This window comes from Pseudoalteromonas sp. P1-26, assembly GCF_001401795.1.
Classification (GTDB): domain Bacteria; phylum Pseudomonadota; class Gammaproteobacteria; order Enterobacterales; family Alteromonadaceae; genus Pseudoalteromonas.
This window is the reverse complement of sequence record NZ_LKDX01000013.1, coordinates 1-57,671: the sequence shown is the minus strand read 5'-3', so window position 1 is coordinate 57,671 and position 57,671 is coordinate 1. Positions and strand designations below refer to the sequence as shown.

The window sequence follows — 57,671 nt, the reverse complement described above, 5'->3', positions numbered from 1 at the left end:
AGCTTATCGATAGCTGCACGGTGGTCTTTATTGACTCCGTTATACACTTTATCAAGCGCTGTTAGATGGTCAGTAACTAAGCCTTTACCAATTGAATAATCTTGCCAAGTACGGCGTTCTACAATTGATTGTGGTGTGCCAACAGGTACGCCGCCCATAGTTGCAATACGCTCTGCAATCGTGTCAGTCATCTCTTGCACTGCGCTTACTTGCGGGTCTAACATTTCGTGTACACCGATAAAATTAGGGCCAACAACATTCCAATGAATGTGTTTTAAAGTGAGGTGTAAATCGATTAAAGCGACCATGCGCTGGTCTAGAATAGCAATCGTGTCAGCTGCAGCTTGGTCTTTAACACCGGGTGCTGTAAATTCTGCGATTTTTGATGATGAATTACTCATTACTCCTCCGAGATTATCTGTAAATTTCCTTTCGCTTTTAATCTAAAAAGCATGTGTAATTACATAGAAGCAAGCGTTGTGCCTAATAATCTTTAAATTATAAGGTTATGAATTTAAAGGGTTAATTTAATTTGGGTCTTGAGTGAGGGTGATACTAGCTAAGAAGAAGTATGAAAACTCTGCACACCTTCTGTAAAAAATTCAGTGTGCAGATACTAATTTACGACTTAAGAAAGTAAAGCCGCCGCTAAACGAACAAAATCAGATGAGGTTAGAATGCCCACTAGGTTGTTATCTTTATCAACCACAGGCATGCAGCCATGACGGTTTTCAACAAAAAACTTAGCAACTTCGTGTAGCGGTTGCTCTGGCGAGATACTGGTAAAATCGGTAGCCATAATATCAACCACTTTAGTTTGCTTTTCCTTGCGTTCGAGGGCGCTGGCACTGTAATTAGCCATGATATTCATTACCTGAGCAATCATGATTTTTTGCGTTAACATGCCAACCAAACCACCATGCTCATTGATCACTGGAATATGGCGGACATTTTTCTCTTTCATTAGATTATGCGCGTCATGCAGGGTATTTTGCGCGCTAATGGCGAATGGGTCTGGCGTCATCAAATCACTAACTAGGTGTGTCATGGCTAAATCCTTACAATTAATCAAGTTGTGGTAAGTCTAGCGCTTATCGAGTTAATTGCACTTTAGTGAGATCAAAGTTTTAGTGATTAACGGTGCAAGTACCTGCATTATTTTGCTGACAATAATGAAAGTCTAAATAATAGTGAGACTTAGCTGGTCGTTCACCTTTAGTGAGGTATTGATACATCAATTCTGCAGAAAGTCGGCCCATTTCAAATGGGTTTTGACCAATATTGGCCGATGATAATCCTTGTTGTAATACTTCTAATTGCATTTGCTCAGTATCGGCAGAAACGATCACCACCTCTTGATTAGCAATACGTTGCTTATGTTTAGCAATCACGTTTGCATAATTAGGGTTAAATTGGGCAAAGCCCGCTACCGCTAAAAATAGTGGTGGATTTTCAAGGTTAAGAAGTTTGTCGAGTTGACCGAGGGAGACCTCTCGCTTGCCTAAGCTATATAAAGGGCATCTATCAAACTCACTCCAGCCATTTTCACCACTTAAACGTTTATCTTTTTGCCCAGATAACGCATAGCGAACACCTTCAATGCGCTTGTTTAAATTAGGTGTTGTTGAGTGCCCTGATTGAATACACACCTGGTTATTTTCTTTGCTGGTGAATTTTTTTAATTCGTTCCCCAAGGCCACACCATAGTCAAAATTGTTGGTACCTACATAAGCTAAACGGTACTGCTGATCTTCTTCGAGCAGATCAGAGTCAAAAGTGATCACAGGAATATTGTTATCTTTAAGCTGTTTAAGGGCTCTTTCAACAAGGTAATTGGAATCTGTGGTTGCGATTAATAAACCACTAATGTTGTTTCTGCGAACAAGGTCGGTGATCACTAAGACTTGTGTGCGAATATCTTGAAAGTCTTTGGGGCCATCGTAAATACATTCAAAATCGAGATGCTGTTTTGCAAATTGCTCACACCCTTTAAAGGCTTGCTGATAAAAACTATCGTTTTTGGTTTTACCCACAACTGCCACCACATATTTAGCCTGAATTGGCAGGGCAAAAAGCCAAAAACTGGTACACAAAAGTACCCAGTTTAATTTAAAATTTAATAATACTTTTAAGGACATAGCACTACATATTGCAAGTTAAGCACGAGCTAATTATAGTGACAGAGTTGGAATTTACAAGATTGATAGAAAGGCATTTGCTTTCGTGGCGTCTCTAGTTATTTACTCCTTGTTTAGGCTGTTTGTTTCTATGCGATTACGACCATTATTTTTCGCTGCATAAACGGCTTTGTCTGCGCGGTTTACTAAGCTTTCAAAGCTGTCATTTGGTTGCCAATTGGTTAAACCAAAGCTAGCAGTAACCGATATAAGATGTTCTCGATAAGCTATTTGACTGGTTTCAAATGTTTTACGTAGGCCCTCTAAAAATTGCTTAGCCGAGCTGATGTCGGTAGCAAAGAACAACAGTAAAAATTCTTCACCGCCGAGCCTGCAACATAAGTCACCTTTATTTAAATGCTGTTTCATTAGATCAGAGAACACTTCAAGTACAAGGTCACCGCCATCATGCCCGTAACTATCATTAATACGTTTGAAGTAATCAATATCAACTACGCAGGCGAATAAGCTAGATGTTTGACTTGGGCTGAATAGTTGCTGTTGTTCAATAATGAATTGCAGCCCGCGGCGATTGTAGAGCCCGGTAAGCGGGTCTTTTAGAGACAATTCCAAATAACGCTTTTTTTCATCCACCAACAGGGTGGTGATGAGACCGAGGCCAGTCATAACAAACACGGTTGCATGGGCAATGACGGTCAATGAATACAAGGTCGCTAAGTTATGTTCATGGGTAATAATACTTAGCTGTGAAATGGGCACTAATAGTAAAATGCATTGCGCCATTGACAACACAGTGTTGCCAATATTCTTTTCACATACAGCGCGTTTAGTGGTGAAGTAAATAAGTGCGGGTAATACGCTTAATGTAAAGCAGGCTTCGACAAGGGCAAGTTGATTTATATTTTGAGTGAGGAGGGCAAATACAGAAAAAATAGCACCATGCGCAATAATTATCTTATTAAATCGGCTGGGTTCGTCGTGGTTATAAATGGATAATTGTAGCAACGTCATGGAAATCATATAAATCACCACGCCAGAGCGAAAACTTGGCGTAAGGTCTAATAAGTCTTGGATCCAAAGCCATGCAAAGCCAATTACACCAAGGTAAAAAAACAGGTTAAATAAGTAAATCGAGCGGTTATTAAAACTACTGCGCATCAGGCGCGTGGCTATAATGGAGCAGGTTACTACCGTAATGAGTAAGAAGACAAAAAAGCCGTGGTAAAAGTAATTCTCTACGTTACTAGCCATGAGTCGCACTGAAAAGCTCTAGGTAAATAAAGCTTAGCACAGGAAAAATTACTCACCTTTAAATCCTACCTATGATTCAAAAATGCTTTAATCGTTAGTTCATTTATTGATAGCTAAGCTTTAAATTTTTAAAGAAGCTACTGCAATGAAAACATGTTTATTTTTAGCCTTATTATTTTGCTCTGGGTCGGTTTTGGCTAATAGCGTCTGTGGTGGAACGACTGCCAATGGCTATGTACGCAATGCAGTAAAACTACCCAGCAAGGGTGATAACTTTACCAGCTACAGCAAAGTGGCTGAGCTGGCAGGGCGTACGTATGTTCATTCGCAGGTAAAAAACATTATTGTTGATGCCTACCAAGCGCTCCAGAAATCCCATCCAGATAAACGATACAAATACGCTGAAACGGGCTTAGAAAATGGCGGGAAATTTAGCCCGCATAAAACTCATCAAAATGGTTTGTCGGTTGATTTTATGACACCTGTTATTAACGAAAAGGGGCTATCAGTTCATTTGCCTACACATGTGTTTAATCGTTTTGGCTACGATATTGAATTTGATAAACAAGGTCAGTTTGAACAGTTTAAGATTGATTATACCGCTTTAGCAGCTCATATTGTTGAGCTGCATAAATCGGCTACAGCAAAAGGTTACGATCTTTGGCGGGTGATCTTTGACCCAACCTTGCAAGCTGGGCTTTATAAAACCAAGTATGCTAACTATTTACAAGATCATATTCAGTTTTCTACTAAGCCATCTTGGGTGCGACATGATGAGCATTACCATGTTGATTTTTTAGTGCCGTGTGAAAAATAAGCTAAGAAAGCTTGCTCATTTAAAACAAACTAAACATCACTGAAGCAATTAATAGTATTGCCATTAGGTAGTTAAATGCTTTTAAGCGCTTTGGGCTGGCAAGCCAGTGTTGCAGCTTTTCGCCAAGTAAAGTCCACGAGCTGACACACGGCAGGTTAATTAAGCCAAATACGAGGCTTACGATTAACACTGAGGTGAGGTTTTTGTCTGGGGCATACAAACTAACCGCGCTTAATGCCATTGCCCAGGCTTTTGGGTTCACCCATTGAAATAGTGCAGCCTGAATAAAAGTAAACGGCTTACTTTCACTACTGGCTTTTTGTTGTGCGTTACTTGTGGCAATTTTAAACGCCAGATATAGCAAGTAAGCAATGCAAAATACTTTTAACATCAAATAGCTTGGAGGGAATAAGTCAAATAGCTGCATGATGCCAAGGCCCACCAAAACCAGCATCAACATAAAGCCAAGCGTCACGCCAAGTAAGTGTGGTGTGGTTCTTTTAAAGCCAAAGTTAGCACCTGAGCTCATCAACATTAAGTTATTTGGTCCAGGGGTAATTGATGACACCAAAGCAAATAATGCCAAGGCTGTTAAAATTTCAAAACTCATCGCTATCTCTCCATTTGAATTAAGATGCAATTATAAGTTGTAATACGCGCAATTTTTGCGCTTAATGTTGTTTTGTATGTTTAAGGTTCACAATCAAAAATGAAAAAAGATAAAATTAACGACAGAATATTGCATGAGCTTAAACGCAATGGCCGAATTGCCAATGCCGAGCTGGCAGATAAAGTGGGTTTATCACCATCGGCATGCCTTCGTAGAGTGCAAGAATTAGAAAAGCTTGGGGTTATTGCAGGGTATCGGGCGGTTATTAATAATCAGGCTTTTGGCTTAGGATTTATCGCTTATGTTGGGGTTGGTTTAAATGAGCACTCAACAGTATCTCAGCGAGCATTCGAACACGCTCTTGAGTTTATTGATGAAGTAAAAGAGTGCCACAATGTAACTGGCTCGTTCGAATATTTGCTGAGGGTTGAGACGGCGGATCTCAAGTCCTACAAAGCCTTTCATGCAGATGTACTCGGCTCAATTCCACAGGTACGAACCATTACCACTCACGTGGTGATGGAATCACCGAAGGATGAACGCGCTTAACAATAGAGTTTGTACCTTTTTTGTTATTAATTTATTGCGAGCTATAAGGCCTTAGTCTAGAATCTTCGCGTTAAAATAATAATATATAAGGAAATTACGTGAAAACGTTGGTACAGATACAAGCAAGATCATTGCGAAAGATACCAGCGAGAGTACATCAACGAGTACTGCGATAACGACTTCGATGAGTATGACCTTAGGTTATTCGACGGAGCTTACCGTAGGGGCTGGTATTGGTGGCGATCATGATTATGAAAAATATGCCATTAAGCATCAGTTTTATGGCAGCCCTTTAGAATCGGCCGTCGAGAAAAACTTCTCTATGGCTGTCAGCCTTGGCTATATTCGCAGTGAAGATGCGGGGTATGGTCCACTATTAGCGGGTAATTATGATGACGATACCTATGATTGGGATTTATCGCACGATACTTATGATATTGCACTCATTTCAGGATACCGCTTAAGCTCAAAAGCCTTATTATACGGCAGTGTCTTTTATCAAAAAGGCACTATCGATGTTGATTATACCCAAATGTATTACCGTACAGAGGAAGGTGATGTATTTTTATCGGGTGCATGCAGTGATACGCCAGAGCAGTGCCTTGATTTTAGTGCTGATTACGATGGTCATAATGCAGGTGTCAGCATTGCACTTGAATATGCATTTACGCATTGGTTCGCTATTACAGGTGAAGCTGTTTATAAATCGATGAACTGGTTTGATCGCAGTGAAAGCGAGACAGCGGCAAATGTAAACTTTGAATTTAGGTTCTAGGTTCGGCTTTTCGAGAAAAAGGCATTAGCAAGCGCTAGTGCCTTTTTTGTTTAACGGGCAGTTAGCGCAATAATCAGCGGCTACAAGTTGGTAGTGTAAGCAGCAGGTTTTACGCATAAATGTCAGCGTATTGTTTTGATCACGAAAGCGATGTTTACCACATAGCTTTTGCCATGGTTGAAAACGCTTTGCTATAAATTCTATCGATTTCTCTGGCCAGCAAGCGATTAACGCTGCGTGGAAAGTATCACTTTGTAAACGCTTTAATAACCCTTCATTTAACCTGTATTGCAATGGCACGTTATTATACCAAGCGTGCTGGTGATCAATTAAATGATTGGCTGCCAGTTCTATCAAATCTGCATTATTAAAAGAGTCTTGTTGAACCATGATATTTAAATTAGCCAAACCATAAATATGTGAGCCCGTTACCCGCTGCTTAATATTGACCAGATCAGGAATGCAACCAAGGTGCTCTACACTGGCTACTAATAAGTAAATAACTTGCCAGCTCAGTTGTAAGTAGAGATTGATTGCGACATATCCCTCAGTAACATTTGTCCCTCTTAATTTTATAGCGTTAGCCAAATCGGTTAGTTGCTTGCTAGTTAAACATTGACTGCTAAACCATTGTTCATCGTTTGTTGGAGTTAAGAACGTCAGCAGTGAACACTGCTGACGTAAGGCTAACTCAAGCTTATTATGCTGTTGTGTTTGCAAGTGCATATTGCGCCAATGGGTTTTGCAAATCACCTGCATACTGCAAGCTTGAAGCTGGGTCGGTAATATCAACCATTTGTTGATTATTACGCAGCTGTAAGCGGTTTAAGCATGACAATGGGAATGACTCAGCAAATAAATCATGCTCAGCAAACTTGTCTTTTAGCGCTGGGTGGCTCGCCTGATACTGAACAATTGTATCGGCGACGGCTTGCCAAAATTGTTGTTCGGTCAGTAGGCCATCAGTTACTAAAATTGCCGAAAGGTAGCGGAAGAAGCAATCGAAAATGTCAGTAAAAATAGACAACACGGCAACGCCTTCTGGAATGGTTACCTTAATCCGCTTTATTTCATCATTCAGCTCGATGTTACTATTTAATAAGGCAATTTCTTCACCAATGTCTTTAATGAATACGCCTACCGGAACATGATTGTTAAATCGAATGATGAGGTTTTCACCATGTGGCATAAAGACTAAATCATACTGGTAAAAACAATGTAGCAATGGTGTCATATAAGCCTGTAAGTAGTGGGCTAGCCACTTATCAGCACTTAGCCCCGATTTGGCAATTTTAGCACTTACAAATGAACGGCCTTCGCTATCGATATGAAGTAGACTTGCCATAGTGGCAAGGCTTTCATTCTCGTCCATATATTGAGCAGGATTTTCACGCCAAAGAGCCGCCATCATTTTCTTATAAGGGTTATCGCCAAGCGCAGGATGTGTGTAATACTGCTCATCAAAGCCAAGGGTTGCGACTTCTCTTAAAGGTTGAAACTTCAGGGATTTTAAATAGCTATCTTGGTTTACTAAGTCGAACAACCATTGATTTATTGCCGGAGTTACTTTCATATAGGCGCTCGATAAGCCCCGCATAAAGCCCATATTTAAAATCGATAAGGCGGTTTTAACATAGCATTTGTGTGGTTTGCTGATGTTATACAGGGTACGAATTGATTGCTGCGGTAAATAACTATCTTGCGAGTAGCCTAAGCACACAATGTGTTTTTGCGAGATATGATAGCTATAAACATGGACTAATTTGTTGAACCACTGCCATGGGTGCATAGGAAATAACAGATAGTCACTTGGCTTTAAACCTTGCTCAGTTAGTGCTTTTTCAAAGCGCAAACGCTCAGCTACATCAAGCTCATCGGCAATCAAGCTCTCGTATTTATAATCATCGGTACTTTTAAAGGTGGTATGCTGTTTGTGGCACGCAAGCCATATTATTTGAAATGGGTTTGCGGCTTCTGGGGTATATTGGTGAAAATCTTGTGAGTTAAAACCAATGCGGCCATTGTTGGCAATAAAGCTTGGGTGACCCATGGTCATTTGGGTTTCGATCAGCTGAAAATCTGCGTCTGCTAATTGCTGAGCGTTATAGCGATTATTTTTAAATTTAAATGCAAAGCCACTGAGTGTGCTCGCGAGTTCTTCGAGGTAGGTGCCAAGCATTGATTTGTCTATGTTTAACTTGTCATTACACTCAAGTACAAACGAGATAGCGTCTAATGGCTGGCTGTGGTTAAGCGCCATTTTAGTAATGCTATTTGGATCTACTTGTAGGTGATTAAGCAGCATTGATTCACCTTTAAACTGATAGCTTTGCCCACCCATGGTATGCAACACGTAATGGTTTGGTTTTTCACTGTCGTAGCTAAATAGTCGTTCGTGATAAAACTCACTGAGCATTTTGGCAATCAGTAAACGGTTTGCGTATTGCCACGCTTGTTGGTCTAGATGTGAGGTACTGCAAGATGGCGTTGCTTGTTGCACTGCGGGACCTTGCTGTGAAGTGTCGAATCGAGACGAAAGATGCTGTAAGTAATTAAAATGATCTTTTTCTAAACTACCTAGTAATGCAGTTTTCTCACCTAATTTAATAACTTTATGATGGCTGAAACCTGCCTTTAAGTTAAGGCGATGAATTTTATGATTGGCTACATCTGGCTCCACAATCACTCGCTCACATGAGAGGGTATTAAACATAAACTCTAATACCGACTGCATAACAGCAAGGCTAAACCCTGCAACAGAGAACTGCTTTGGAGCGAGTAAAATATGCATGCCCAAATCGCCGTTTTTAAGCGCTAGGTGGTTCTCAAGTTTCAGTATTTGTGGTTTGTAAATCTCAATTAAAGCAATGGGTGTTTGGTTTATTTCAAGCAAATAGGCTTGTTGAGCCTCATCTTTATTGAGTGTTGTATAAAATTCTAAAATTTCTTCGGGTGAATGTTCCATTGCTCCCCAAAATTGAGCTTGGGGATGTTTAAGCCAAGGGGTAATAGTTGTTAGATCGTGTTCAGGGTTTAATGTTCTGATTTTTACATCACCAAGCAAAGCGTGCTTGATAGGAGTTTCAGTGATGTTTTTCATAATCGTGTTCTCTTAAAAATTAATAACTGTGAATAGGGTCTGTTGAGGTATGTTTGTTGCGTAAAAAAAGCAGATAAAACAAACATAAAGTGATGGCAAAGCCGACAGAACCTGTCAGTAATGGGGTGTTAAGTTCAAAGCGAGATACTAAATCTCCCACTAAAAATGAGGCGCAGATGACACCGATATTTTGCATAAAATGAAGCTTGGCAAAGTCGCTTGAGTAAAAACGTGGTTCGCTCATTGCAAACAACATGACTTGTAGACGCACGGTTAGTAAAAATAGCCCAATAGCAAATACAACACGGCCGAACACAAGCCATTGCCAGTGTGAACTAAGTTGTATAAATAGGCCGATACTGCTCAACACAAGTGCATAAGCGATTGTTTTACTGTGCTTATTGGTTTCGGCTTTGTTTTTGGTTGTAATCAAAATGATAAGTGCAACCCAAGCAGGGATAGCAAACACAGCGCCAGCTAAAAGAGCGTTGTTAAATTCGCTTACTTGTTGCCAAAGTAGCGTAAAGTATGGCGTTGCTAAGAACATGCTGAAGTACACGCCCATAGATATAACTCCTAAGCGAATAATGTAGCCAGGGAAACGCTGTCGTTTTACTGATGATGCGCTTAATTCTCGCGGCTTGTAGCTTACTTTTAATAAGTAAATTAAATACAAGCAGAGCATAACTTGTAAGCAGTCACCCGCAGCCATCACTAAATATAAAAAGCGCGGCTCAATACTTTGAATGATCAAGCCACCTAATAAAGCACCGCCAATACCACCAAAGTGTAAAAGCACGCTAAATAAAGCAACGACACCGAGGTGCTGTTGTTTTTCTTCGATACTTAGAACAAAGGGATAAATAAGCAGGTAACTTGCTTTAAATACCAGCATGAGCTGTGATAACAGCCAAAAGCTCCACACGTTTTCGCTATAAAAGCACGCAACACCCAATAGCCCTGCAATTATTTGGGTGATCACCCATAAATACAGTTCATGCACGTGCTGTGCTATTTTCGCCCATACAGGGAAAGCACACATCACGGTGATGCAGCAAACAGCAATATAGGCACCAATGTGATTACTTGATTGCAAACCAAATTGGGCACTAAAAAACTGCGGGTAAAAGGGCAAAATCATGGTGTCGCAAACAACAGAAATAATCGTCAGCAACACCAAGCTTGACTTTAATGCGGGTTGTTTCATGCTATTTGCTTCTGTTTTTCGTTGACAACATCGGGTAAACCAAACTCTTGAAAGGCAATTTGCGTTTCAACAGGATAGGGGGCATAACCTAAGATTGAGCGCAGAATATGGCTGTTTCGATAGCAGGCCATGCCCAGATCTGGCGTTACAAAACCATGACTGTGTAGCTCAGCATTTTGTACAAACAGCCTTTGAAGCTTGTCGATACTATAATTTCGCTCAACAGCAAAGCACCCGTTATCTAGCCAATTTATTTCGCTCATTAAGCCACTTAGAAAATCGGGTAACTGATAACTAAAACCTGTTGCCATAATGACCTGATTACTATGTAAGCTAAATTCAGCCTGTTGTTCACTGTGTCTAAAAACTAACTTACTGCCTTGTTTTTTAATGAGCTCGCTGTTGGTTAGTAACCTTGCTCGGTTTACCCCTTGAATATCAAGTTGGTAGAGCTGATCATAAATCTGATTAATTAACTCTGAGTTGATGCCTTTGTATAAATTACGTTGCTTGGCTAGTAACTCCTGTTTGGTTGTCTGTTCTAGGTTATAAAAGTAATCAACATACTCTGGAGAGGTCATTTCTAGCGTGAGTTTCGTGTACTCAAGAGGAAAGAAACGCGGCGCTCGCGTTACCCAATTGAGTTGGTAGTTATGCTGTTTAATGTCACACAACAAATCATAAAATACTTCAGCAGCACTTTGACCTGAGCCAATCACAGTAATGCTCTTACTATTTACTAACTCATCCCGTTTATACAGATATTCAGTGGCATGGCAGAGCTGTGTATCTTCTGCCTGAACAGCGGGTGGATAATAAGGTGAGGGACCTGTGCCTAGTACCAGGTGGCGACAATAAAGCGTTTTAGTTTGCTTTGCTGATTCGACAGTGAGTACATAGAGCTGCTTAGTGTGATCAAACTGGCTATGAATGACTTTATGACCAAATTGTATGTTACTTAATTGGCTTGCTGCCCATTGGCAATACTGGTTGTATTGCTCACGTAGTAAAAAGAAGCTTTCTCGAATATAAAACTGATACAGCTTACCTTGTTGTTTCGCGTAGTTTAAAAAGCTGTATGGATTGGTTGGATCTGCCAATGTAACTAAATCAGACATAAACGGTGTTTGTAACGTAACACCATCGAGCATAAGCCCAGGATGCCAATTAAATTCATCACGTTGTTCTAAAAATAGCGAATCAAGTGTTTCAATTGGTTCAGCTAAACATGCTAAGCTGAGGTTAAACGGACCAAGACCCACGGCAATTAAATCGTATACTTTATTCATGGCTAGTTTCCTCAACTTTTAGGCGTGCCTTGATGCTGTAGGCGCAGGCTTTAATATCAGCTGCAATGCTTTTAATGTCTTCAATTTGTGTGTTTGGATTAAGTAACGTGAACTTTAAGTAGTTGATACCTCTAAATTTGGTGCGAGCAATGGCACACTCACCTTGTTTGAATAGCTCATCTTTAATTTGATAATTAAGCAGGTTTAATTGCTCATCACTGAGGCTTTTATCGTTAAAGCGAAACACTAAAGTGCTGAGTTCAGGTTGGTGAATTAGCTCAAATTCTGGGTCTTGTTTGAGTGCCACATAACTACTACGGGCTAATGCCATAACAGAAGAAAACACTTTGCCAATCTGTTCGTGGCCCATAATGCGTAAAGTTAGCCAAAGTTTTAAGGCATCAAAACGGCGAGTCGTTTGAATGCTTTTATCAACAAGGTTTGGTGCTGCTTGTGGGTTGTCGTTAAACGGATTTAAATAATCAGCATGATGAGTTAAATGTTTAAATTGTTTTTTATTAGCAACAATAAATGCACTGCTACTGACAGGTTGTAAGAATGATTTGTGGTAATCTAACGTCACCGAGTCAGCCTGTTCAATGCCATTGAGTAAGTGACGGTGATCATCAGCGGCAAGTAGTCCACAGCCATAAGCGGCATCGACATGAAGCCATAAATTATCAGCTTTGCACCGTGCTTTTAGCTTATCGATAGGGTCTATTGAACCAAAGTCAGTTGTGCCTGCAGTGGCAACAAGCGCTATCGGAATCTTGCCTTGTGCTTTACATTCATCAATCGCTGCATCAAGTGCGGCTAGGTCCATTTTAAACTCTTTATCAACAGCAACAGGAACAACCGCGTTATAGCCAAGACCCAGTAAAGCGGCTGACTTTTGAATACTAAAATGGCTGACTTCAGAGCAAAAAATACGGTAGCGATGAGCATCTGGACCTAAACCAAAATCGCGAATAAGGTGCCCTGATAAGCGCTCTGCTGCATGATCTCTAGCAAGTAACAATGCCATTAAATTAGATTGACTGCCGCCACTTGTGAATATGCCATCGGCAGCAGCACTTAAGCCAATGCGTTCGATACTCCAGTCAATTAACTTTTGCTCAATGAGCGTCCCGCCAGCACTTTGGTCCCAGGTGTCTAACGAAGAATTTATAGCAGTTAATAACTGTTCGGCTATCACCGCGGGGTAAGCAACGGGGCAGTTTAGATGGGCAACATATTTTGGATGATGAAAGTAGACTGCATGATCTAAATATAGAGATTTTATTTCGCCTAGCGCTTGCTCAACGTTATTGAGAGGTTGACTTAGTTCAACACTGGCAATTTGTTTACTGAGCTCCTTATGACAGACACCAGAATGAACTTGTTTTGCAGAACGCAGTGCTTGATGGATAAGCGACAGTGTTTGCATTGAAGCCATCTCATATTTGAGTAAATTATTTTCGTTAAAAATAAACGCATGGGGCTGTTCATCAACGTTTATTGATGAATGAGCATTATGCACGGGGGCTAATTGATTCACGACTCAATTCCTTCTTAGCTAAGTTGAATCGGGATCGTAATGATAGTGATTCTCAATATCAATAATAATAAATCATTAATTTACTTTACAATTTAATTACCTTTTGTAGGTTGAAGGTGTTTTATTTTTTGTTTTATCTAGTAATAAATAATTGTAATTAAGTCATAAATTACAACTAAATTAGTCCCTTTTTTAGGTTCTATTTGGCAGCGTTCTTTTGCTTTTTCGGTGAAAATGCTCACAAATAAAAGCAATAAAGCCATCATTTAAGAAAACTATAATAGGTAGGTGAGAGGTTTTAAGAGCTAAGTAAACACACTTTGAGCTGCTATAAAATGCTTAAGCAAAGTGAGGATTCTGCGAATAGTTATTTTAAAAAAGCTGTGTCAAAAAGTGGGTGAGGATTAAATTAATTGAAAATAATGTTGCCATCGCTGTTTGCTAGAATGGCAACAGGAACTTTAGTTTATAAAAATACATAAGCAGCGGGGAGTAGCATACCGCTAATCACTAATACTGAGCGGCTGCCCCATGGGCTATTTTTACCTTTGATCATAAACAAGCCGCTGATTGCTAAAAACAGCAGCAGCCCAGCAAAAATATCAGAAAAAATCACCCAAGAAGCGGTTGTCTCGTTCAAGTGTAAGCGGTTAAATGCTTGAAATACATGACGAGGCTCAATGGCTTCATAGTTTATGATATCTTGATTGAGTTTAAGGCTGAGGTTGTTACCGTTTTTTAAAAACACCTTAAACTCTTGCGGCGATACCCAATAAGAGGCCTTTACCGGCTCGCTTACATCAGCATGAGAGATAATTTGCTCAATCAGCAACTCGTCATTATCTAATTGCCAAGTTTCATCGCTCACACTGATTTGCTGGTGGCTTACTTTGTAGTTTGGGTTCCAATCATCTTTGTGGTTCACTGCAATGCCAGAAACCGCAAAGATAATCACTAAACCAACACAAAAGTAACCAATATCGCGGTGTAAGTTTCTGTTTAACTTAAACCAGTTGATACTTGATTTGTTACTCAATGATTTCAACTCCGCTCGGTACGAGCTGATAAATAGCCATTGCTTCAGTCACTGAGTTTGCATCAAAGCTTTCGCCGGCTTGCTGCGCTTTGTGAGCAAGTAGCGCTTTAGTGCGGCCAAGGCTAAGCTGAATTTTATCGAGTTTACCAGTTACGATAGCTTTACTACCTTTAGCCGTCATCGGGAACACCATGTCGCCATCTTCAACTTTGATACGTAAGTTTTCAAAGCGCTTGTCAGATGCAAGTGTCATCCAGCAACCACGTTTTTCGCATACCCCAGTGATAGTCCCTTCCACGGTAATTGGACTTGCAAGGTAATCGTCTGGTGAGGCCATAACCGTCGAAATTTTAATGAGTTTGTCACTGTCGACTTGATTGCCAAACTGTAAGCTAAAGGCGTGTTGGCTAAAGCTTAAAAGCGCCAATGAGAATGCAATAAATGTTTTTGATTTTAGGAACATAGTGGTTGCTTCTTTAAATAAAATTAAGCCTTAGTTTAAGCGATTTACTTGTATGATAAAAGCTTAATGAGATTAAAAATGATTTGCAATTATATCAAACCTAGATCAATTGCTTTTAATGCTGCACGGGTTCTATCACGTACATCTAGCTTTCTGAGAATAAAAGACACTTGATTACGGATAGTCCCTTCAGACTTATAAAGTGCCTCGGCGATTTCACTATTTGAATAGCCTGCAGCGATTAAATTGAGCACTCTAAGCTCGCTTTTACTTAATTTATCAGGAGTTGCTAAAGAAGTATCGGTTGTTTTAGTGGGCTTATTCAAAATTCGCTCGGTGATCGCAGGAGCTAGCGCTGAGCCACCTTTAGCAAGTGTTTCGATGGCGCTGACCAAGCGCTCTAAATTAATATCTTTTAACGCATAACCCTTAGCGCCATAGCGAATACATTCTAGCACTTGTTCACTATCATCAAAGGTCGTGAGTACCAGTACTGGTTGCCTCAGCTGTTGTGCTTGCATACTTTTCAGTACGCCAATACCGTCTAGAATAGGCATGCGAATATCAAGGAGTACAACATCAATAGAATGTTGCTTGAGCATCTCAAGAGCCGTTTGGCCATTGTCAGCCTCAGCCACGACTTGAATATTTGCTTTAAGGGCGAGTAAGCTTTTTAAGCCTTCTCTTAATAATGTTTGGTCATCAACGAGTAATACCCTAATCATTTTTTACGCCAAAGTATGTGGATTAAGTTTATGAGGTAACGTTGCAGCAATCGCAAACCCATTATTATTTTGTTCAAACTCGATTGCCCCTCGCACTAAAGCTAAGCGCTCTTGCATGCCTGTTAAGCCATTGCCTAAGTTCAGCTTGGGCATTTCGCCGCCGTTATCATAAATAGTGAGATGCACTGAATCAGCTTGGAGGTCTAAGCTTACCGACAGCTCGGTCGCATCACTGTGTTTAATACAATTCGTAATCGCTTCTTGCACAGTATGAAATAACGTTTGTGCCAATAACGTATCACTTATTTTTATATTTTCATCGTAATTGAGTGTGACATTTAAGCCTGTAACATGGCTGCACAGTGAGTTAAGCGATGCATGTAAATCAATGGTTTGGTTTTCTCGCATTGACGAGACAGAGTCACGCACATCATTTAATAACAAGCGGGTAATTTGCTGTGCTTTAGTTATGTGTTTTGGTGCTTCATGATTAGCACAATGATTGGCGACTTCTAAGTGAATACTGAGTCCTGTAAGGTGGTGGCCAAGGGTATCATGTAAATCTCTGGCAATACGAATACGTTCATCGCGAGTTGCGGTGTCGTTTAAAAGCGCTTGAGTTGCTTTTAATTCACGTAATAAATGGGCTGCTTGTTCTTTGGCTTTACGCTCAGAAATAAGCCGAGTAGCAAAGCGATAGGCAAAGCTATTGTATAAAGTGAAAGCCAACCCGTTGAGCAATACAAATTGCTTATCAAAGCCATAGTGAAGCGTCAGCGCCATCAAAAAGGGCAGGCAAATGAGTAAATAGAGGCTGGCTTTGTTTGGCTCGTAATCGCTGAATTTAACTAAGAAGATGATCAATAGAATTGCAACAAAGCCAATATTAAATAGCCACATCAATAGCACAACATTAGCGATAGTGAAGTTCAAAATACGGGTTTGATAGTGCTTAAATCGTGATCTGAAAAACTCAAAATAAATTAAAAAAGCAAAAAAGCTTATAAATAACACACTGATCAAAAACGTATTTATTGTACTAAAACTTAGCTGCGCCGACTCTGCTCTTTGCGACCAAGCGTGCAGAGTATAAATAAACACAAACCCCCAGGTGATTGCTGAGAGTATGAAATCGCTTCGATGTATCAACGTTTGCAAGAGTTTGTTCATACGCTTAGTTTAATCCGCAATTATTCGTTTATGTATATGACAAATGTCACGATTAAATATGTGACATTTGCAGCAAGTCAGCCCTAATGGTGAGGCGTTAAACTGCATTAAAACACCAATATAGGGACATTATCATGACCAAACATGAATTTCTGCGAAATAGTCTTTTTTCTTATCTGTTGATAGCAGCTTATTGTTTAGCAGCATTATTTGTTGATGATGCCAAGGCCGATGAGCAATCACAGCAATGGCAAATGGAGGTCGGTGCTGCACAATTGGCCATTGATACAGCATGGCGAGATCACGATATTCAAACCATGGTCTTGCCATACTTCAACGCCCGAAAAGGCAACTGGCGCATAGGGCCTAAATATGGCTTAGTGCAATATGCCTTTTTACAAGGCGCAGAATTTGAAGCGTCAATGGGGCTTAGTTTCCGAGATGAAACCTACGATAGCAGTTTAATCTTTAGTGATGAGTTGTCGGATGATGAGGTTTTCACTGACTATAAAGACGGCAAAGGTGAGCTAACCTTCAGAACTCAGCTGCAATATAAACAGCTTTTTGTTCGTTTAGCGCAAGATATTTCGAATCACTCCGATGGACTTACGTTTCTTGCCCGCTATAACCTACCGATTTATGGCCAAGGATTAGGGTTACAGCTAAGTGCTGATCTCGGTTTTTATTGGCAAGATAAAAAATACACTCAATACCTGTATGGCATAGCTAATGGCAATATCGCCCCTGAGTTTGGCAGATATAAATATCAGCCAAGTGCAGCCCTTAACCCATTTACCTCGCTAAACCTGACTTATGTTTTTAATGAGCAGTGGTCTGTTTTTACGAGCTTGCGGTATGAGCAACTTGACTCAGCTATCAAAAAAAGCCCGCTCGTGGGTGAAACTGCCAAGCAGCAATTCGCTGCAACTATAAATTATCGTTTTTAGAAAAAGGGATGAGCAATGAATTATCTACTGAGATTATGCATTTTACTCTTACTTACTGGTTGCAATAGCGCTGGAGAGGAAGTGTTTGACGAAGACGATTTATACCAAGGTGTCTATGAAAATGACTATTATGTTTATAACTTTAGCGAGTACCCAGTTGATTTTTATATGATGAACCTACGAAACAACACACCAACAAGCGCAATTTATAAGGAGCAGAACTTCCAACAATCAATCGATGGCTACGGTGGTTTTGAAAAGCTTAACTTTAAGCGTTCAGTGGTCTCAAAGGTTGGCTTTGCAGCTTTTTATGATGCTGAAATAAAAGCTCATCTACAAAAGTGGGTTGTTAGTGATATAGCTAATTATGTGATCAGTTATATGGATGGCGAAACGCTGAAACTGGCTTTTTTAACACGCACTGAGGCTGTAGATAGTGGTGATTACCCTGTGGTTAGGCTGGTTAGTTTTATCGGCAATACGAACTACAGCTATAAACTTGCTAATAGTGAATTAACTGAAGCAACAGCAACAGCTTATATACCGCTAACTCATTGCGCTAGTGACTTACAAATTGCAGGTTTTGAATTTGATTTTTGTAACTTAGAGCAGCGTGGTTACTTAATTGTGCTGCTACCTAATGAGCAACTAGCAATCATCAAAGAGTAGTGCTTTATGACAATTTCGTGAATATTGTGATAATGTAACTTTTTATCGTTTCATTGCTTTATAATGCCTTTTTTATTTGTATGATAAAGCTGGTTTTAGCTTGGAGTTAGCATGGTTTCACGTCGAGAGTTTTTAGTAGGGGCGGGCACATTAGCCTTTTTAGGATTATCAAAAAGTGCCATAGGTAAGGTGTCGTTAGGTGATTTAAAAACAACGGCTGTCGGCTTTGGTCCGTTAATTCCTGATCCAGATAAATTGCTCGACTTACCCGAGGGCTTTAGTTATCAAATAGTTTCAAGCCTAGGTGAGAAAATGTCTGATGGGTTTACGGTACCCGATAAAGCCGATGGCATGGGCTGTCTAGCACTTGGTAATGACCGTGTTGCATTAGTGCGAAACCATGAGCTAAAGCCAAAAGACTTAGCGAAAGCTGAAGCAAGTATTGCCAATCATAAAACACCTCTGGCTTTTGATACTAACAGTGACGGTGTGGCGTTACCGGGTGGCACAAGTCATATCGTTTATAACTTAAAAACCCATCAAAAAGAGCAAGAATACCTGTCATTGGTTGGCACTATTCGTAACTGTTCTGGCGGTATTACGCCATGGGGCACTTGGCTTACGTGCGAAGAAACCACCGATACTAAAGCCGATGGATTTAATCAAGACCACGGCTATATTTTTGAAGTACCCGCAAATAGCAAAGGCTTAATTAAACCTGAGCCATTAAAAGCCATGGGTCGATTTAACCACGAAGCGGCTGCTGTTGATCCGCGTACGGGCATTGTTTATTTAACAGAAGACAAAGGTGATAGCGTCTTTTATCGTTTTATTCCAAATGAATATGGCAAGCTGCATAAAGGCGGGCAATTACAAGCTATGGTGGTAAAAGGTAAGCCACAATTCGATAGCCGTAACTGGAATAATAAAGCTATGGGGCTACATCAAGAGCTTGAGGTTGAGTGGGTCAATCTAGATAACCCTGAAAGCCCGAAAGACGACTTACGCCTGCGGGGCTATAAACAAGGTGCGGCACTATTTGCTCGCGGTGAAGGTATTCACTGGGGTGATAAAGAGCTTTATTTCTGCTGTACCAATGGCGGTAAAAAACAACTTGGTCAGGTTATGAAATATCAGCCATCAGAATTTGAGGGCACAGATAAAGAAGCACAGCAACCAGGTAAAATCTCGTTGTTTGTCGAAAGTACTAGCAAAACCCTTTACAACTTTGGCGATAACCTAACCGTGTCACCTAATGGTCATTTAATTGTTTGTGAAGACCAGTACACCGATGTGGTTGATAACCATCTTCGTGGTGTGACACCAGATGGGCAAGTTTATAATTTTGCCCGATTAGTGGCGCAAACCGAGCTGGCAGGTGCCTGTTTTTCACCAGATGGTAGCACACTGTTTGTGAACGTTTACTCACCGTCAAAAACACTTGCTATAACAGGCCCATGGCATCAGTTTAGTGTTTAGTTAAAGCCTATTTAAAATAGCCACTGCGAAGTGGCTTTTTTTGTACCACGAAAATTTATGTTCCTCTTTTTATAATCAGCTGTTCTAGTTAGAATCACTTTGTTTTACAGGAAAAAATAATAAAACCAAAACGGAGTTGATATGTCTGTTACTGAGCAGAGTCGAGAGCAAGTTAAAGAAAAGCTAGTTAAGCAAAGTCCACTTGCAGCCGCAATCGGCGTAGCGTGCTGGAGTATCCCAATCATTATTTTATGGATCACAGTATTTTCAATTAAAAGTGCTATTGGGCCAGTAATGTTAGTGATTAGCGGCGTACTCGTTGGCCTAGCCGTTCGTATTCATGGGCGTGGCTATGATCGTATCTTTTCAGTTATTTCACTTATTGCATACCTATCTGTAATCGCTGTTGCGCTCAGTTCAGAGGTTTTGATCAGCGGTACATTGTCTTTATCAATTTATGCTTTGTTATTTGCACTTGGCTCTTGGTCAGCAGCATTTATTGCACGTAAAAGCATTCCATTTATTGACCATAAGTTATTTGCTGAGGTGTATGAATCCGGTGAGCTGGCAGGGTATAAAAAAATTAAAAATCATTGGTTGGTAGTATTACCGAGTACCCTAATTGCTACATCATGTTTGAGTTTTGCAGGCGCCGTTGGTGCATTTGCTCACCAGCAGTATTTGTCTATTGAAAAACAGGTAGAACAAGAGCAACATCAAGCTGCTAAGTTTAGAGCAAAACATATTCCGACGGATGATGAGTTTCTTGCAACCTTGTCTGACAAAAAAGCATTTAGCTATGCTTTTGCCTATTATTCCGGTCGTCACTTTGATGAACGAGGCGTTTATCAAGGGAATTTTCCGCAAGATACATTTAAATCAGAAACTATTTTACGTTATCTCGTTGAACATAAAAATGAACCTAGAGCGCAATTTATTCTGGGAAGAATGCTTGCTTTTGAGCGTGGTGAAGCACTCATGGCAAGCTCAAGACAGAGCGGTGATCAGTTCGCTCGGTTATATGACATTTATCAATTCGGTTGCCATATAGATGCAAAGCAAGGACGTACGCTATTGCAAAGCTTTAAAAAGCTCGTAACAGAGCAGTCGGTGATCATCGATATTCAGCAAATGCAGAGTAATGATTTTCGTGATTATTGCGACATTCTAGATGACACCGAATTTGATTACCGTTATATCCGTGATTACAAAAGCTAATCCCCAAGCTCACTAATTATTAGTAACGGAAAGTTCTTTGCCGAGCGGGGCTGCCAGTCTGCAAACTCAATATTATTCACATTCAGTGTATTGAGTGCTTTTTTTGAGTAGCTCCAGCCTCTGGCTTTTTGTGCCACAGCTGCACGTTTTAGCTCTTTAGATAAACCAATCGTTAGCAAGTCATGATTAACCCCGCGTTTTGCATAAAAGGCTTTTTCACGAGCCACGGCTTTTGCGATTATTTCATCGTAATGAGTGCGTAAAGAGTGCCACTTGGTTGTTTTTTCTGGCTCTTTTAAATGGCTTACCATGGCATCAATATCGCTATCTCGCCAGCGAGCCGAAGCGGCATCGCCGTGCCAACCGACAATGGCGCTCTTAGCTATGGTGGTAGGGTTTCCTGCAAGCAATACGTAATTCGCACACGACGAAAAGCAAAATTGTTTTATATGAACTTTTAAATTATGCGCCAAAATTAATTCGGCGAGGTCCATACCTAAATCAACGTTTCCGCCACCACTGGTAATTTGTATGCTGTTTATGCTTGGCTGCTCAGCCAAAAGCTGTGCAACATGTTGATTGTTTTTGGCACTAATTTCGCCCTGATAAATAATGCGCTGCTCGCTTAGTGACACACCGGCAAAGCTTAACCAAGGGATAATTAAAAACAGACTAAAAAATACACGCAACATAAAACGCTAACCTTATAAATTGTATGATAATTCTATCATGCTTTTAGGGCTTTTTAGCGGCTTTTTTGGCGCTGACTTTAGCTGCGTGTTTAGCAATCCACTTAGTCATTTTTTTCATTAAAGCGGGCGGAAAATCATGGCCCATTCCAGGCACAACTTTTAACTTACTGCGCTTTATTAACAGTGCGGTGTTGATACCCGCAGACAGTGGCATAACAGGATCAGCGCTGCCATGAATTACTAATGTGGGGGCTTTAATCTTTTTTAGTAATTGCTCGCGATAAGGCGTTGCGGCAATGGCTGCAAGCTGACGTTTAAAGCCTGTTTGATTCGTGTGGGCCCGCTCAATATAGCGCTGTGCGTTGGCGTATAAAGCGTGTTCATCTTGTGGGTAGGCTGGGCTGCCAATGAGTTGGTTGAGCCTAACATTGTAATCAATCGCGGCTTCTTTATTACTGCTTCGGGGGCGTATTTTAGCGAGCTTTACTAGCAGGTTAATGTTTGAACCCGAAAACGATAACGGCGAGCTACTCGACATAATTGAAGTTAAGCTCAGTACACGTTTTTTATACTTTGCCGCGGCAATTTGCGCAATCATGCCACCCATCGAAGCCCCCACTAAGTGCGCTTTTTTGATAGCCAGTGCATCCATTAATTCTTTTACATCGCGAGCCATGTCATCGAGCGAATAGGGCAGCTTTGAGCGAATAGGTAATCGGCGGCTAAGCCAATGCTTCACCAGGCTCGGCTTGCCTAACTCATCTAACGATGAGGATAGCCCTGCATCACGATTATCAAAACGAATAACCCGAAAGCCTTTTTCTACCAAGCCAAAATAAAGCGACTCTGGCCAAACGGTAAATTGAGCACCTAAGCCAATAATTAAGATGATCACCGGCGCATTTTTATCGCCTTCATCTTGATAACTAATACAGATACCACTGGCTGTAAGGATATGTTCCATAGACTAACAAATAAGCTTACGCAGGTATCATCAGCTTAGTGTGTGAAGTTGGCAGTTTAGTGACAGTAAAAAGAATACTGACAGTAGGAGTAATTGTGTAGCTAGAAAAATAGACAGCACATGACTGCATGCTGTCTATTTTCAGGGAGTTTTCTTAGAAGTAAGCGGTAACGCCAATCCAGAAATTACGGCCTTTATCTTTAACGTTGTAGTCGTCTGTGAATGTGACTTCACTAATTACACCGCGACCTGTTAGGTATTCATACTCACCATCGCCATTTAGGTCGGTATAGCTAGTGCTATATGAGGTGAAATCTTCGTCTAATAGGTTGTTTACGCGGGCATTGATTTGCACGTACTCATTTACATAAAACTGCGCACCTAAATTAAGTAGATTGTAGTTTTTGTAGTAAAGCGCTTTGTCGTGCACGTTATCCCAACCGCGGTAACGGTCTGAACGATATACACCTTGTAGGTATAAGTTCATAAAGTCAGTCGCTTCCCAGTTTAGGGTAAGGTTTGCCATGTGCTCAGCTGAGTTAGTTAATGGCTGACCTTGTTCAGGACCGCTCTTTTGTTCGCTATCAGTCCACGTGTAGTTACCGTTAACAGACACTGTTTTAGTAATAGTGTATTGACCCGCAATTTCAACACCTTGAAGGTCTACTTCGTCGATATTGATCTTTTGGCTGTAGCTATCGTAGCCAAGTTGATCGTACTGACCTAAGTTCACACAAGGGCGAACATCGTTAGTTTGTTCACAGCTTAAAATAGTGTCGCCGCGGGCAATCTTGTCTTCAAATTTGGTGTTGTAGTAAGTCACATTAATGTTGTGATCGCCATCAAGCGAAGTCCAGTACAGTGCAACTTCTGAGTTCACACTGGTTTCTGGTTCTAAATCTGGGTTACCCGCAAATGGGCTTGTGCCCTGACCACCAAATCCGGTGATACCGTCGTAAAGATCAGTGGTTTGCGGCGTTTTATAACCTGTACTCACACCCCCTTTTAAGGTCCAAGTGTCAGAGAGGTTATATACACCGTAAACACGAGGTGATACTTGGCTGCCAAATACATCATGGTCATCGTAACGAGCACCTAATGTAAAGGTGAAGTTGTCAGTTGCCATCCAGTTATCTTCGGCAAAGATTGAGTACATGTTTTGCTCTTGTACTTGACCTGCTTGGTCACTTTCAAGGCCAAATACGCCGTCTTTTAATTCACCGTCGATAAGCTGACCACCAATTGCTAGGTTATGGCTACCAAAGCTACCTGTGATAGGAATATCAAAGCGTAAGTCATAGGTATATTGGCTGCTTTCAAGTGGGCGAGCAGGGCGCGGTAAGAATGTTTCTTCGGCTAAGTCTTTACGTGCTTGCTCGTCCATTCCTTCGTATTCGCCAGTACCATCGTACATAGCTTGCAGCTCTAATCGCTCACTTACACTCAGTGGTAAAGTACGGCCATTGTTTTGCGTATCAACATAAGATACAGAGGCTTTAATCGTTGCCCAATTAAGTTCACCATCATAACTGAGTGACCACCATTCACGGTCAAACTCTTGGTCTGCCGCATAACCTGCGCGCGGGTTTACTTGGCCGCGGCGGTCTTGCCAAATTGATTCAATGTTATCTTTAGTACCAAGCGGGTAAGTAATGGTGCCTGACTCAATGTCGTAGCTTGGCGTGTTGTCGTACACTTGGCTTGAGTTATCGTAATCAAAACGTAAATGATGCGACTCAAACGGTGTATAAGTTAAAGTAAAACCATACTGCTCGTTTGTATTATCAACGGTACGACCGCCACTACCAAAACCTAATGAACGAGCATGTACAACACCATTAGGATCGGTTGCTGGTTCAAATGTTGGCGATGATGCTTGTTGCTCGTAAACGCTGCCGCGTACACCTAAGCTTAATACGTCTTTGATAAGCGGACCCATCACACTAAAGTCAGTGGTAATGTCATCACCAAAATCATCGTTTTGTTGTAATGAACGGCTAAAAGATACTGCACCGCTCCAGCTGTCAGTGTGCTTTTTAGTGATGATATTAATTACACCACCCAGTGCATCTGCACCATAAAGCGTTGATGCAGGGCCGCGAATTACTTCAATGCGCTCAATGGCATCGACCGGAGGTACGTGGTTAAACGCGTTACCACCAAAGTTGTTTGGATAAATATCGCCATGGTTGTTTTGGCGTTTACCATCAATAAGTAACAGGGTGTATTCACCTGTTAAACCACGCATACTTACACTGCCTTGGCCTGTTTTATCACGAGTTGTGCCAATGTCGATACCTTCTAAATACTGCACAGCATCAAGTACTGAGGTGAAGGCATGAGACTTAATATCTTCATTAGTGATAATTGAAATACTTGCAGGTGCTTCGGTAACTTTTTGCTCAAAACCTGTTGCAGTAATAACTAAGCGTTCCATATCTTGTTTCGGCTTAGCGTCATCAGCAAAGGCTGAAAAATGTGTTGTTATGGCAAGTGCCAGTAAGCTTGGTTTTATTGATTTCATTGTAGGTTTCCAGTTCTTTTTGTAGGTTATCCCTTTGAGGAACGCTGCGTATACTACAGAAATGAAAAATACAATCAATAACTATTCTTATTTAGATTGATCTTTTTCAAGTTGGCTTAACACTATTCACAATTAAGTTGCGTTTGTTTTTTAGCTAATTAATACGCTGTTACAAACAAGTTTTAGATTAAATACCCAAGGCAGATTCAGTTCCTGTATAGTGTTTTAATCATCATCATAAAAATTAAAATAATGAATTCAGATATCTCTTTAGCGCGCTTTAAGCAGTTTCCTGTGCTTATGTGGATCTTCTTATTTGGCTCGTTTATTACCCGTGGCAGCTATTACATGGTATGGCCATTTCTTGCGGTGATCTTGTACGAAAAGTTTGCTTTATCGGCGACAGAAGTCGGTTTGGTACTTACCAGTGCTGCCGTGATTTCGGTGTTTACCAGTTTTATTGGCAGTAGCCTCTCAGATAAAGTGGGCCGGCATACGCTGATGTACATCACTGGTGTGCTGTATATTATTTCTTTCTCGCTGTTGGCTGAGGTAGAAACCGTGGCCGGTTATGTGATTGTGATGACCTTATGCTCTATTGCGACTGCACTTTGGCGACCACTAACCAGTGCGGCGATTGGCGATATTATTAATGATGCACAAACTCGTGAGCTGGCCATGCAGTCGCTGTACTTTATTGTTAATGTGGGCTGTGCGGTGGGTCCATTAGCTGGGGTATGGCTAGGTTTAACAGGTGAGCAGTCGAGCTTTTATATTACCGCAGGGGCATTTGCTATTTTATTAGTGCTGCTTGTTTGGGGCTTTAATTTTAGTGATAAAGCCGCCAAAAATACTGCCGCAATCGACGAGCCTGAAGAGAAAAAACCAGCTGTACAAGGCAAGCAAATCTTACGTATTCTATTTGCAGATAAGCTGCTGCAGTGTTTAATTTTAGCCAATATTTTGTGCATGTTTATTTATGCGCAAATGGATAGTTCACTCATACAATACCTAACTCGTGCAGAGGCACCCGACCTACTTGCATTGATTTCTGCGCTGATATTTACCAATGCGATAGTGATCATTTCAAGTCAATTTCTGCTGTTAAAAATGATGGCGCGATTTAGCCTAACGGTACGAATACAAATTGGTTTGGCGCTATTGATGGTGTCGCAGTTTTGGCTCGCACTTAATCCAATCGATTTATTCTGGGGCTGGATAGGTGCGATAGTGGTGATGAGCTTGGCCGAAACCATTTTGTTTCCGACGATGAATGTTCACCTTGATAGGCTCGCACCATCACACTTACGTGGAGCCTACTTTGGCGCGGCTTCGTTTTATGATTTAGGATTTGCTTTAGCACCCCTCGGTGGTGGTTTAATTTTAGATTATTACGATGGCCCAACTTTATTCTTTGTAGCGGGAGGGCTTTGCCTTGTGGTGATTTACTTATACGCCATACTCGAAAAGTTACCCAGACCCGATTTCGCAAACCCAAGCTCGTAACCCTTAAATAGCCCCTTTGTGGGGCTTTTTACGCTTTAACAATTAATGACAGCGATATCAATTTACGTATTTTTTCCGAGATATTAGTTTGTAGTATCGGCTTATAATGTTAAAAAATTGTTTACCATACCGATAAGAACTCAATGAACGCACCTTACTCTTTGTGCATACGCTCGCTATTATGCTCGGCTGTATTGCTAACACTTGCTGCTTGTGGCGGCTCAGGCTCAGATGAAAAACAAACAACAACCCCTCCTGTAACCGAAACACCACAAAATCAAGCGCCGCAAATCAGCGGTCAATCACAGACTTTACGTGTTGGTGAAACCTTGAGTTTTAGCCCTGAAGTCTCTGATCCAGATAATGACCCACTTACTTTGTCTGTAACAAACTTACCAAGTTGGCTAAGTTTTAATGAAGCCTCAGCAAGTATCAGCGGCACGCCTGAGCAAGTAGGTAAGTATGCAAACATTGAGTTTACGGTCACTGATGGGCAGCTCTCTGCACAGCTTTTGATTGATATTAATGTAGAGGCCAAACTTATTGAAAATACACCGCCAACGCTCACGTCCACCCCATCGGATAGCAATGAAGGCCAAGCTTATACTTACCAGCTAACATTTACTGATGCACAAAATGACACTGTGGTAGTAAGTGAAGTTAGTAAACCTGATTGGCTTAGCTTTGATGCGACTAACCTTAGTTTTAGCGGCACGCCCTTGTTTGCGAATACGGGCGAACAGCAAATTCGTTTTCGTTATTCAGATGGCGAAGTGACGCAGCAGGCAGAGCAAACATTTAACATCGCTGCCAGAGCAAACTCAGCGCCTGTGGTGTCTCCACTGAGTAGTGAAGTTCGTGCTGAGCAGGCTTTGAGTGTGCAGTTAATCAGCACCGATGCAGACAACGATGATGTGAGCTTAACCTTAACAGGTTTACCAACGTGGCTAAGTTTTGATGAGCAAACTAGCATCTTATCAGGCACCACGAGTAATGAAGAACTTGGTGAACATAAATTCACAATCACAGCCTCTGACTCACGTGTACAGGCAAGTTTTGAGTTTGCGTTAAACATCACCCAAAGTTATGTAGCCGAGGCACTCGAAACGGGTAATGCGCTGGTTGTGCCAAACAGTGAGTTGCTACTTGATGCGACCATTAATGAAATTGATACCCACAAAGCGCGCTTTCAAAGCATTAAAAATAGCTTATTTGCTTTTGGCTCAAGCTCCGCCCTTGAAGAATTAAGTTGGTATCCAACCTGGGATGCAACGCTATTAACTGCCACTTATCCATTCAATGAGCCAGTTCTACTTACCAACAATAGCTGGCAAGATGGTTACGAGACAAAAGTCAGAAACCTTGCTGTAGTTGGAACTAGTGATGGGGAGCAGGGCCGTTACTTGGTATTTGGTAGTAATCCTTATCGAAATACCATTAACGAGCAAATGATTCAGTTTTTGAAAAACAGCACCACATGGTTAGCTGGTAGAGAAATAACCGCAGAGCAGCCACTTAAACTTGTATTAGCGCAACTTGATCAAAGCTATTACTTTCAAGATAGGATTAAAACGCGAGAGTGGTTTGATAGTCAATATGAAGGCATGGTGAGCTATAACGACAATACAAGTTGTGACAATGACGCTTTAGCGGCGTGTTTAACAACTGACACGGATGTACTGATTATCTCTCAGCATGAGCGTGAAGGATTAAATATTGAGAATGTTGTGGCTGCAGTAAAGCAAGCGCAAGCAAATGATATAGCGGTGATCTATATTCAGCGTGATGGTAGTCAAACAGCACTAGGTAAAGCGCTATTTGAATTACTCCATGTGAGCGTTGCAGGTGATAACTATTGGCACCGATTAGAACTGGCACAGTGGAACCCAATTGCTATCAACGACAGCTTGCCAACTGATGCGCAAACTATTAAAGACTTACTTAGCCGCTTTAAAAGCAGCGAATTTAGTGTTGATTTAAGTGCCTGTGATAATCGTAGCTGCCCAGCTGAAAGCCAATATCAGCAACAGTTTAGTGATGCGGCAACGATCATTAATTCGGTTTTTAGAGGTTTTGACCAAGCGAAAACAGATATCTTTACTGAGCAGGGCTATCGCTTTTACCAGTTACTGGCGCTGCTTGCAGATCATTATCGCCAAGTTGTGAGCTTCCCGATGGATAAGCTAAGCACCGATAATACAAGCTTCTTTCGCGCACTGTTTACTGATCATGCGGTATTAAATATACGTAAAGTTAATCCACTTCAAGTTGATATGGGGAATTTCAGCCGTAGTGATTTTAGTCATGTAACACCTAAAACCGTCACCGTGAATATGCAGAGTAAGGCGTATTTTCGCTCAACGGGTGTGTATGCCTTGCCGGGGCAAACATTTGCTATTAAACGCACCGATAATCAAGCTGTGAATACCAAGGTGTTTGTTAATACTCTGCGTGATGGCGCAACACATTACATGAGCAGCAATGGCTATAATCGACCCGCTAAATTGCAGTCGGTTCATGTGCCTATAGAGACAAATGAAACGGTCTATTTTACGTCACCTTATGGTGGGCCAATTCAAATTGAGTTTGATCAAAATGATTTAGATGTCAGCTTTGAATTTATTAATGTAGGTGAGCACCCGTATTGGCGCAGCAGCAGTGATGATGAGCGCTTTGCTGCACTACTTGAAAAAGGCGACTATGATTGGGCTGAGGTAGCAACCGGTGGCTTTGAAGTGCATTCAAAGCTCGAGAAAATGCGTATTTCAATTAACGATGGTTATTGGCCTATAGCGTCTGACTTCGCCCATGCAGTAGAGCGTTATACTCATAACTATCCGCATGTACTTGCTGGTTTCAAAGGGCCGGGCATCGATGTGGTTAGCGAAATTCATGACTTTGCGAGTGCACGCAATATTGAGGTGCAAACAATTGATATTGTAAAACATATGAATGCAGACCAACCGACCTGTGGTTGGGGTTGTTCTGGTAATCCGTATGACGCAGGTTGGAATTTTAATCCAACTGGGCATGGCGATATCCATGAATTAGGGCATGGACTTGAAAGAGGGCGCTTCCGTATCGAAGGGTTTGGTGGCCATTCAAATACCAACTTTTACTCCTACTACAGTAAGTCGAAGTTTGAAGATGAAACGGGCTTTTCGGCATCGTGCCAAAACTTGCCATTCGAGAACTTGTTTGATCATTTACAAGCCAGTAAACAAAGCGCAGATGCATTTGCTTATATGCAAGCTTTAGCGATGTCAGAGTGGTCGCAAAGTCACGCTATTTATTTACAAATTATGATGGCCGCACAGGCACACAATAAGCTTGAAAACGGCTGGCATTTATACCCTCGCTTACACATCTTGGAGCGTGCGTTTAATCTAGCTGATAACAGCGAGACTAATTGGCAGGCACAAAAAGATGCACTTGGCTTTTCAAGCTACAGCTTGTCGGAGGCACAAAGCATAGGCAACAATGATTGGCTATTAATAGCGCTTTCAGAAGCAACCGAGCTCGATTTGAGCAACTACTTCAGCATGTGGGGCATGGCAACGTCAGACAAAGCAAAACAGCAGGTTAAAGCAAAAAACTACACGGTATTAGGTGATGTTTACTATGCCTCATCTGCCACAGGTTATTGCACGACGTTAAATCAAACAGAGGTTGCAATTGATGGAGCTCAAAGCTGGCCTGAATAATACACCGCTTTGTTAAGTTGATTGGTATTTGTATTTAAAACGCCAGCTAAAGGTTTCGCTGGCGTTTTTATTATTAGATTAGTGAAATTAGCTACAACTGCTACCTTTATAACTCACACATTTAACGTTGAGGTGTAACATGGCTGTTTCTGCAATCCCTAAAGGTTTCCATGCGGTAACCCCGTATTTGGTTATTGAAGGTGCCACTAAGGCGATAGAGTTCTACAAACACGCTTTTAATGCAGAGCTTGTAATGCAAATGCCCTTGCCTGATGGTGGAGTGGCGCATGCTGAAATAAAAATAGCCGACTCTCATATTATGCTTTCTGATAATTGCCCTGATGTGCAATTTAAGTCGCCGCAACAACTTGGCGGTACACCGGTGAGCATTATGCTGTATGTTGAAGATGTCGATGCTGTTTTTGCTAAAGCTTTGTCGCTTGGGGCAAAAGAGCTACGCCCAGTACATGACCAATTTTATGGCGATAGGTCAGGGACTCTAGAAGACCCTTTTGGTCATATCTGGACTATAGGCACACACAAAGAAGACCTCAGTGAGCAAGAGCTTATGCAGCGCATGAGCGAGCTTATGAGTAAAGAGCAGGATGCTTAAAAAGTTGTTTCAACCGACATTCCTATTTGCCATGAATCCACGTCTTGGTAACTGCCCAGAGGCGTACTAAAGTCGATATGTATCACATTGTCGTTACTTGAGCGCGATGAATATAGGCGAATACCAACGCCTGCACTGGTTAGCATTGAATCTGAAATATTTGCAGTTTCAGTGCTGCCAAATGCTTGGCCTACATCAACAAAGCCAACAAAGCCTACATCTACAAACTGATACAGATTGATATTAGGGTACATTCTTAGTTCAGCCGTTGCTTGTACGCTTGATGTACCATGTTGGTAACTTTCTGGGAAGCCACGCATGCCTTCTTCACCGCCAACGGCCAGTGGTTTATCAGCAAATTCATGGTTTTGCCAATGACCATTTAGATGCGCATAAAAAGCAAATGAGTTTGACCAGCGATAGTTAAATTGTGCTTTTGAATAAAGCGCTAAACGGTCATCAAGCTCAGTTCCCATATTGCCTTTCATTCCAGCGGCAAATCGATACAAGGCGTTATTGTTAAACCACGCTTTGGTAAGATTTGTATCAAATAAAAAGCCTTGGCCAAAATTTACGGTATCGATGGCAAACTTTGAATTTAGCTCCCAACCTAGGTTAACGTCTTCGTTGTGGTTTATTAGGTCAATATCGTGCAATACGGCGTAATTGTCTTCTAGCCAATGTAATCCGACCCAAGGCGCTGCAATGGTGTAATCGTTAAGGCCTGCAAGCAAAGGCTCTGTTTCAAAAGGGCGGTAACTGACATCTTCGTAATCAATCCCAGCAAGCCAGTGAAAGGTTTGCTGACTGTCTTGCGATAAAATTCCGCCGTAAGCAAACTGGGCGATTAATTCATCAGTAAAAAACTCTGAACGAGTCATGCCATTTTGATAGATATAACTTTTTTGCTTTTGTGATTTAGCAAAGTAGCGCATTAGTGCGTCACTGCTGCGTTGATAAAAAGGCTGATGATAATCCACTAAAAACACTTGTCCGTCATCGTAATCATCAGCTTGTAAAGTGAGGGTTGCATGAGGCTGCCAAGGCACTGGCATTTGCAGCACTGAGTGGTAGCCTGAGCGTTCATGATCTGATTTATACTTTAAAGATGCGCGAATACCGTAGCCTAAAAAGTTTTCTTCTTTAAAACCTAAGCTGTATTTATTATTGCCACTACTACGGCCAAAATTAATGGTTGGCAATAAACTCCAGGTATCCCAGGTATCGATTTGCACCACGCGGGGTTCATCTTCAAGGCAATCTTTTGTATAGCTAACCTTGGCATCTCTTAAGTATTTTTTGCTGCGCAAAATGCGCTCCGCTTCTTGTAGCTGACGCTCACTGACTTGATCACCCTCTTTGAAGGTAATTTGCTCACTAACCACTTTGTTTTTGGTATCAATGTGCAGCCAGTTGATAAAGCGATGTAGGGCGGTTGTTTCAGGGTCATTAGGATCGAAAATCGTATGCGTATCAATGTTGAGTTTATCAACAGTGATGTCTTTGTCCTCGCTTAACTCTGCAGTAGGTTTGCTTTTTACTTCACAAACCACATCTAAGCTTAAAGGCTCGTTTGCATAAACAGTCCCTGTAGCAGTGCATGTTATTAATAAAACCGATGTTATTTTATTCATCATTATTATGCCTACTAAATACCAAGGAGATGCAGCGTGTTTGGCTTTATCAACCTTTAAATTCTTTACAGTTATCAGCATAAAATCGCTAACTTAAGAAAAACTTAACTAAAACTTAAACTTCATTGAAGGTTGTAAGTTTATGATTAATAAACGTTATGCTAACTAACTGTGGCGAAGTTAATCGATAAATAGCTGGCTTACGTATGATTTCTTAAGGTTTCTAATAGAGCAAATAATGAAAAAGCGTGTTTTATATTGGCTGCAAAATGACTTACGCCTAGTCGACAATGAAATTCTATCTGAGTTAGCTGATTTTGATGGCGAGCTTGATTTAGTGTTTGTGATTGAGCCGCGCTGGTTTAGGCAAACTAACTATCAATCAAAACCGTATGGCACGCATAGACACCGTTTTTTACGTGAAAGCCTAGCAGCATTTGCACAAGCTGTTGAGAAGCTTGGGCAAACACTTCATGTGCTAAGTGGTGAGCCTGAGCAAGTAATCAGTCAGCGATTACAAAAGTACAATATTGAAACTTTGGTTTGTACAGAGCAAGTTGGCGTTTATGAGCAAAAACAGCTCGATAAAATCAAAGTGTTATGCCCAGAAGTGACAGTGAAAACTTATCAACAAGATACCTTGTTTAAAGCAACGGACTTGCCTTTTCAGTTTGATGACCTACCTAAAAACTTTACTGCCTTTCGCAAAAAGGTAGAAGCTGAGCCAACCTTTATAGCGGCGCCACTGCAAGCGGTTAGCCACTTACCTCATCCTGTACAACTATGCCCTGATAACCCTATTGATGATGTTGCAACTCAACCTAACATTTTTAAAGGTGGTTTACTTGCAGCTCAGCAGCATTGTGATGCGTACTTTTCATCTAAAGCGCCAAGCAGTTATAAAGAAACACGCAATGAGTTAGACGGCTTTAGAAACAGTACTAAGTTCAGTGTTTGGCTCGCTGGGGGCACAATTAGCGCAAAACAGCTTTACCGAGAAGTTGAAGTGTATGAGCAGCAAAACGGTGCGAATGAGTCGAGCTATTGGATAAAGTTCGAATTACTGTGGCGTGAATATTTTAAGTGGCATGCGATGCATGCTGGCGCAACACTCTTCCAGTTTAAAGGGCAAAAGCATAGTGCGCCACTGACGACTTTTAACAGCCAGCGCTTTAATGCGTGGTGCCAAGGCCGCACGCCCTTTGCTTTGGTTAATGCAATAATGCATGAGCTTAATGCGACAGGCTATATTTCTAACCGCTCTAGGCAAATTGCGGCAAGTTGTTTAGTTAATGAGCTTGAACTGGATTGGCGCTATGGCGCAGCGTATTTCGAACAGCAACTCATCGATTACGACGTGGCTGCGAACTGGGGTAATTGGCAATATATTGCGGGTGTCGGCGTTGACCCTAGAGGCGGTCGACATTTTCATATTAATAAGCAAACAGCGCTTTATGATCCCCTAGCGCGTTACATTCGAAAATGGCAAGGAGATCAAAGCATCGTAAGCACAATCGATAGTGTTGATGAGGTGGATTGGCCAAGGATTTAATAGCCTGCGTTAGATCAATATTCTTCACAGATTTTTAGTGTTTTTTTATTTTGTTAACTAAAATAATGATTAAGGCTTGCTTTTATTGTTGGTGGGCTAGTTAACAAGGCTAATTATGGCATTTAGTGAAGGGTATGATGCGATTAAGTCGCATCTTGGTTTAGACATTGCTCAGCTAATTCTCGACAGTGGAGATGCGGGTATTTGGCTTTGGAATGTACAAACAGGCGAAACCATTTTCAATGATAAGTGGGCCGATATTATCGGTTACACACTGCAAGAATTATTGCCAGTTTCAATTGAAACTTGGCTCAGCTTTGCTCACCCTGACGACCTGTCAAAATCGGAACAGCTATTAAACGCTCACTTTAAAGGTGACTCTAAGCGTTATATTTGCGAAGCGCGAATGAAGCACAAACAAGGGCATTGGGTTAAAGTGCTCGATAAAGGCCAAGTGCAAAGCTGGGATGAAAATGGCAATCCTGAATGGATGCTAGGCGTTCATATCGATATTACTGAACAGTGGTTAAAAGAGCGAGAAATTGAGTTTTTACATGCTAAATTGCAAAAGTTTACTGATAACTTACCGGGGTTTGTTTATCAGTATGTGGTGGAAAAAGATGGCACCGCATATTTTCCTTTTGCCAGCTCCAAAGTCTTCAACATTTATGGCTGCACGGCAGATGATATAAAAAATTCTGCAGATTTAATCATGCAAACGATTCACCCAGATGATTTAGAGCGAGTCGTTAAAAGCATTGAGAAATCGCGAGTCGAATTATGCGAGTGGCATGAGGTATATAGAGTTAATCATCCAACTAAAGGGGTGATTTGGGTTGAAGGAAAATCCTCACCTATTGCCCGTGCTAATGGCAGTGTTGAGTGGAATGGTTATTCAGAAGATGTCACTGAAGAAGTTAAAAGCAACGAAAAAATACAGCTGCTTACAGCCGTTTTCTCAACAACAAGCCGCGGTATATTAATAACCACCCCTGAGCCTAAAATTGTGGATGTTAACCCTGCTTTTGAGCAAATTACAGGCTTTTGTAAGGCAGAAGTGCTTGATAAAAACCCATCTGTACTTTCAGCTAAGCAGCAACCCACAGAGTTCTTTGAGTTGATGTGGGAGTGTTTAATACACAATGGGCGCTGGCAAGGTGAAATATGGAACAAGCGCAAAACCGGTGAAGTTTTTCCTGAGTTGTTAACCATAGATGCCATGTATGACGAACATGGGCAAGTGAGTCATTACATTGGTGCATTTGATGATATTTCGCAGGCAGTAGAAAAGCGCCAACTGCTTGACGAATTAGTCAATCAAGACCCTCTTACTAAGCTGTTAAATCGGCGAGGTTTAGATATTCAGTTACATTCATTTTCTCATCATGCGGCGAATGAAGGTAACCAGTTTTCGTTGATTTATGTCGACCTTGATAACTTTAAACTGGTGAACGATACCTTTGGTCACGAGCAGGGCGATAATCTACTGCTTGAAATCAGTGAGCAGCTTTCACTTCAGCTGCGCGATAAAGACATATTAGCTCGTATTGGCGGCGATGAGTTTGTGATTGTGTTACCAACGTTAGCAAAACTTTCTGTTTGCCAAGACATTGCAGGGCGCTGCCAAAAAGCGGTTGAAGGCGTAGCAAAGCGCTACGCAACAAAAGTGCCTGTGAGTGCTAGTTTTGGAATCGCGCTTTACCCAGAAGATGGTAAAAATGCCAAAGAGTTACTCGCCACTGCTGACGAGCAAATGTATAAGATGAAGCTTAAACATAAAGCATCACCACTCGGTTGAAATTTCGACACTCGGCAGCTTATTCAAAAGCGGTAGTAAAGCACGCTCTTTACGTAAATCTTTGCGCTCGTTTTCTAAATCTCTTCGTTCTCGATAAAGCTCTTTTTGTTGGCCATTATCAAGTTGATTGCTGTTAAGCTCAGCGCGAATATCTTTTAGGCGGCGGTCAATATCGTCAATTCGGTCATCAATGTATATCAGCCTTTGCTGTACTTGATACCTGTCGTTGCCTTCTTGCCATGCTTTACGAAATGCTGTGCTATTACAGACGCCATTGTAAGATGCTCCCTGCATGCCAAGGGTAAAGCCATTTTCGGGCTCACAATACACCGCCAGACCTTGATCGTATCCCACTTTATATTCAGCAATATCGGCACTTACGCCATACTCGCTACATTGTGATAAGGCATCTATGCCATCACGATACTCAGTGCCATCTGCACCATGTTTATAACCAATACCATGCCAATTGGCTTGTAAACATTCATCTTTACTGACTGAGGTACAGCCTGCTAATACGATTAATGGCAGTAGAGGAAGTGTCCATTTTCTCATTAAAGTCTCAGCTTAAATTATTAATAACTAACTTGATTCTAGCCTGTAATATCATGTTTTAGAAAGTAGTTTTTGTGTTTCATAACAATGCCCTCAAATGATTAAGTTTTATTGCGCCTAGGTATCCATTACCACTGACAGAACCGCTGAGCAATGCGAATGTTTGGCTGCGCATTTTTTAGGTGAGCTAACTGTAATAAGCATAACGCGGTAAAGTGACTGCGTTTGATCAATTGATGGCGGTCAAAGCGCATGATCTCGTACCACAGCTTAAACAGCTCGCCAAAACGCATTAGATTGTTATTGTTAAACTGCCACTGTGATTGGTAATTTACCTTGATAGGGCAAGGCATATGACCCGGATAGGCTTGCCATGGTGCAAGCATAGCTCGTGGGTAACTGGTTTTCAGCCAGCGCTGATAAAAGCGGTGCTTACGAACATATTCAACAGGGACAGCTAAAGGATATTGCAGCACTTTCCACGAATAAAACGGATGGAAGAACTCCATTTTAAACTCGCATACTTGCTCGTTCGGAATGCTCAAATGATGATGTTGATCATTGAGTAGTAAGAACAATTGGAATGCTTTTTCGAGTGGTAATTCAGCCAAGGGTTTAAAACTAAGTTTTAGGTTATCAATTAGTTTTTGTTGCAGCATAGACGCATTATGTACCACTGACTTTGGCAAATAAGCGTACTGCTGATCTAAATAAGCTTGAATGAGCTTATCAAGATTGTTTTCTTTTGCCGCATCATAAATAGCGTCGCCATAAAACACGGCACCTAAGCCAACACTGCCACCATTACCAGACCAACTAATTTGTGGTCTTGAAACGGTTTTATATTCATTGTGATGTGCTTTGCGCCAGTATTTGCCAAGGCGTTGCTCAACAGAGAGCTTTTGTGTGTCGCGTACTTGCACAACTTCAAGTTTAAGGGCATTTTGCGAAGCATATTGTTTTGCGCAGTAGAGATCTTGGCTATCTGATTGCGAAAAATTAAACGACTTAAGCTCAACACCTTGGCGTAATAGCTCGCAGTTAATTAGCCGTGAATCAAGGCCGCCAGACAAGGTGCTCAGCACTTTTTTATCGGTGTGCATCGCTTTTGTTACAACACTGCGAAAGGCCTGAGTAACCCCTTCAATTGCGTCGGTCACTTCAAAGTTTTGTTTGGCAACGGCGACCCAATCAAAGTAACGCTGTTTTACCACGCCATGACTGGCATCAAAACGTAATATTTCGCCTGGGTATGAGCATTTAATGTTTTTATAAGGCGTGTGATCTAATAGCGGGTAACCAAGCACAGCAAGCTCTGTAAGTGCTTCGGCATCACTTTCAAGCTCAATACTGAGCTGTTTAAATAACCCCAAGTTGGTTGAAAACAGTAAGCCTTGCGCTGTTTTTAAGGTATAAAACGGCTTTAAACCAAGTGGGTCGGTGGCAAGTACTAAGCTGCCTAATTGGCTATTAAACTGGCAAAAGCTAAATACCCCTTCACATTGCTGTAAGCAAGTGTTGAGCGAAGCTGTATTGGCCATGGTTTTTAAATCATCACTGCGCGAGCTGCTTAGTAAAGGGTGACCAATCAGCGTTGCAATTTGCGACTCAGTTTGCAACCAACTCGCTTGTTGGTAAGCATCAAAGTCATAGTGAAAAATAGCTCCATTATCACAATCAAAGCGCTGAACATCTGCTTTTTTGTAGCGATTAAATACATCAGCTAGTTGATTAATATAATGAAATTCTGTTTTGCCTAATTCATTGAATTGGATATAACCTGCGATAACAGCCATGTTAACCACCTTTTCGTTTGCTAACTTACATGTAAAGTTGCAAGCCATAGGCCAAAACGAATAAAGGCCTTAAACAAGGCCTTTGGTAACATTACAAAATTACAAACGCAGATCAGCGATTGTTAAGTTGTTGGTTGATTTCATCGAATATACTCGCATCATCAATGGTTGATGGAATTTGCAGCTCTTCACCATCGACCAATTGGCGTAAATTCTTTCTGAGTATTTTCCCTGAGCGGGTTTTTGGGAGGCGCTCAACATGCAAAATGTTTTTCAGGCAGGCAATGGCGCCAATTTGATTTCTTACCGAGTGAACTAACTGTTGCTCAACTTCTTTGCTATCGCCAAGATAATCGTCTTTGAGCACTATCATCGCCATGGGTAATTGCCCTTTGAGTGCATCGTTAACACCAAATACTGCGCATTCAGCAACAGCAGGGTGGGCTGCTACAATCTCTTCCATTTCACCGGTTGATAAGCGATGACCTGCAACGTTAATTACATCATCGGTACGACCCATAATAAATAGATACCCATCCTCATCAATATAGCCGCCATCACCAGAGAGGTAATAACCCGGGTACTCACTTAAGTAGCCCGCCTGAAAGCGTTCATTGTTTTGCCAAATTGTTGGTAAGCAGCCAGGAGGTAAAGGCAGTTTAATAACCACTGCGCCGCTTTCGTTTGCGGCGCACTGCTCACCATTCATATCAAGAATTTGTACATCAAAGCCCGGTGTTGGCACAGTTGAACTTCCCGGTTTAGTGGCAAGTTGTTCAATACCAATTGGATTACACGCAATTGCCCAACCTGTTTCTGTTTGCCACCAGTGGTCGAGTACAGGCAAGCCAGTGTTGTCTTTCAACCACTCATACGTTGGCGGATCTAGGCGTTCGCCGGCCAAGAATAAACGTTTTAAACTTGAGGTATCGTATTGTTTAAAGCCCTCGGCGGTCGGGTCTTCTTTTTTAATTGCGCGAAATGCAGTTGGAGCACTGAATAAGGCGGTGACTTTATAATCTTCTACAACACGCCAAAATGCACTGGCATCAGGAGTTCTTATTGGTTTTCCTTCATAAAGTACGGTGGCACAGCGATAAATGAGCGGTGCATATACAATGTATGAGTGACCAACCACCCAGCCAATATCGGAAGCTGCCCAAAATACCTCGCCGGGCTTCATGCCATACACGGTTTCCATGCTGTAATGCATTGCAACTGCGTGACCACCGTTTTCTCGAACCACCCCCTTGGGTGTGCCTGTGGTACCTGATGTGTAAAGAATATAAAGCGGGTCGTCGCCTGCAACAGGCACTGCATCGACTGCACTTGCTGTATCAGAGGCTGATTGCCAATCGATGTCTCGGCCATCTTGCATCTCGGCAATGGCTTGTTCACGCTGAAATACAATACAGTGTTCAACAGCATGCTTGGCGTTTTCGAGTGCTTCATCAAGCAGTGGTTTATATTCAATCACATGATTAATTTCGACCCCGCAAGACGCAGTAAGCACAAGCTTAGGTTTTGCATCATCAATACGCACCGCGAGTTCGTGTGGTGCAAAACCACCAAATACAACGGAGTGAATGGCACCAAGGCGCGCACACGCCAGCATACCAATAACTGCTTGTGGGATCATTGGCATATAAATGACTACACGGTCACCTTTGCTTACGCCAAGGGATTGCATGAGCCCTGCAAATTTAGCAACTTGAGTTTGTAACTCGCCATAAGTGTATTGTTGTTTGGTATTGGTAACAGGGGAGTCGTAAATTAGTGCAGTTTGGTCGCCATAGCCTGCTTCCACGTGTTGGTCGAGGGCTAGGTAACAAGTGTTTAACTGACCATCGGCAAACCAATGGTAAAAATCATTATCGTCATATTGATAAGGGGCACTTGGCTCTTTAAACCAAGGAAGTCGTTTACTTTGCTCAAGCCAAAACTGACCCGGATCGCGCTGGAACTGTTTGTATTGTTGTTGATATTCGCCCGCCATTGTGAGGCTCCTATACTTTTTAGTGAGAGACCCTAAAAAATGTAGGTGTTTTTTTGATTAAATAATATGCGACCTTGGTCGGCATTAATTGAGCTAAATGTCGTGAAATCGCCCTGTTTAGGGGCGATTTTAGGGAATCGTGATGTTAATTAAACCTGTTGTTCACTAATAAGCGGTAAGCAAATGAAGATTTTAACGCCACCTAGCTCACTATGCTCAGCTTTAATAGTGCCTTTGTGTGTTTCTATCAGGCTTTTACAAATCGCAAGTCCAAGGCCTGAGCCGCCTGTTTGACGGCTGCGCGACTTATCAACGCGGTATAAACGTTCGAATATTTCAACTAACTGATTATTGGTAACGCCGGGTGGGGTATCTTCAATACTAAAAGTAATACTCTGCTCTGAGGCCATTGCTATAAATTTAATTTTGCCGGGTTTATCAGTATAAAAAGTACTGTTTGATAAAAGGTTCGTCAGTACTTGCTTAATTTTATCGATATCCCATGTGACTTTGATATCAGCAGCAAGGTGAATGTTACAAGTAAATTCAAAGCCTTTGTTTTCTACAAAAGCAGTAAAGTCTCGCTGCCAAACGGAGAGTACATCAGCAAGTAAATAGGGTTTTAAGTTCAGATATAGGCTATCGGAGTCAGCTTGTGCTAGTTGATGGATATCACGGATCAGTACATTGATATCGGTAAGTTTTCGATTAATGGCATCGTAAGAGGCATCTACGTCTTTGGCGATATTGTATTGCAATGCTTCAACTTGCAATTGTAGTGCTGTGAGTGGCGTGCGAATTTCATGAGACACATCGGCTAGTAAGCGGTTCTTTTTATCAACGACTTCTTGGAGTAGCTGTGCTCGTTCACTGGCAAGCTTACGCTTTTTAAATGAGCGGTAACCAAAGCCAGATATCAGCAAAATCACGCAGCTTAAGCCCAGTAACCACGCTTTGAATTGCCATTCACTTTCGCTTAGTTGAGCCGCTTGAATTTGCTTTTCAGCACTCAATTGGTTGATTTCTTGCTGATTTCGCATAAAAGCTACTTGGCTTTGCATCGCGGCCACGGTTAAGTCGTGCTGATTTTTACCGGTACTATCTTCAAGGGTTTGATAGCGGTTTTGCGATTCAAATGCTTGTTTATACAGTTGTAAAGCAAGGTAAGAGTCGGTGAGTAACTTATTTAAGCTAATTTGATCTTCAACATCTTGCAGCTCATCAGCCTGTTTTAAAGCCTGCTCTGCGGTTTTAATTGCTTCAGCGTGATCATCAAGGGCTTGATAAATACGTGTTTGGGTGATCCCTAAAGATACCAAGTGTGAGCGAAAATTATAGTCAGTAGCGATTGCCAAAGCGCGGTCGATATAGGCTTGCGCTTCACTTATGTTATTTTGTTTTAAAGCAATTAACGCCATTAAATCGTACGAGCGACATAGCCCTGTGTTTGAAGATGATTGCTGATAATAGCTAATCGACTTTTCTGCGTAATCTGTGGCTGTAGCAAGTTCGCCTTGTTTGAGCGCAGCGTAGCCGACCTTCATGGCACTGTTACCGATGTCGACTTTTGAGCCAATTTCTAAATCCAACACGTGAGACATTTTAAAGTGCTTTAACGATTGAGCACTGTCGCCCATACGGCGGTAAACTTCGCCAATTTCGTAAAGCGAATCGGCTATGCCTTTTTTATCATCGAGCTTTTGATGCAAAGAAAATGATTGAGTTAAACTTGCAAGCGCCGCATTGTGATCGCCAATAATGGCTTCGATTATTCCTAAGTTTAGTAATGCCGATGCATACGATTTTTCATCATCAAATTCATGTAAGATATTAACAGATTTTTGTGCCTCATTAAGGGCGGCTATGTATTTATCTTGCCAGCGTAAAATGGCTGCTAATCGCTCATAAGACTGGGCAATCAGCACAGAATCTTTTATCTGTTTTGCAATAGTTAATGCATCTCGGTAGTGCTGCTCTGCTGTTAGAAAGTTACTTTTTCTACCTTGTGCGTAGCCCTGAATAAGCATCGCTCGTACTGTGATTGCCTGATTACTTTGCTTTTGTCCGTACTCCAGTAGCTGCTCTGCATAGCTCAGTGCTTGATCATAATCACCACTGCTGACATTCATAAATGCCAGCGATTCAAGCGCTTCTTGCATGATGTTAGGCTCATTGACGAGGGTCGTATCGGTGGTTAACTGCTCAAAAATTTCAGTGGCTTGGTTTGGGTTACTATTGCGTAGTGACTGGGCTTCGTTTAGCTTTTCTAACGCTTGTTCAGGGGTAATAGCATAGGCGCTTAGCGATAGACAGCTAAAGGCACAAGCTAAGGCTAAGCTTTTGTAAAATAATGGAGTATTTTTCATTTTTTATTTAGGTAAAGGCAACTGCCATTTTTGTAAAATTGCTTGGTATTGACCACTTTGCTTCAAAGCTTCAATGGCGTTACTTAATTGCGCTGCGAGTTGTTTATCTAAATTAAGATTCGCAGCTAAATAAAGACCTGAAGGAAAGTCATCTAAGTGTAGGCTTTTATGAATGTCACTTGGATCAACCCCAGATAATGCCAGTTCGTTTTGCAAAGTCAGGGTGTTGGTCAGCACAAAGTCTATGCGCTCTTTTTCAAGCAATTGCCAAAGTTGATGGTAATGACTGACTAGCACCAAATTTTTATCTTCATTAAATCCGGCATGCTTCAAGTAATGCTCACTTGAATAGCCTCGAATAGTCGCGACACGGTACTGCTGAGCTTGCTTTAAACTAAATATTTTGTGGCTTTTGCTCGCAAGGTCAACGAGGTAAGCGTCCGAAAAATAGGTTTGTGCTAACCACTGAAAGCGGTTTTCGCGAGCTGGGTTTTTTAGTAGCGAAATCATTAACATGTTTGGATTGTTTTCGAGCTCATGAAAAGCCCGCGCCATAGGCATAATTGCGAATTCGCTAGGGATGTTTGCGTGTGCTAAGGCGGCTTTTACTACTTCAACAAGTGCACCATCGGCTTCGCCTTGCTGATTTTTAAAATGGTAAGGAGGTAGATCTTCAGCGATAAAGGTCAGTGTTTTCGCAGCCGTTGCACAACTGATGAAACAAAGCAGAGTAGCAATCAGTAATGAGCGAAACAGCATAAAGATCCTTTATCCTTAAACAAGTAATTAACATACTAAAGAATCTTAATGAAAAGGTATAGGTTTTTAATTGCCAAGTCAGATTTAGTTGCTTTTTTTACTGCGGGGTGCCCCTAGCAAGATACCGATATGGCAAACACACACAGATAGAAAAGCACTCAAGCCCAATGCACCGCCATAGCCATGCAAGCGCGGCACAAGGTATTCAAACAACAAAGCAAACAATATTGAAGCAATGGCTAATGTAAAAATGCCAAAGCGTTTTGGTGCGCTCATGCCAATGAAAGTCCCCCCAAAAAACGCCACGCTGTAAAGTTCTACATCAACAGGGAATAGGCTTAAAATTGCAAATGCAATAATGCTGGTGGCGGCTGAGGCGCGAATGCCATCAAAGCGGTTATGATGCGCTAAAAAGTAAGTAGAGTAGGCACCAAGTAAAGCGGTAATTGTAATAAACAAATCCATTAAAAGACCCCTTTTGCAAGCATGTAAAGCGCCACACTGGCAAAAGCAACGCTACCAAGACGACCACCAAAACCTGCAAATAGGTTCATAGTTAATACGTAAAGGCTGGCACCAATTAAAGAGATAAAACTCAGCTCCCAGTAGCTGTTGATTAAACTCGATGAGCACATACCAGCAAAACTACCAGCGTAAATGGCTGCATAAGGATGGTTACCAAAACGAGCAGGAAAAGGAATAAATGTGCCAACTAAACCGGTAAATGCAGCAGATAACACAAGGGCAACATTGGCTTGGTCATGAAGTAAAAAGCAGGAAAAACAGCCAACAGAAAAGGCCAAAAACTTGACCATAAAAAATGTAATATGTGCCATTAATTGACGATACACCTCGCTTAAGTAGGTAAACGAGGTGCATTATCTCATTGATGCGTTTAGTCCTGCAACTGCGCTTTGGCGGGTATTGCTGCTACTTTGGTATGGTGGCCATACAAAGCAACAATTAAAAAGCAAATAAGTGGTACAACAAACGAAACCGCAGTGTTAAAAGCATCTATAGTTGCAGCTTGGATCAGAGGTAAAAATGCGCCCCCTAAAATTGCCATTACTAAACCTGCCGCACCAACTTTTGCATCTTCGCCGAGGCCTTCAAGTGCTGTGCCGTAAATGGTTGGAAACATCAAAGATAGACAGCTTGAAATAGCTACAAGTGCGACTACGCCCACTAAATTAACTTGGGTGGTAACAATAAAACAAAGCACGGCTGCAACTAAAGCCATAAAGCGCAGTAATTTAGCGCCGCTAATAAAGCGCATTAGCCAAGTCATGATGAAGCGAGACACTAAAAACACCAGCATAGAATATTGTAATACCTGACCGCCGGTAACTTCTGTAGTGTTAAGAGCTTCCATGGTGTAGCCAATGGTGTAGGTCCATACACAAGTTTGTGCGCCAACATTAAAAAACTGTGCAAGCACACCAAACCGGTAGTGCTTATTTTGATACAAATGTTGAAAGGTCTTTTTAAGTTTACGCGGTTGCGCTGCGGCTTTTGTTACTTTGGCAGGAGAGCGGCTAAAAAAGATAAATAGCCATAGTAAGATTAAACAACAGGCCATACCCACATACGGCACCATCACAGCATCAAGCTCTGCACTCACAACGGTTTTTAATTGCGCTTCACTCATCAGAGCACGGCTTGCGCTATCAGCTTGATTTAAGTTCGGTAAGATCAACGTCGCCGCTAAAAACACACCAATATTAGTACCAACGGGGTTGAAAGCTTGCGCGAGGTTAAGTCTACGGGTTGCTGTGTGCTCGCATCCTAACTGCATGACATAGGGATTTGCAGAAGTCTCTAAAATAGACAAGCCCCCAGCAAGAATAAACAAGGCCAATAAAAAGTGGCTATAGAGCATGGTTTGGCTAGCAGGGTAAAACAATAAAGCACCACAGGCGGCCATGGCTAAACCCACTAACAGCCCCGTTTTATAATTAAACCGTCTATTGATCATGGCTGCCGGTAAAGCTAAGCAAAAATAAGCACCGTAATAACTAAACTGCACCAGTGCTGATTGCAACGCACTCATCGAAAATGTTTTGCTAAAAACTTTCACTAATGGGTCTGTCATATTGGCCGCAGTACCCCAAGCAGCAAAGCAAATTGTAAGCAGAATAAAAGGCCAAAGCATTTGGCGCGATACAATAGCAGGCTGTGTTTGCATAGTTCACCAGATTAATGTGTTCATATTGTTGTGGCCGACAGTATTCACGACTATAAATAATAAATCAACCTAGTTGATTTATTATTTTGACTGGTAGATAGTACGCCAAAAAGGTCTAATAGGCCGCTTATCAAGCTTATATCAAGAAGGATGTTATGAAGAGCAGTTTATCGCGAGCACCAAGAAGCAAGAACGAGCGAGCAATTTTAAGTTTAATTAGGCAACAGCAAAGCATGCCTAAAGCACAAATAGCAAAAGCGTTAGCCTTGTCTGCTCAGGCGGCAACAGTGAACATCAACAAGCTCGAAGAAGATAAGCTATTGCTTCGTGATGCACCTGTAAAAGGACGGGTAGGGCAACCAAGCGTGCCATTTAGGCTCAATCCAGATGGTGCATTTAGTTTTGGTTTGAAAATCGGGCGACGACGCTTCGACCTGATACTCGTTGACTTACACAGCACGCAAAGAGCATCGGTATCTTTGGAGGTGAATGAAGCATCGGTTGATGAGCTTAAATCATTCTTAGAAACACATATCCCAAAATTAATCAGTCAATTAGAGCCAGAACTGCGCTCACATGTGTGTGGGCTTGGTGTCGCTATGCCGTTTGATATTTGGCAATGGCAAGCTGCTTCAGACTCTGCAACAAATACCCTTAGCCAATGGCAAAGCTTCGACTTAAAAGGTTACTTAGAAAGTCAGTTTAATTTACCGGTTTATATTAGTAACGATAATAACGCTGCCTGCTGTGCAGAACTAAGCCTTGGTAATCCTAATAACTACAGCGATTTTTTGTATGTTTATTTGGGGGCTTTTTTAGGTGGAGCCGTGGTGATTAACCACCAACTTCTCGAAGGTAAAAGTGGTAATGCCGGTGCTATAGGCTCAATGCTAAACGCTGAACGCGAACAGTTACTTAGTCAATGTTCACTACTCTCATTACAAAGCGAGTTTGATAAGCAGCAATTTGGTATATCTGTGTATGAGCTTACCGACAGTCAGTTTTCAGATCATAAACGGCTAGTTCAGCCTTGGCTTGAAAAATCTGCTGAGGCTATCAGTATTGCCATGCATAACTGTTTGAGTTTATTAGATATGCAAGCTGTGATTATTGATTCGCCGTTACCGGGTAAAGCGCTTGAACAGCTCAAGCAGTTATCAATTGCAGCATTTGCACGGTTAGATAGTCGTGGACTACGTAGCTGTGAAGTTGGTTTAGGCGTGTGCGGGGAAAAAGCGCAGTCGATAGGTTCTGCTCAACTTGCGCTTAGTCATCATTATTTTTAAGCAGGAGTGAGCACCTCACTCCTGCTTAATTCATTACTTCTGATATTGTTTGAACCACGCAAGGGTGTATTCAATTTTCGAAATCATACGTGAAGGACGACCCGCAATACCATGTGGTGAGCCCGGTACACGAATAAGCACGGTATCTACCTTTTGCAGTTTTAATGCTTGATAGAACTGCTCTGATTCTGAAATCGGCGTGCGGCGGTCTTCTTCACCTGTCATGATCAATGATGGTGTGGTTACGTTACCCACTAATGAAAGCGGTGAACGTTTCCAGTAGTGCTCCACATTATCCCATGGCATACCAGGGAATTGGTTACGAATTTGACCAATATAGCTGTCGGCTGAAAGCGTTTTACTTAACCAGTTGATCACTGGCTTGGTAATTGCCGCAGCGTTAAAGCGGTTTGTTAAACCAACCGCATAAGCCGTTGCAATACCACCTGCTGAACCACCAGCAATAAATAAGTTATCTTTGTCGATAAAGCCTTTAGCAATCATGGCATCAACTGCCGAGTTGTGATCGGCAAAGTCTTCTTCTGAGCTGTATTTACCATCTAGCAGTAGTGCAAAGTCTTTACCGTAACTTGTTGAACCACGGTAATTCACATACACAACAACGTAACCTTCAGCAGCATAACGTTGTAATTCAGCAGTAAAGCTTGGGCCATAGGCAAGATGTGGGCCGCCGTGAATTTCAACCATTAATGGGTACTGTTTGTTTTCATCAAAATCAGGTGGCGTGATATACCAACCTTGAATGGCTTGGCCGTCGAACTGCGATTTAACATTCAGCTCGTGCACTTTACCAAGCTTCTTATGGCCTAATACATCTTCGTTTAATGAAGTTAGCGTTTTACTTTTACCTCTGTAGATGTAGCCTAAATCAGCTGGGCGGTATTCACTGCCTGTGGTGTACGCAATAGCGCCATTATTGGCCATGCTGAAACTACCACTGATATACGGACGACCAATTGAAGTGCCCGATACCGTATCAGTTAAGTCAGTGACCTTACCGCGGCTGTTTACTTTAGCGAGCTTACGCTTACCAAAGTCGTCGTACTGAATAACAAAGTCACCATCGCCTGACCACTTATAATCAGCCACTGAGCGGTCTAATTTTTCAGTAATATGCTTGATTGATTTATCATCTAAATCGAGCATAGATAGTGTTGAGTTAATGTAAGGCACAGGGGCATTGTCGCGCGCAACAAAGGCTAGTTCATCACCGTCTTGTGCGTAACGTGGGTTACTTTCACGGCCTGGTAAATCGGTTAGTTGCGTAAGCTCGCCTGATTTTACATTGATTTCATATAGGTCTGACTCAGTTGTGCGATATTCCCACTCATCATTGCGATCAGCAGAAAAAGCTAGTTTTGTGTTACTTGGATCCCAAGCAAGTGGACCATAATGCTGATAATCACCCGATGTTAATTGGCGTGGTGTGCCACCCGAAACTGGAATAACAAAAACGTGACGATATGAAGGCTCTAAAAAGCCTGCGCCATCAGCTTGATAGCGTGCTTTTTCAAACACTCTCACTGGTTTTGACCACTCAGCGCCTTTTGGCTTTTTAGGCAATTTTACTGATTTAGCGAACGCAGATTTACCTTCAGGAAGGCTCATGGTGAAAGCAATTTGTGCAGAGTCATTCGACCAACTTAAGTTACGTACTGATTTTGGTAGTTGCGTTAATAATGCTTGTTTGTCTTGTGCTAACCAATAAACGTGAAGCTGATTTGAGCCACTTGAGTTGCTGGTAAAAGCAATTTTCTTGCTATCTGGAGACCAAGTAGGTTGGCTATAGTTATGTTCATCAGAAAACAGTGGCGTGTGTTGACCAGACTTTATATCGTACAGCCAAAAGCTACGCTTATTACCATCTTTCATGATGTCGTAGCCGCTGCGCACATAAACGATTTTTTTACCGTCTGGGCTTATTTGTGGGTCGCCTGCGTATTCAAGCTGAAAAATATCTTCAGAGACAAATTTGTCGTTAGCATATACTTGAGCTGTTGTTGCTGCGCACAGCAAACTTGCTCCAATAAGGATTGTTTTTTTTAATTGCATGGAATGGTCTTTTTTTAGCCGTAAAATTTTATCCTAAAAGCAGACCATTCGCTGCGCAAGCACATTGAGACCAAAATGCCGTAACGAGAGTTAAACAGACTCAGACTCGATTTGTACTTGCTAGTACCTGATTTTAAAGGCTTAGGCAAACTTAAAATAGTCATCCCAACGCGCATCTAAGCGCTGTTTGGCCTTATCTAAATCAACCGCCGAATAAAGTTCATTTTGCTGATTAACTAGATCAAGCTTTACGAGTTTGTCTAAAGCATCATCAATTTCAAAGTCGAGCTGGCAATTATGTTGTTCGTTAAACCATTGCTCAATTTGACTATCTAATTGCTCTGCAGTCATCGCTGATTCGCTTTTTAGTAAAAAGGTGTAGGCAAGCAGCGCCTCTTTAACATCTTCTTCTTCAGCTGCATCAACGAGAGTATGAAAAACACCTGCATTGTTATCGAGGTTTTTAAAATACAAGTTGTCCGCTAGTGCTTTCATAAAGCGAATTTTACGGTTTTTAAACTTGCTCCATTCTTTAAAAATAAAGCTGCCAAATACCCCCATGCCGATTGCAAAGGTAATAAAGTGTTGCTGACTCATATGCACTTCTTCACTGCGCCAACCACCCCAAAAGGCAATCAGAGCAATCAGTAGTAAAATTGACGCGCCTAATTTTGTTACCAACACCACAGCACCGCCAATCAATGCTGATGAACCAATAATCAGTTTATCTATTGGGCGCATTTTTACTTCGCTATTCGGAAACAGCATTTCTAAATCGGCTTTTGGCACATTCTGGAATAATTTGACAATGGTTGAATTTGGTTCAAAGCCCACTGGCATTTTGCCTTTTTCTAAAAAGTACTGCTCGTCTTTAAAGCGGATGAATATGGCAACGCGATCATAGTTAGTAAATTGAATCTGTTTTTTCTTAAGCCCCCAAAAACTGCGCAGCGTCTCAGTTTTTTGCGATTCACCACGGCGGTAAAAGACCACTTCTGCGAAGTCATCAAACTCAACGGCTAAACGCACTTTAAATAAAGACTCTTCATTGAGCGCATCTTGTAAGTCTTGATTGGTAATGGTTTCAAAATTGGCAGCATTGAGTACGGTGGCAAAGTCTTTTGCAAAGGCAGATTGGTAGCTGGCACGTTGCTCGTCGGTAATCGGTATTAGAGTGCGGGTGTCGCTATTTGGGTCAAATGGCGCATAGTTGTTTTTTAATGACTCCAGCAGCTCGTGATATTGGTAATGAGTCACGCTTTGCAAAAGTGTAGCCAACTCCATAAACGAACCTGATTGCGATTCACCTAAATAGGCTTGGCAAAGGTTGATGATGTCGTGTTTTCGAAAAGGAATAAATCGTGCGTCGCTCATTGATTCTTGCTGTGTCATTTAAATTGTCAGCGATGATAAAAAAATAACAGCAGAATTGCGACCGTTAGTGGCAAATAGCATGAACTTAGACTTTTTCACTGACTAAAACGGCTTATTTTTAGACTTTTTACTCCAGTAAAAACGCTGGTTTTTGCTCTTTTAAGCGGCTTTATCATGCACTTTTAAATTTGCTTTGCTAATGTTTAGTTCATTGCAGTACGTTGTCGTGATTAGTTATGAATAAGCAAGCATCCCCTCCTGAAGTAAAGGCTGAGTTAAACTCAGTACCACTCATAATAAAGCGGTTATTTATTAGTTCTTTTATTGTCTTTTTGTTGCTGATAGTGATCACTTATCTGTATTACTTTAATCGGCTCGAAAATGATATCTACTTAAATGGCGTGCTAAGTGACGCCATCAATTTGCTTATTTTGATTTGTATTTTCGCGTTTGTGCAAACCTCGGTGGTTGCTAAGCGTAGTTACTTATTTTTAAGTGTGGGTATCTTCCTTTGGAGTGCTGGGCTTACTTTTGATTTTTTAGACGAGCTGGTATTTCAACCAATCTGGGTTGGCATTTATATCGAAGATATTACCCGCACTTTAGGGATGCTAGTAACTGGGTTTGGTCTTTACCTTGCCCTTACAGACTTAGCTAAAACCCGCGAACAGCTTGAAGAAGAACTAAAAACCGATGTATTAACAAAGGCGTATAACCGTCGTTATTTTTATCATTATGTGCAGCAAAACCAAGATAAGCCACATAGCATAGTGATAGCTGATATTGATCATTTTAAAGCGATTAATGATGAATATGGCCATGATGTTGGTGATCAGGTATTGATAGATTTTGTTTATCAGTGTCATCAAGCATTAGATGAAGACATTCTATTTGCACGAATCGGTGGTGAGGAGTTTGCACTTTATGTAGCCACCGACGACGCTGATGAGTTACGTGCTACCTGTGAGCAACTGCTGAGCCTTGCTAATAATGTGATGGTGACGCCTAGTAAAACGCTCAGCGTGAGTGTGGGTTCGGCGATTAAGCGTGCCACAGAGACATTTAGCAACACCATGAAACGTGCCGACCAAGCGCTTTATTTGGCAAAGAATCAAGGCCGTAGCCGTTATATTCATAAACCGTAAGGGACGGTTAAGGCTTTTTGTTGTAACCTATATCGCAACAAAACTCCAAGGGATGAATAATGGCAATTGCTAAAAAGTTAAAGCAAAAAACACGGCAGTTTATCGACTCTAAACATATGCTCAAATCAATCACGGTGGCATCATTTTTAGAGTCAACTATAGTGCCTATTCCTCTTGAAGCTGTGCTTGTTCCGTTAATGCAAGCCCGCCGAGAAAAGCTTTGGTTAATCGCATTAATGGCGACCATTGGTTGTATTATTGGTGCTATTTTTGGTTATGCCCTCGGCTACTATCTATTTGATGTAGTGGGGGACTGGGTGATTAATACCTTCTCAAACCCTGAGCAGTTCGAGCAAGTTAAGCAAAAAATGCAGGCACAAGGCTTTTGGTTTGTATTGACGCTCGGTATTGTGCCCATCCCATTTCAAATTGCCATGCTTGCCGCTGGAGCAACTAAGTATTCAATTTTTCTATTTTTACTGGCAACGGTTATTGCTCGTTCAATCCGTTACTTTGCCCTTGCTGCCGTTGTTTATTACGCGGGTAATCAGGCAGAGCGAGTTATTCAAAAGCACAAAACCAAAGCTTTAGTCGCTATTTCTGTGTTAGTACTGTTACTTTGGTGGCTCAGTACACTTATTTAACAAATAAAAAATACTGATTATGGTTATCCTGTCTATACTTTGAATTAAGGAAAGCGCTTAATAAAAACAACAGGATGACCCATGAATACCCTAGTGGCTGCACTACCTATTTTGGTGCTGATCTGGATGATGGTAAAACGCAGCCCCATCGCTTCTTATATTGCCTTACCCATAACAGCGCTACTCGCTGCTTTACTGCAACTGTTTTACTTCCAAGCTGATTTAAGGCTGTTGCTTGCTAATTCGTTTGCTGGTGTGTTGTCTGTTATGACGCCCATTTCGATTATTGCAGGGGCTATTTTACTTAACCGCATGTTGGCAATATCTGGGGCCGAAACTACGATAAAACATTGGCTTGAATCAATTAGCAGTAATCAAGTTGCACAGTTGATGATCATTGGTTGGGCATTTGCATTTATGCTCGAAGGTGCATCGGGCTTTGGCACGCCTGCGGCCATCGCGGCGCCTATTTTGGTCGGGCTTGGTTTCTCGCCTTTTAAAGTGATTATTTTCACTCTTATTTTAAACTCGATCCCCGTATCTTTTGGTGCAGTTGGCACACCAACATGGTTTGGCTTTTCGGCGCTAAACTTAGATGATGGGCAAGTGTTGGCTATCTCAAGGTGGACGGCGCTTTGTCATGTTGTTGCTGCTTTGGTTATTCCTATGATTGCGCTGTGCCTTGTGCTGCCACTAAAAAAGGTGCGTCAAAATAGCGTATTCATTTATTTGAGTGTGTTTTCATGTGTCTTACCTTATTGGTTGTTTGCCCAGTGGAACTATGAATTTCCATCGTTGATAGGTGGTGCAGTGGGTCTATTAGTCACTATCTATTTAGCAAGTAGGGGAGTGGGGTTAGATAAGTCAGCTGTAAATGCACAAAGCTCGAAAGGCAAAGCTGAGCTTACACCCAAAGCGCTATTTTTAGCTTTATTACCGTTATTACTTTTGATTGTTGTGCTGGTGATAACCCGTATTCATCAGTTGGGCATTAAAGCATTGCTTAACGACGAAACGCTCTGGCTGAGTATTCATTTGGGCTTTGCACAATTTGAATTAAGCAAAGCACTGATCTTATCTTTACATGAGATATTCGGCACTTCAGTGGGGTGGTCGTATAAAACCTTGTTTGTACCAGCGTTGATCCCGTTTGTATTAGTGGTGTTGATCTGTGTGCCGTTACTTAAAATGAGCAAGCCACAAGTAAAGCAAATGTGCTCCGACACCTTAGGCCGTATTGCTATGCCATGTATTGCTTTGATCGGGGCGCTGGTGATGGTGAATGTTTTAATGCAAGGCGGCCATAATGCGCCCATATTTTATATGGCGAGTACCTTTGCTGATTTAAGCGGGGAGCACTGGGTGTTATTTGCCTCCTACTTGGGAGCTCTCGGCACTTTCTTTTCAGGCTCTGCAACGGTGTCTAATCTTACCTTTGGCGGTATTCAATATGGTATTGCACAGCAAGTGGGCTTGTCAGAAACCTTAGTGCTTGCGTTGCAATCAACGGGGGCGGCGATGGGGAATATGATCTGCATTAGCAATATTATTGCTGTAGCCAGTATTGTTGGAGTGAATAATCAAGAAGGGCCAGTGCTTAAGAAAACCTTTTTGCCTATGCTAATTTACGGTGCAATAGTTGGGTGTTTTAGTTATTTATTTTACTGATTAAACATGTTCAGATAAAAAAGGTGCCCAGATAAACCGAGCACCTTTACGGAGTAATTTATTGAATAGCTTTTTTTACTTCGCGCCAGTCAATAATCTTAAAGTTTTGCGGTGCCTGTGGCATACGGTTGTAACCATCTTGCACAATTAGCACCCCTTCAGGGTAGCCCGGTAATGCAGCCGGTGTTACCGTTAGGCCATCAGTTTCTGATACGCCATCTATTGCTAACTCTAGGTTATTGCTGATTGCAAATTTACCCGCAAACTCTAGGCTAGGGGTATTGCCATCAATAATTTTATAAAGCACATAGCTGTAATCACCTTGGCTAGAAACCACTAAATAGCGGGCATCTTTAGCGTGGTAGATTTCCATGCCTTCTACATCATCAACCAACATATCGTTCACAGTTTGCAGCATTACAGGTTTATTTCCTGCTGTTGGCTCAGCGCCAATAAACCAAATACCTTCGTCTTCTTCACCTAAAAATAGCTGTGCGGTTTTATCATCTGCACTGCAACCTTCTGGTTGGCTAGGAACACTAAATTCGCGTACTAGTTGTGCTGATACGCTCTCATTATTACCAGTTAGTTTGTATTGCTGAAATAGGCCTGATTTGTCATTCATAAACACATAGTTGCCAGTGTTTGATGAGTACATACACATACCGTAAATTTCGTTTAAAGTCGTTGGCAGCTCAGCAAGATGTTGCACCTGATTGTGATTATCGACGCTGTAAACACTGATACTGTTATGAGTACGATTACTTGCGGTGATCCACGTATTGCTTGCGTTGTTGATACTTGCATGTTGGCGCACATCAACATTATTTAAACGGCCTGTTTCTAGCGCTTGCAGCTCTTTGCCTGCAAGGTCATACACCATTAAACCACGGCGTTTATCGGTACCTAAGATCAGGCTTTTTGCTGCATTTTTAGAATTTACCCAAATAGCAGGGTCATCGGCGGCATCACCAAAAGCACGTACCGCATCGGTTTGCGCTTGTGCATTGATATAAGTAACAACCGCTGTTTTAGCGCTATTATGTTGTTTAGCCTGCCCATCTATTTGACCTTTTACATAATGACCTGATTCGTCATCGTATAACACGATATCAGCTTGCTTATTGTTAAAGCGCACTGCGGCAGATTCAATCGCCAGTTCACCAGCAAATTGCCAGCTGCTAAAACGTTTAGTACTCTTTTCGTAGCGATGTAATTGGTTATCTTCAGAGGTGGTGAACCATAAGCTACCATCATCTGTTGTGGTTAAACCGCCAACTTCAGGCGCTAAGCTGCCAAATGGCGACATCAAAGCCACGGGCTTTTTATCGGCGCGCGATTCAGCATCTGCGTTAATTTGCCAAATGCCTAGCTCGCCTTCACTTAAATAAAGAGTTTTACTGTTATCATCAACCGCACAGCCTGATGTTTCACTTACACCGGCAAACTCACGTAATTCAAGGTTTAACGCGCGCTTATTTTCCATGTCAAACACCAGTGTTTCGCGGATAAGACCACGAGCGTCTGCCACAAATGCCGAAACTGCCTGAGTTGTCGGGTTAGCAAATAAGCACACCGCTTCAGGCTTTGCTTTTGGTGGGCTAATACGGCTAATTTCAGTTAACTGCCATTTAGCTGCTTTTTGTAAGCTAAAAATCACCGCTTGGTCAGCTTCGTTGTCGATACTAGCAACAAGGTAGCTGTTTTTGCTGATTGCCTTAACAGACAGCGCTTCGAAGTTACCTTTTTGTAATGCATGTTGTTTACCTGTGGCATCAATAAGTTGTAGGCCTTGGCTTTGTGAGCTTAATAGCCAAGCGTCATCAGCAAGGGCCGCCGCTTGTGAGCCTTGCATATTTTCTGTTGTGCCAAATGCTGTTAATTGGTTTTTACTTGGTGCCTCGGTTACCGTTGTTTGGCTACACGCTGCTAGGGTGCTTAGTATCACTGCACTGGCAACAAGATTAAGTGGTTTTTTAAAATTCATGGGATCCCCAAATATACTACAAGGCAGCAATGCGCTGCCTTAATAACTCTTATGTGTATTAAAACGCGTAGCGCAGCATTAACTGAATAACAGGGCCTGCTTCTTCAGACTCCAGTTCATACTCGTCAAAGTCGCGGTTGATTTGGTCATCAACCGTGTCGAACTTGTTAAAGGTTTCGTCTTTGCTTGCATCTAATAGGTTTGAGCCCACTAAACGAAGCGTGACGTCTTGCCAGCGTTTTTCTACGAATAGTTCAAGGTCTGCGCCGTAGTGTGTGGTCACTTCTTCACCCACGATACGGCCGTAAGCATCACCTTGTTTACGGTAAGTTGCACCGAACGAAGCGCCTAAATCAGGTAGGTCTTGAATAAAACCAACGTTAAACACGTAGTCAGATTGGTCGTTGAATTTACGGCTACCGAAAGTGTCATCTACTTCTGAATCAAGCCATGAGTAGTTAAAGAATACCCCAGTGTTTGGCATACTAATGGCGCTTAGCGGCGTTGATAAATCAAGCTCGATACCTTTTACGTTGCCATCACCGGTGTTACGCGGTTGCAAAATGTAAGTACCATCACCTTCTGAACCTTGTTGGCCTGTATTAGCTATTTCGATAAGGTCAGTGACATCACGGTAGAACACATTGATACCCACGACGCCGCTTTTACCTAAACGATACTCATAACCTAAGTCCATACCCCACGATGATTCTGGTTGTAGGTCTGGGTTACCTAAAAAGTCGTTATCGCCTAGCTCTTTTTCAAGTAGAGCAGGGGTGATGTAATCAAAGTCAGGACGACGTAAGCTACGTGCAACCGATGCACTAACACGGCCGTTTTCAGAGACGTTATAGCGTAAATGTGCCGATGGTAAGAAGAAGTCATAATCGTTTTTAGCGCTGACACCTTCTGCTTTGTCAGTAATGGTTGAGTCGGTTGTTTCGTAGCGCACACCTAACTCCCACGAGAAGTCTTGGTCTTCGTGCTTAACTAATGCAAATACATCTAGGCGGTCTTCTTCGAGCTTATTGACGCCACCAGAGGCTGCTTCAAACTCGTTGTTAAAGCCTGCAAGTGACAGTGGTGTTTTGCTGAACTGATCCCAGCTAGTAAAGCTTTGTTCGCTTTCACCTTCGGCTTGATAAACCGCAGTATCGCGCTCTTTACCTTGTACAAAGGCACCGAATTGAATCGTTTTGTTCTCGCCTGCAAACAAGCTATGTTGCCATTGTAATGACCATTCTTTGTCATCAAGGTCTACGGTTTCTTCTTCTTCCTCAAATACCATAGGTAGTTCAGAGGTATCGATTTCTACTTCTTGTTCGTAAACAGACTCTTCAAAGCTTGCAAAACCAAGTTTGAATTTACTGGTGCCACCAAAAAGGGGTAACTCATAACCCGAGTTGATGTTGTAGTTGGTTTGGTCGATGAAAGACACATTGGCGTTGTCGGTCTCAAGGTTACCGCCTTCAACAATTGAGTTATTAATTGCTGTTGGGTCGTCATATTCAAATGAACGCTCATCTTCAGTACGGTCGGTATCAACCCAAATCGCGCTGATATCAAACTTACTGCCATCATCAAAAGCAATTTCGTAGCTGGCATTTAGCGAGGTGTCGTCACCGTCGCGAATATCTGATTGATCTTCGCGGTTATCGAATTCTTCGGTTTTGTAATTAGCGTTATTCTCTGGGCTATCGCCATAGCGTAGGCTTGATTTTTGTTTTGGGTTATAACGACCTTGTAAGTTCGCACCTAGTAGTAAACGGCCGCCAGCAAACTCAGTGCCGTAAACACCTGCAAAGCTTTCTTTTAATTCGCCATCGTCATAACGCAGGCCACCCGCACGAAGGTAACCACCATCTAGGCT

46 protein-coding genes (1 of these 46 running past the window's edge) are annotated in these 57,671 nt (G+C 41.8%); 16 read left to right on the top strand and 30 right to left on the bottom strand.

Going from position 1 to position 57,671, the window contains the following annotated elements:
* From dps to AN394_RS08810, 4 genes are all read right to left on the bottom strand, one after another.
* A protein-coding gene (gene dps / locus AN394_RS08825) for a DNA starvation/stationary phase protection protein Dps (protein WP_054551887.1) crosses the window boundary here: on the bottom strand, positions 1–401 show its 5' portion. It extends 118 nt beyond the left edge of the window; the window shows 401 of its 519 coding nt (coding positions 1–401); its start codon is at positions 399–401; its stop codon lies off the left edge, out of view.
* Positions 402–628: 227 nt separating this feature from the next.
* On the bottom strand, positions 629–1,048 hold the full coding sequence (locus tag AN394_RS08820) for an HPP family protein (protein ID WP_054551886.1): 420 nt from the start codon (positions 1,046–1,048) through the stop codon (positions 629–631).
* A 79-nt stretch (positions 1,049–1,127) separates the two neighbouring features.
* Positions 1,128–2,033: a substrate-binding domain-containing protein gene (locus AN394_RS08815; RefSeq protein ID WP_235576248.1), complete on the bottom strand. Its 906-nt coding sequence runs from the start codon at positions 2,031–2,033 to the stop codon at positions 1,128–1,130.
* Between the two features lie 207 nt (positions 2,034–2,240).
* Complete coding sequence (locus AN394_RS08810; RefSeq protein WP_082422967.1) at positions 2,241–3,389, bottom strand: GGDEF domain-containing protein; 1,149 nt, start codon at positions 3,387–3,389, stop codon at positions 2,241–2,243.
* Between the two features lie 145 nt (positions 3,390–3,534).
* Here AN394_RS08810 and AN394_RS08805 point away from each other — a divergent pair, with 145 nt between their 5' ends.
* Complete coding sequence (locus tag AN394_RS08805) at positions 3,535–4,206, top strand: penicillin-insensitive murein endopeptidase (protein WP_055021291.1); 672 nt, start codon at positions 3,535–3,537, stop codon at positions 4,204–4,206.
* Positions 4,207–4,225: 19 nt separating this feature from the next.
* On the opposite strand, the gene AN394_RS08800 is transcribed toward AN394_RS08805, so the two are convergent.
* Positions 4,226–4,816, bottom strand: coding sequence for a LysE family translocator (locus AN394_RS08800; protein ID WP_055021290.1), 591 nt, complete (start codon positions 4,814–4,816; stop codon positions 4,226–4,228).
* Positions 4,817–4,915: 99 nt separating this feature from the next.
* Between AN394_RS08800 and AN394_RS08795 the strand changes: the two genes are divergently transcribed.
* Both AN394_RS08795 and AN394_RS08790 read left to right on the top strand, forming a co-directional pair.
* Positions 4,916–5,365 carry an Lrp/AsnC family transcriptional regulator gene (locus AN394_RS08795; RefSeq protein ID WP_055021289.1) on the top strand — a complete coding sequence of 150 codons (450 nt, stop codon included), beginning with the start codon at positions 4,916–4,918 and terminating at the stop codon, positions 5,363–5,365.
* Between the two features lie 184 nt (positions 5,366–5,549).
* Positions 5,550–6,140 (top strand): hypothetical protein, encoded by a 591-nt coding sequence (locus tag AN394_RS08790; protein ID WP_055021288.1) that lies wholly within the window; start codon positions 5,550–5,552, stop codon positions 6,138–6,140.
* 24 nt (positions 6,141–6,164) lie between these two features.
* On the opposite strand, the gene AN394_RS08785 is transcribed toward AN394_RS08790, so the two are convergent.
* The 9 genes from AN394_RS08785 to AN394_RS08745 form a co-directional block, all read right to left on the bottom strand.
* Positions 6,165–6,866 carry a (2Fe-2S)-binding protein gene (locus tag AN394_RS08785; protein ID WP_055021287.1) on the bottom strand — a complete coding sequence of 234 codons (702 nt, stop codon included), beginning with the start codon at positions 6,864–6,866 and terminating at the stop codon, positions 6,165–6,167.
* On the bottom strand, positions 6,841–9,240 hold the full coding sequence (locus AN394_RS08780) for a GNAT family N-acetyltransferase (protein ID WP_055021286.1): 2,400 nt from the start codon (positions 9,238–9,240) through the stop codon (positions 6,841–6,843). The genes AN394_RS08785 and AN394_RS08780 overlap by 26 nt, the downstream gene beginning before the upstream one ends.
* Positions 9,241–9,259: 19 nt before the next feature.
* Positions 9,260–10,447: an MFS transporter gene (locus AN394_RS08775; RefSeq protein ID WP_055021285.1), complete on the bottom strand. Its 1,188-nt coding sequence runs from the start codon at positions 10,445–10,447 to the stop codon at positions 9,260–9,262.
* Positions 10,444–11,736 carry a lysine N(6)-hydroxylase/L-ornithine N(5)-oxygenase family protein gene (locus AN394_RS08770; RefSeq protein WP_055021284.1) on the bottom strand — a complete coding sequence of 431 codons (1,293 nt, stop codon included), beginning with the start codon at positions 11,734–11,736 and terminating at the stop codon, positions 10,444–10,446. Before AN394_RS08770 ends, AN394_RS08775 begins: the two co-directional genes overlap by 4 nt.
* Positions 11,729–13,273: an aspartate aminotransferase family protein gene (locus tag AN394_RS08765; RefSeq protein ID WP_055021283.1), complete on the bottom strand. Its 1,545-nt coding sequence runs from the start codon at positions 13,271–13,273 to the stop codon at positions 11,729–11,731. The genes AN394_RS08770 and AN394_RS08765 overlap by 8 nt, the downstream gene beginning before the upstream one ends.
* Positions 13,274–13,739: 466 nt before the next feature.
* On the bottom strand, positions 13,740–14,309 hold the full coding sequence (locus tag AN394_RS08760) for a PepSY-associated TM helix domain-containing protein (protein WP_054561184.1): 570 nt from the start codon (positions 14,307–14,309) through the stop codon (positions 13,740–13,742).
* Positions 14,302–14,772: a DUF4920 domain-containing protein gene (locus tag AN394_RS08755; protein ID WP_054551863.1), complete on the bottom strand. Its 471-nt coding sequence runs from the start codon at positions 14,770–14,772 to the stop codon at positions 14,302–14,304. The genes AN394_RS08760 and AN394_RS08755 overlap by 8 nt, the downstream gene beginning before the upstream one ends.
* An 89-nt stretch (positions 14,773–14,861) precedes the next feature.
* Positions 14,862–15,497: a response regulator transcription factor gene (locus AN394_RS08750; RefSeq protein ID WP_054560701.1), complete on the bottom strand. Its 636-nt coding sequence runs from the start codon at positions 15,495–15,497 to the stop codon at positions 14,862–14,864.
* 3 nt (positions 15,498–15,500) lie between these two features.
* Positions 15,501–16,397, bottom strand: coding sequence for a sensor histidine kinase (locus tag AN394_RS08745; RefSeq protein WP_160316759.1), 897 nt, complete (start codon positions 16,395–16,397; stop codon positions 15,501–15,503).
* A 404-nt stretch (positions 16,398–16,801) separates the two neighbouring features.
* Between AN394_RS08745 and AN394_RS08740 the strand changes: the two genes are divergently transcribed.
* The 4 genes from AN394_RS08740 to AN394_RS08725 all read left to right on the top strand — a co-directional run bounded on the left by AN394_RS08740 (position 16,802) and on the right by AN394_RS08725 (position 20,980).
* The gene (locus AN394_RS08740; protein ID WP_055021282.1) at positions 16,802–17,614 is read left to right on the top strand and encodes a MipA/OmpV family protein; all 813 of its coding nucleotides are present in this window, start codon (positions 16,802–16,804) and stop codon (positions 17,612–17,614) included.
* Between the two features lie 81 nt (positions 17,615–17,695).
* A complete protein-coding gene (locus tag AN394_RS08735) occupies positions 17,696–18,283 on the top strand; it encodes a hypothetical protein (protein WP_152968922.1) in 588 nt (195 codons plus the stop codon).
* A 111-nt stretch (positions 18,284–18,394) separates the two neighbouring features.
* Positions 18,395–19,762: an alkaline phosphatase PhoX gene (locus tag AN394_RS08730; RefSeq protein WP_055021280.1), complete on the top strand. Its 1,368-nt coding sequence runs from the start codon at positions 18,395–18,397 to the stop codon at positions 19,760–19,762.
* Positions 19,763–19,903: 141 nt separating this feature from the next.
* Positions 19,904–20,980, top strand: a complete 1,077-nt coding sequence (locus AN394_RS08725; protein WP_055021279.1) for a hypothetical protein — start codon at positions 19,904–19,906, stop codon at positions 20,978–20,980.
* Here AN394_RS08725 and AN394_RS22160 read toward each other — a convergent pair.
* The 3 genes from AN394_RS22160 to AN394_RS08710 all read right to left on the bottom strand — a co-directional run bounded on the left by AN394_RS22160 (position 20,977) and on the right by AN394_RS08710 (position 25,160).
* Positions 20,977–21,672 carry an ATP-dependent Clp protease proteolytic subunit gene (locus AN394_RS22160; protein ID WP_055021278.1) on the bottom strand — a complete coding sequence of 232 codons (696 nt, stop codon included), beginning with the start codon at positions 21,670–21,672 and terminating at the stop codon, positions 20,977–20,979. The genes AN394_RS08725 and AN394_RS22160 overlap by 4 nt on opposite strands.
* 43 nt (positions 21,673–21,715) lie before the next feature.
* A complete protein-coding gene (locus tag AN394_RS08715) occupies positions 21,716–22,636 on the bottom strand; it encodes an alpha/beta fold hydrolase (protein WP_055021277.1) in 921 nt (306 codons plus the stop codon).
* A 154-nt stretch (positions 22,637–22,790) separates the two neighbouring features.
* The gene (locus tag AN394_RS08710; protein WP_055021276.1) at positions 22,791–25,160 is read right to left on the bottom strand and encodes a TonB-dependent receptor domain-containing protein; all 2,370 of its coding nucleotides are present in this window, start codon (positions 25,158–25,160) and stop codon (positions 22,791–22,793) included.
* Positions 25,161–25,412: 252 nt separating this feature from the next.
* Here AN394_RS08710 and AN394_RS08705 point away from each other — a divergent pair, with 252 nt between their 5' ends.
* From AN394_RS08705 to AN394_RS08695, 3 genes are all read left to right on the top strand, one after another.
* Positions 25,413–26,666 carry an MFS transporter gene (locus tag AN394_RS08705; RefSeq protein ID WP_055021275.1) on the top strand — a complete coding sequence of 418 codons (1,254 nt, stop codon included), beginning with the start codon at positions 25,413–25,415 and terminating at the stop codon, positions 26,664–26,666.
* A gap of 143 nt (positions 26,667–26,809) precedes the next feature.
* Positions 26,810–30,370 carry an ImpA family metalloprotease gene (locus tag AN394_RS08700; protein ID WP_055021274.1) on the top strand — a complete coding sequence of 1,187 codons (3,561 nt, stop codon included), beginning with the start codon at positions 26,810–26,812 and terminating at the stop codon, positions 30,368–30,370.
* Between the two features lie 139 nt (positions 30,371–30,509).
* Positions 30,510–30,983, top strand: a complete 474-nt coding sequence (locus tag AN394_RS08695; protein WP_055021273.1) for a VOC family protein — start codon at positions 30,510–30,512, stop codon at positions 30,981–30,983.
* Here the strand turns inward: AN394_RS08695 and AN394_RS08690 are convergent.
* A complete protein-coding gene (locus tag AN394_RS08690; protein ID WP_095209726.1) occupies positions 30,980–32,620 on the bottom strand; it encodes a hypothetical protein in 1,641 nt (546 codons plus the stop codon). The genes AN394_RS08695 and AN394_RS08690 overlap by 4 nt on opposite strands.
* A gap of 235 nt (positions 32,621–32,855) precedes the next feature.
* Here AN394_RS08690 and AN394_RS08685 point away from each other — a divergent pair, with 235 nt between their 5' ends.
* A complete protein-coding gene (locus tag AN394_RS08685) occupies positions 32,856–34,169 on the top strand; it encodes a DASH family cryptochrome (RefSeq protein ID WP_055021272.1) in 1,314 nt (437 codons plus the stop codon).
* 115 nt (positions 34,170–34,284) lie between these two features.
* Complete coding sequence (locus tag AN394_RS08680) at positions 34,285–35,967, top strand: sensor domain-containing diguanylate cyclase (protein ID WP_055021271.1); 1,683 nt, start codon at positions 34,285–34,287, stop codon at positions 35,965–35,967.
* Here the strand turns inward: AN394_RS08680 and AN394_RS08675 are convergent.
* From AN394_RS08675 to fucP, 8 genes are all read right to left on the bottom strand, one after another.
* On the bottom strand, positions 35,953–36,522 hold the full coding sequence (locus AN394_RS08675; protein ID WP_054560687.1) for a DUF2799 domain-containing protein: 570 nt from the start codon (positions 36,520–36,522) through the stop codon (positions 35,953–35,955). The genes AN394_RS08680 and AN394_RS08675 overlap by 15 nt on opposite strands.
* Before the next feature lie 128 nt (positions 36,523–36,650).
* Entirely contained in the window at positions 36,651–38,318 is a 1,668-nt protein-coding gene (locus AN394_RS08670; protein ID WP_055021270.1) for an asparagine synthase-related protein, read from the bottom strand.
* A gap of 112 nt (positions 38,319–38,430) precedes the next feature.
* Positions 38,431–40,314 carry a propionyl-CoA synthetase gene (locus AN394_RS08665; RefSeq protein WP_055021269.1) on the bottom strand — a complete coding sequence of 628 codons (1,884 nt, stop codon included), beginning with the start codon at positions 40,312–40,314 and terminating at the stop codon, positions 38,431–38,433.
* Positions 40,315–40,463: 149 nt separating this feature from the next.
* On the bottom strand, positions 40,464–42,680 hold the full coding sequence (locus tag AN394_RS08660; protein ID WP_055021268.1) for a tetratricopeptide repeat protein: 2,217 nt from the start codon (positions 42,678–42,680) through the stop codon (positions 40,464–40,466).
* A 3-nt stretch (positions 42,681–42,683) separates the two neighbouring features.
* A complete protein-coding gene (locus tag AN394_RS08655) occupies positions 42,684–43,439 on the bottom strand; it encodes an ABC transporter substrate-binding protein (protein WP_054560683.1) in 756 nt (251 codons plus the stop codon).
* Positions 43,440–43,523: 84 nt separating this feature from the next.
* Positions 43,524–43,904 carry a hypothetical protein gene (locus AN394_RS08650; protein ID WP_054560682.1) on the bottom strand — a complete coding sequence of 127 codons (381 nt, stop codon included), beginning with the start codon at positions 43,902–43,904 and terminating at the stop codon, positions 43,524–43,526.
* Entirely contained in the window at positions 43,904–44,254 is a 351-nt protein-coding gene (locus tag AN394_RS08645; RefSeq protein ID WP_054561182.1) for a hypothetical protein, read from the bottom strand. The genes AN394_RS08650 and AN394_RS08645 overlap by 1 nt, the downstream gene beginning before the upstream one ends.
* An 80-nt stretch (positions 44,255–44,334) precedes the next feature.
* Positions 44,335–45,624 carry an L-fucose:H+ symporter permease gene (gene fucP / locus AN394_RS08640; RefSeq protein ID WP_055021267.1) on the bottom strand — a complete coding sequence of 430 codons (1,290 nt, stop codon included), beginning with the start codon at positions 45,622–45,624 and terminating at the stop codon, positions 44,335–44,337.
* A 155-nt stretch (positions 45,625–45,779) separates the two neighbouring features.
* Here fucP and AN394_RS08635 point away from each other — a divergent pair, with 155 nt between their 5' ends.
* Entirely contained in the window at positions 45,780–46,910 is a 1,131-nt protein-coding gene (locus AN394_RS08635) for an ROK family transcriptional regulator (protein WP_055021266.1), read from the top strand.
* 33 nt (positions 46,911–46,943) lie between these two features.
* Here the strand turns inward: AN394_RS08635 and AN394_RS08630 are convergent, their stop codons facing one another.
* Positions 46,944–48,983 (bottom strand): S9 family peptidase, encoded by a 2,040-nt coding sequence (locus tag AN394_RS08630; RefSeq protein ID WP_055021265.1) that lies wholly within the window; start codon positions 48,981–48,983, stop codon positions 46,944–46,946.
* Between the two features lie 141 nt (positions 48,984–49,124).
* Complete coding sequence (locus AN394_RS08625) at positions 49,125–50,357, bottom strand: TMEM143 family protein (protein ID WP_055021264.1); 1,233 nt, start codon at positions 50,355–50,357, stop codon at positions 49,125–49,127.
* Between the two features lie 236 nt (positions 50,358–50,593).
* Here AN394_RS08625 and AN394_RS08620 point away from each other — a divergent pair, with 236 nt between their 5' ends.
* The 3 genes from AN394_RS08620 to AN394_RS08610 all read left to right on the top strand — a co-directional run bounded on the left by AN394_RS08620 (position 50,594) and on the right by AN394_RS08610 (position 53,814).
* The gene (locus AN394_RS08620; RefSeq protein WP_055021263.1) at positions 50,594–51,502 is read left to right on the top strand and encodes a GGDEF domain-containing protein; all 909 of its coding nucleotides are present in this window, start codon (positions 50,594–50,596) and stop codon (positions 51,500–51,502) included.
* A gap of 59 nt (positions 51,503–51,561) precedes the next feature.
* A complete protein-coding gene (locus tag AN394_RS08615) occupies positions 51,562–52,146 on the top strand; it encodes a YqaA family protein (protein WP_055021262.1) in 585 nt (194 codons plus the stop codon).
* 81 nt (positions 52,147–52,227) lie between these two features.
* Positions 52,228–53,814, top strand: coding sequence for an L-lactate permease (locus tag AN394_RS08610; RefSeq protein ID WP_055021261.1), 1,587 nt, complete (start codon positions 52,228–52,230; stop codon positions 53,812–53,814).
* Between the two features lie 58 nt (positions 53,815–53,872).
* Here the strand turns inward: AN394_RS08610 and AN394_RS08605 are convergent, their stop codons facing one another.
* A complete protein-coding gene (locus tag AN394_RS08605) occupies positions 53,873–55,801 on the bottom strand; it encodes a phytase (RefSeq protein WP_055021260.1) in 1,929 nt (642 codons plus the stop codon).
* 58 nt (positions 55,802–55,859) lie between these two features.
* On the bottom strand, positions 55,860–57,671 hold a 1,812-nt coding region (locus tag AN394_RS08600), incomplete at its 5' end, for a TonB-dependent receptor domain-containing protein (RefSeq protein WP_055021259.1).

What these genes read in the sequence shown, in the direction of transcription:
- AN394_RS08820 (WP_054551886.1), bottom strand. Translation starts at nt 1,048, where the DNA reads ATGACACACCTAGTTAGTGATTTGATGACGCCAGACCCATTCGCCATT.
- AN394_RS08810 (WP_082422967.1), bottom strand. Translation starts at nt 3,389, where the DNA reads ATGGCTAGTAACGTAGAGAATTACTTTTACCACGGCTTTTTTGTCTTC.
- AN394_RS08805 (WP_055021291.1), top strand. Translation starts at nt 3,535, where the DNA reads ATGAAAACATGTTTATTTTTAGCCTTATTATTTTGCTCTGGGTCGGTT.
- AN394_RS08800 (WP_055021290.1), bottom strand. Translation starts at nt 4,816, where the DNA reads ATGAGTTTTGAAATTTTAACAGCCTTGGCATTATTTGCTTTGGTGTCA.
- AN394_RS08795 (WP_055021289.1), top strand. Translation starts at nt 4,916, where the DNA reads ATGAAAAAAGATAAAATTAACGACAGAATATTGCATGAGCTTAAACGC.
- AN394_RS08790 (WP_055021288.1), top strand. Translation starts at nt 5,550, where the DNA reads ATGAGTATGACCTTAGGTTATTCGACGGAGCTTACCGTAGGGGCTGGT.
- AN394_RS08785 (WP_055021287.1), bottom strand. Translation starts at nt 6,866, where the DNA reads ATGCACTTGCAAACACAACAGCATAATAAGCTTGAGTTAGCCTTACGT.
- AN394_RS08780 (WP_055021286.1), bottom strand. Translation starts at nt 9,240, where the DNA reads ATGAAAAACATCACTGAAACTCCTATCAAGCACGCTTTGCTTGGTGAT.
- AN394_RS08775 (WP_055021285.1), bottom strand. Translation starts at nt 10,447, where the DNA reads ATGAAACAACCCGCATTAAAGTCAAGCTTGGTGTTGCTGACGATTATT.
- AN394_RS08770 (WP_055021284.1), bottom strand. Translation starts at nt 11,736, where the DNA reads ATGAATAAAGTATACGATTTAATTGCCGTGGGTCTTGGTCCGTTTAAC.
- AN394_RS08755 (WP_054551863.1), bottom strand. Translation starts at nt 14,772, where the DNA reads ATGTTCCTAAAATCAAAAACATTTATTGCATTCTCATTGGCGCTTTTA.
- AN394_RS08750 (WP_054560701.1), bottom strand. Translation starts at nt 15,497, where the DNA reads ATGATTAGGGTATTACTCGTTGATGACCAAACATTATTAAGAGAAGGC.
- AN394_RS08745 (WP_160316759.1), bottom strand. Translation starts at nt 16,397, where the DNA reads ATGTGGCTATTTAATATTGGCTTTGTTGCAATTCTATTGATCATCTTC.
- AN394_RS08740 (WP_055021282.1), top strand. Translation starts at nt 16,802, where the DNA reads ATGACCAAACATGAATTTCTGCGAAATAGTCTTTTTTCTTATCTGTTG.
- AN394_RS08730 (WP_055021280.1), top strand. Translation starts at nt 18,395, where the DNA reads ATGGTTTCACGTCGAGAGTTTTTAGTAGGGGCGGGCACATTAGCCTTT.
- AN394_RS08725 (WP_055021279.1), top strand. Translation starts at nt 19,904, where the DNA reads ATGTCTGTTACTGAGCAGAGTCGAGAGCAAGTTAAAGAAAAGCTAGTT.
- AN394_RS22160 (WP_055021278.1), bottom strand. Translation starts at nt 21,672, where the DNA reads ATGTTGCGTGTATTTTTTAGTCTGTTTTTAATTATCCCTTGGTTAAGC.
- AN394_RS08715 (WP_055021277.1), bottom strand. Translation starts at nt 22,636, where the DNA reads ATGGAACATATCCTTACAGCCAGTGGTATCTGTATTAGTTATCAAGAT.
- AN394_RS08710 (WP_055021276.1), bottom strand. Translation starts at nt 25,160, where the DNA reads ATGAAATCAATAAAACCAAGCTTACTGGCACTTGCCATAACAACACAT.
- AN394_RS08705 (WP_055021275.1), top strand. Translation starts at nt 25,413, where the DNA reads ATGAATTCAGATATCTCTTTAGCGCGCTTTAAGCAGTTTCCTGTGCTT.
- AN394_RS08700 (WP_055021274.1), top strand. Translation starts at nt 26,810, where the DNA reads ATGAACGCACCTTACTCTTTGTGCATACGCTCGCTATTATGCTCGGCT.
- AN394_RS08695 (WP_055021273.1), top strand. Translation starts at nt 30,510, where the DNA reads ATGGCTGTTTCTGCAATCCCTAAAGGTTTCCATGCGGTAACCCCGTAT.
- AN394_RS08690 (WP_095209726.1), bottom strand. Translation starts at nt 32,620, where the DNA reads ATGATGAATAAAATAACATCGGTTTTATTAATAACATGCACTGCTACA.
- AN394_RS08685 (WP_055021272.1), top strand. Translation starts at nt 32,856, where the DNA reads ATGAAAAAGCGTGTTTTATATTGGCTGCAAAATGACTTACGCCTAGTC.
- AN394_RS08680 (WP_055021271.1), top strand. Translation starts at nt 34,285, where the DNA reads ATGGCATTTAGTGAAGGGTATGATGCGATTAAGTCGCATCTTGGTTTA.
- AN394_RS08675 (WP_054560687.1), bottom strand. Translation starts at nt 36,522, where the DNA reads ATGAGAAAATGGACACTTCCTCTACTGCCATTAATCGTATTAGCAGGC.
- AN394_RS08670 (WP_055021270.1), bottom strand. Translation starts at nt 38,318, where the DNA reads ATGGCTGTTATCGCAGGTTATATCCAATTCAATGAATTAGGCAAAACA.
- AN394_RS08665 (WP_055021269.1), bottom strand. Translation starts at nt 40,314, where the DNA reads ATGGCGGGCGAATATCAACAACAATACAAACAGTTCCAGCGCGATCCG.
- AN394_RS08660 (WP_055021268.1), bottom strand. Translation starts at nt 42,680, where the DNA reads ATGAAAAATACTCCATTATTTTACAAAAGCTTAGCCTTAGCTTGTGCC.
- AN394_RS08655 (WP_054560683.1), bottom strand. Translation starts at nt 43,439, where the DNA reads ATGCTGTTTCGCTCATTACTGATTGCTACTCTGCTTTGTTTCATCAGT.
- AN394_RS08650 (WP_054560682.1), bottom strand. Translation starts at nt 43,904, where the DNA reads ATGGATTTGTTTATTACAATTACCGCTTTACTTGGTGCCTACTCTACT.
- AN394_RS08645 (WP_054561182.1), bottom strand. Translation starts at nt 44,254, where the DNA reads ATGGTCAAGTTTTTGGCCTTTTCTGTTGGCTGTTTTTCCTGCTTTTTA.
- fucP (WP_055021267.1), bottom strand. Translation starts at nt 45,624, where the DNA reads ATGCAAACACAGCCTGCTATTGTATCGCGCCAAATGCTTTGGCCTTTT.
- AN394_RS08635 (WP_055021266.1), top strand. Translation starts at nt 45,780, where the DNA reads ATGAAGAGCAGTTTATCGCGAGCACCAAGAAGCAAGAACGAGCGAGCA.
- AN394_RS08630 (WP_055021265.1), bottom strand. Translation starts at nt 48,983, where the DNA reads ATGCAATTAAAAAAAACAATCCTTATTGGAGCAAGTTTGCTGTGCGCA.
- AN394_RS08625 (WP_055021264.1), bottom strand. Translation starts at nt 50,357, where the DNA reads ATGAGCGACGCACGATTTATTCCTTTTCGAAAACACGACATCATCAAC.
- AN394_RS08620 (WP_055021263.1), top strand. Translation starts at nt 50,594, where the DNA reads ATGAATAAGCAAGCATCCCCTCCTGAAGTAAAGGCTGAGTTAAACTCA.
- AN394_RS08615 (WP_055021262.1), top strand. Translation starts at nt 51,562, where the DNA reads ATGGCAATTGCTAAAAAGTTAAAGCAAAAAACACGGCAGTTTATCGAC.
- AN394_RS08610 (WP_055021261.1), top strand. Translation starts at nt 52,228, where the DNA reads ATGAATACCCTAGTGGCTGCACTACCTATTTTGGTGCTGATCTGGATG.
- AN394_RS08605 (WP_055021260.1), bottom strand. Translation starts at nt 55,801, where the DNA reads ATGAATTTTAAAAAACCACTTAATCTTGTTGCCAGTGCAGTGATACTA.